This window comes from Amycolatopsis sp. NPDC049252, from assembly GCF_043197175.1.
In the GTDB taxonomy this organism is placed as follows: Bacteria; Actinomycetota; Actinomycetes; order Mycobacteriales; family Pseudonocardiaceae; genus Amycolatopsis.
In genome coordinates this window covers 104,447-151,014 of the sequence record NZ_JBICSQ010000015.1, presented here as the reverse complement: position 1 = coordinate 151,014, position 46,568 = coordinate 104,447, and the positions used below count along the sequence as shown (strand labels likewise).

The 46,568-nt window shown below is 70.7% G+C and carries 47 protein-coding genes; 22 read left to right on the top strand and 25 right to left on the bottom strand.

The genetic code is table 11. The features are described 5' to 3' along the window. On the top strand, positions 1–223 hold a 223-nt coding region (locus tag ACGFMK_RS19850; RefSeq protein WP_392764936.1), incomplete at its 5' end, for a transposase. Between the two features lie 41 nt (positions 224–264). On the opposite strand, the gene ACGFMK_RS19845 is transcribed toward ACGFMK_RS19850, so the two are convergent. The 5 genes from ACGFMK_RS19845 to rfbA are packed head-to-tail and all read right to left on the bottom strand — an operon-like array spanning position 265 to position 5,422. Next, entirely contained in the window at positions 265–879 is a 615-nt protein-coding gene (locus ACGFMK_RS19845; protein ID WP_392764934.1) for a hypothetical protein, read from the bottom strand. A gap of 26 nt (positions 880–905) precedes the next feature. Then, positions 906–1,919, bottom strand: coding sequence for a hypothetical protein (locus tag ACGFMK_RS19840; protein ID WP_392764932.1), 1,014 nt, complete (start codon positions 1,917–1,919; stop codon positions 906–908). Further along, positions 1,916–3,442 (bottom strand): aromatic amino acid lyase, encoded by a 1,527-nt coding sequence (locus ACGFMK_RS19835; protein ID WP_392764930.1) that lies wholly within the window; start codon positions 3,440–3,442, stop codon positions 1,916–1,918. The genes ACGFMK_RS19840 and ACGFMK_RS19835 overlap by 4 nt, the downstream gene beginning before the upstream one ends. Continuing rightward, positions 3,439–4,545 (bottom strand): AMP-binding protein, encoded by a 1,107-nt coding sequence (locus ACGFMK_RS19830; protein WP_392764927.1) that lies wholly within the window; start codon positions 4,543–4,545, stop codon positions 3,439–3,441. The genes ACGFMK_RS19835 and ACGFMK_RS19830 overlap by 4 nt, the downstream gene beginning before the upstream one ends. A 4-nt stretch (positions 4,546–4,549) precedes the next feature. Then, on the bottom strand, positions 4,550–5,422 hold the full coding sequence (gene rfbA, locus ACGFMK_RS19825; RefSeq protein ID WP_392764952.1) for a glucose-1-phosphate thymidylyltransferase RfbA: 873 nt from the start codon (positions 5,420–5,422) through the stop codon (positions 4,550–4,552). Between the two features lie 934 nt (positions 5,423–6,356). On the opposite strand from rfbA, the gene ACGFMK_RS19820 reads away from it, so the two are divergent. The 4 genes from ACGFMK_RS19820 to ACGFMK_RS19805 all read left to right on the top strand — a co-directional run bounded on the left by ACGFMK_RS19820 (position 6,357) and on the right by ACGFMK_RS19805 (position 10,238). Then, the gene (locus ACGFMK_RS19820) at positions 6,357–7,073 is read left to right on the top strand and encodes an LmbU family transcriptional regulator (protein WP_392764924.1); all 717 of its coding nucleotides are present in this window, start codon (positions 6,357–6,359) and stop codon (positions 7,071–7,073) included. 163 nt (positions 7,074–7,236) lie between these two features. Continuing rightward, on the top strand, positions 7,237–8,442 hold the full coding sequence (gene metK / locus ACGFMK_RS19815) for a methionine adenosyltransferase (RefSeq protein WP_392764921.1): 1,206 nt from the start codon (positions 7,237–7,239) through the stop codon (positions 8,440–8,442). Between the two features lie 245 nt (positions 8,443–8,687). Continuing rightward, positions 8,688–9,290 carry a TetR/AcrR family transcriptional regulator gene (locus ACGFMK_RS19810; protein WP_392764918.1) on the top strand — a complete coding sequence of 201 codons (603 nt, stop codon included), beginning with the start codon at positions 8,688–8,690 and terminating at the stop codon, positions 9,288–9,290. Between the two features lie 48 nt (positions 9,291–9,338). After that, positions 9,339–10,238, top strand: coding sequence for an NADP-dependent oxidoreductase (locus ACGFMK_RS19805; RefSeq protein WP_392764916.1), 900 nt, complete (start codon positions 9,339–9,341; stop codon positions 10,236–10,238). A gap of 7 nt (positions 10,239–10,245) precedes the next feature. Here the strand turns inward: ACGFMK_RS19805 and ACGFMK_RS19800 are convergent, their stop codons facing one another. Both ACGFMK_RS19800 and ACGFMK_RS19795 read right to left on the bottom strand, forming a co-directional pair. Next, positions 10,246–10,713, bottom strand: coding sequence for a cupin domain-containing protein (locus ACGFMK_RS19800; RefSeq protein WP_392764914.1), 468 nt, complete (start codon positions 10,711–10,713; stop codon positions 10,246–10,248). Positions 10,714–10,768: 55 nt separating this feature from the next. Continuing rightward, entirely contained in the window at positions 10,769–11,719 is a 951-nt protein-coding gene (locus ACGFMK_RS19795; RefSeq protein WP_392764911.1) for an alpha/beta hydrolase, read from the bottom strand. Between the two features lie 106 nt (positions 11,720–11,825). Here ACGFMK_RS19795 and ACGFMK_RS19790 point away from each other — a divergent pair, with 106 nt between their 5' ends. After that, the gene (locus ACGFMK_RS19790; protein ID WP_392764909.1) at positions 11,826–12,431 is read left to right on the top strand and encodes a TetR/AcrR family transcriptional regulator; all 606 of its coding nucleotides are present in this window, start codon (positions 11,826–11,828) and stop codon (positions 12,429–12,431) included. A gap of 11 nt (positions 12,432–12,442) precedes the next feature. Here the strand turns inward: ACGFMK_RS19790 and ACGFMK_RS19785 are convergent, their stop codons facing one another. Further along, positions 12,443–13,936: an FAD-dependent monooxygenase gene (locus tag ACGFMK_RS19785; RefSeq protein WP_392764908.1), complete on the bottom strand. Its 1,494-nt coding sequence runs from the start codon at positions 13,934–13,936 to the stop codon at positions 12,443–12,445. 62 nt (positions 13,937–13,998) lie between these two features. On the opposite strand from ACGFMK_RS19785, the gene ACGFMK_RS19780 reads away from it, so the two are divergent. Continuing rightward, positions 13,999–14,625 carry a TetR/AcrR family transcriptional regulator gene (locus tag ACGFMK_RS19780; protein ID WP_392764906.1) on the top strand — a complete coding sequence of 209 codons (627 nt, stop codon included), beginning with the start codon at positions 13,999–14,001 and terminating at the stop codon, positions 14,623–14,625. A gap of 26 nt (positions 14,626–14,651) precedes the next feature. Here ACGFMK_RS19780 and ACGFMK_RS19775 read toward each other — a convergent pair whose 3' ends face one another. The 7 genes from ACGFMK_RS19775 to ACGFMK_RS19745 all read right to left on the bottom strand — a co-directional run bounded on the left by ACGFMK_RS19775 (position 14,652) and on the right by ACGFMK_RS19745 (position 21,225). Continuing rightward, positions 14,652–14,969, bottom strand: coding sequence for a winged helix-turn-helix domain-containing protein (locus ACGFMK_RS19775; protein ID WP_392764904.1), 318 nt, complete (start codon positions 14,967–14,969; stop codon positions 14,652–14,654). Then, a complete protein-coding gene (locus tag ACGFMK_RS19770) occupies positions 14,966–15,457 on the bottom strand; it encodes a hypothetical protein (protein ID WP_392764901.1) in 492 nt (163 codons plus the stop codon). Before ACGFMK_RS19770 ends, ACGFMK_RS19775 begins: the two co-directional genes overlap by 4 nt. A gap of 105 nt (positions 15,458–15,562) precedes the next feature. Then, entirely contained in the window at positions 15,563–16,546 is a 984-nt protein-coding gene (gene yjfF, locus ACGFMK_RS19765; protein ID WP_392764898.1) for a galactofuranose ABC transporter, permease protein YjfF, read from the bottom strand. After that, positions 16,543–17,589: an ABC transporter permease gene (locus tag ACGFMK_RS19760; protein ID WP_392764895.1), complete on the bottom strand. Its 1,047-nt coding sequence runs from the start codon at positions 17,587–17,589 to the stop codon at positions 16,543–16,545. Before ACGFMK_RS19760 ends, yjfF begins: the two co-directional genes overlap by 4 nt. Continuing rightward, positions 17,586–19,100, bottom strand: coding sequence for a sugar ABC transporter ATP-binding protein (locus tag ACGFMK_RS19755; RefSeq protein WP_392764892.1), 1,515 nt, complete (start codon positions 19,098–19,100; stop codon positions 17,586–17,588). The genes ACGFMK_RS19760 and ACGFMK_RS19755 overlap by 4 nt, the downstream gene beginning before the upstream one ends. A gap of 11 nt (positions 19,101–19,111) precedes the next feature. Beyond that, positions 19,112–20,092, bottom strand: coding sequence for an ABC transporter substrate-binding protein (locus ACGFMK_RS19750; protein ID WP_392764889.1), 981 nt, complete (start codon positions 20,090–20,092; stop codon positions 19,112–19,114). A gap of 83 nt (positions 20,093–20,175) precedes the next feature. Then, the gene (locus ACGFMK_RS19745; protein ID WP_392764887.1) at positions 20,176–21,225 is read right to left on the bottom strand and encodes a LacI family DNA-binding transcriptional regulator; all 1,050 of its coding nucleotides are present in this window, start codon (positions 21,223–21,225) and stop codon (positions 20,176–20,178) included. 20 nt (positions 21,226–21,245) lie between these two features. On the opposite strand from ACGFMK_RS19745, the gene ACGFMK_RS19740 reads away from it, so the two are divergent. Beyond that, positions 21,246–21,581, top strand: a complete 336-nt coding sequence (locus tag ACGFMK_RS19740; protein WP_392764885.1) for an RICIN domain-containing protein — start codon at positions 21,246–21,248, stop codon at positions 21,579–21,581. Here ACGFMK_RS19740 and ACGFMK_RS19735 read toward each other — a convergent pair. The 4 genes from ACGFMK_RS19735 to ACGFMK_RS19720 all read right to left on the bottom strand — a co-directional run bounded on the left by ACGFMK_RS19735 (position 21,553) and on the right by ACGFMK_RS19720 (position 25,342). Beyond that, positions 21,553–22,530 (bottom strand): trypsin-like serine peptidase, encoded by a 978-nt coding sequence (locus ACGFMK_RS19735; protein ID WP_392764883.1) that lies wholly within the window; start codon positions 22,528–22,530, stop codon positions 21,553–21,555. The genes ACGFMK_RS19740 and ACGFMK_RS19735 overlap by 29 nt on opposite strands. 878 nt (positions 22,531–23,408) lie before the next feature. Further along, on the bottom strand, positions 23,409–23,972 hold the full coding sequence (locus ACGFMK_RS19730) for a DUF308 domain-containing protein (RefSeq protein WP_392764880.1): 564 nt from the start codon (positions 23,970–23,972) through the stop codon (positions 23,409–23,411). Between the two features lie 158 nt (positions 23,973–24,130). After that, a complete protein-coding gene (locus ACGFMK_RS19725; protein WP_392764877.1) occupies positions 24,131–24,724 on the bottom strand; it encodes a TetR/AcrR family transcriptional regulator in 594 nt (197 codons plus the stop codon). Between the two features lie 39 nt (positions 24,725–24,763). Further along, entirely contained in the window at positions 24,764–25,342 is a 579-nt protein-coding gene (locus tag ACGFMK_RS19720; protein ID WP_392764874.1) for a TetR/AcrR family transcriptional regulator, read from the bottom strand. Between the two features lie 93 nt (positions 25,343–25,435). On the opposite strand from ACGFMK_RS19720, the gene ACGFMK_RS19715 reads away from it, so the two are divergent. The 3 genes from ACGFMK_RS19715 to ACGFMK_RS19705 all read left to right on the top strand — a co-directional run bounded on the left by ACGFMK_RS19715 (position 25,436) and on the right by ACGFMK_RS19705 (position 27,103). Beyond that, positions 25,436–26,284 (top strand): SDR family oxidoreductase, encoded by an 849-nt coding sequence (locus tag ACGFMK_RS19715; protein WP_392764872.1) that lies wholly within the window; start codon positions 25,436–25,438, stop codon positions 26,282–26,284. After that, entirely contained in the window at positions 26,281–26,493 is a 213-nt protein-coding gene (locus tag ACGFMK_RS19710) for a hypothetical protein (RefSeq protein WP_392764869.1), read from the top strand. Before ACGFMK_RS19715 ends, ACGFMK_RS19710 begins: the two co-directional genes overlap by 4 nt. 73 nt (positions 26,494–26,566) lie before the next feature. Further along, on the top strand, positions 26,567–27,103 hold the full coding sequence (locus ACGFMK_RS19705; RefSeq protein WP_392764866.1) for a YrhB domain-containing protein: 537 nt from the start codon (positions 26,567–26,569) through the stop codon (positions 27,101–27,103). 24 nt (positions 27,104–27,127) lie between these two features. On the opposite strand, the gene ACGFMK_RS19700 is transcribed toward ACGFMK_RS19705, so the two are convergent. Genes ACGFMK_RS19700 through ACGFMK_RS19690 form a run of 3 tightly spaced genes read right to left on the bottom strand, consistent with a single transcriptional unit; the run spans position 27,128 to position 29,470 of the window. Further along, positions 27,128–27,769, bottom strand: coding sequence for a CoA transferase subunit B (locus ACGFMK_RS19700; RefSeq protein WP_392764864.1), 642 nt, complete (start codon positions 27,767–27,769; stop codon positions 27,128–27,130). Further along, positions 27,766–28,518: a CoA transferase subunit A gene (locus ACGFMK_RS19695; RefSeq protein WP_392764861.1), complete on the bottom strand. Its 753-nt coding sequence runs from the start codon at positions 28,516–28,518 to the stop codon at positions 27,766–27,768. Before ACGFMK_RS19695 ends, ACGFMK_RS19700 begins: the two co-directional genes overlap by 4 nt. Before the next feature lie 22 nt (positions 28,519–28,540). Continuing rightward, positions 28,541–29,470 carry a hydroxymethylglutaryl-CoA lyase gene (locus ACGFMK_RS19690; protein WP_392764860.1) on the bottom strand — a complete coding sequence of 310 codons (930 nt, stop codon included), beginning with the start codon at positions 29,468–29,470 and terminating at the stop codon, positions 28,541–28,543. Positions 29,471–29,624: 154 nt separating this feature from the next. Here ACGFMK_RS19690 and ACGFMK_RS19685 point away from each other — a divergent pair, with 154 nt between their 5' ends. Then, positions 29,625–30,395 carry an IclR family transcriptional regulator gene (locus tag ACGFMK_RS19685; protein WP_392764857.1) on the top strand — a complete coding sequence of 257 codons (771 nt, stop codon included), beginning with the start codon at positions 29,625–29,627 and terminating at the stop codon, positions 30,393–30,395. Between the two features lie 51 nt (positions 30,396–30,446). Here ACGFMK_RS19685 and ACGFMK_RS19680 read toward each other — a convergent pair whose 3' ends face one another. Beyond that, positions 30,447–31,352 (bottom strand): NADP-dependent oxidoreductase, encoded by a 906-nt coding sequence (locus ACGFMK_RS19680; RefSeq protein ID WP_392764950.1) that lies wholly within the window; start codon positions 31,350–31,352, stop codon positions 30,447–30,449. 1,007 nt (positions 31,353–32,359) lie between these two features. Between ACGFMK_RS19680 and ACGFMK_RS19675 the strand changes: the two genes are divergently transcribed. Beyond that, complete coding sequence (locus ACGFMK_RS19675; RefSeq protein WP_392764854.1) at positions 32,360–33,181, top strand: SAM-dependent methyltransferase; 822 nt, start codon at positions 32,360–32,362, stop codon at positions 33,179–33,181. A gap of 73 nt (positions 33,182–33,254) precedes the next feature. Further along, positions 33,255–34,214 carry a catalase gene (locus tag ACGFMK_RS19670; RefSeq protein WP_392764851.1) on the top strand — a complete coding sequence of 320 codons (960 nt, stop codon included), beginning with the start codon at positions 33,255–33,257 and terminating at the stop codon, positions 34,212–34,214. Between the two features lie 33 nt (positions 34,215–34,247). On the opposite strand, the gene ACGFMK_RS19665 is transcribed toward ACGFMK_RS19670, so the two are convergent. Continuing rightward, complete coding sequence (locus ACGFMK_RS19665; RefSeq protein WP_392764849.1) at positions 34,248–34,835, bottom strand: PhoU domain-containing protein; 588 nt, start codon at positions 34,833–34,835, stop codon at positions 34,248–34,250. A 74-nt stretch (positions 34,836–34,909) separates the two neighbouring features. On the opposite strand from ACGFMK_RS19665, the gene ACGFMK_RS19660 reads away from it, so the two are divergent. Beyond that, on the top strand, positions 34,910–35,881 hold the full coding sequence (locus ACGFMK_RS19660) for a magnesium transporter CorA family protein (RefSeq protein WP_392764846.1): 972 nt from the start codon (positions 34,910–34,912) through the stop codon (positions 35,879–35,881). Positions 35,882–36,003: 122 nt separating this feature from the next. Further along, a complete protein-coding gene (locus tag ACGFMK_RS19655; RefSeq protein ID WP_392764843.1) occupies positions 36,004–39,213 on the top strand; it encodes a family 78 glycoside hydrolase catalytic domain in 3,210 nt (1,069 codons plus the stop codon). On the opposite strand, the gene ACGFMK_RS19650 is transcribed toward ACGFMK_RS19655, so the two are convergent. Next, positions 39,210–39,887 (bottom strand): TetR/AcrR family transcriptional regulator, encoded by a 678-nt coding sequence (locus tag ACGFMK_RS19650; protein ID WP_392764840.1) that lies wholly within the window; start codon positions 39,885–39,887, stop codon positions 39,210–39,212. The genes ACGFMK_RS19655 and ACGFMK_RS19650 overlap by 4 nt on opposite strands. An 86-nt stretch (positions 39,888–39,973) precedes the next feature. On the opposite strand from ACGFMK_RS19650, the gene ACGFMK_RS19645 reads away from it, so the two are divergent. The 6 genes from ACGFMK_RS19645 to ACGFMK_RS19620 form a co-directional block, all read left to right on the top strand. Continuing rightward, positions 39,974–41,101: an FAD-dependent oxidoreductase gene (locus ACGFMK_RS19645; protein ID WP_392764837.1), complete on the top strand. Its 1,128-nt coding sequence runs from the start codon at positions 39,974–39,976 to the stop codon at positions 41,099–41,101. Between the two features lie 218 nt (positions 41,102–41,319). Continuing rightward, complete coding sequence (locus ACGFMK_RS19640) at positions 41,320–42,810, top strand: right-handed parallel beta-helix repeat-containing protein (protein ID WP_392764835.1); 1,491 nt, start codon at positions 41,320–41,322, stop codon at positions 42,808–42,810. A gap of 145 nt (positions 42,811–42,955) precedes the next feature. Further along, the gene (locus ACGFMK_RS19635; protein ID WP_392764833.1) at positions 42,956–43,960 is read left to right on the top strand and encodes a D-isomer specific 2-hydroxyacid dehydrogenase family protein; all 1,005 of its coding nucleotides are present in this window, start codon (positions 42,956–42,958) and stop codon (positions 43,958–43,960) included. Further along, the gene (vanA, locus tag ACGFMK_RS19630) at positions 43,957–44,982 is read left to right on the top strand and encodes a D-alanine--(R)-lactate ligase (RefSeq protein WP_392764830.1); all 1,026 of its coding nucleotides are present in this window, start codon (positions 43,957–43,959) and stop codon (positions 44,980–44,982) included. The genes ACGFMK_RS19635 and vanA overlap by 4 nt, the downstream gene beginning before the upstream one ends. Further along, complete coding sequence (vanX, locus tag ACGFMK_RS19625) at positions 44,979–45,584, top strand: D-Ala-D-Ala dipeptidase VanX (protein WP_392764828.1); 606 nt, start codon at positions 44,979–44,981, stop codon at positions 45,582–45,584. Before vanA ends, vanX begins: the two co-directional genes overlap by 4 nt. 49 nt (positions 45,585–45,633) lie before the next feature. Next, positions 45,634–46,568, top strand: a 935-nt coding sequence (locus tag ACGFMK_RS19620; protein WP_392764825.1) for a glycosyltransferase, incomplete at its 3' end; no start/stop codon positions are given.

Sequence of the window (46,568 nt, the reverse complement as noted above, 5' to 3'; positions counted from 1 at the left end):
CCGACTGGTCCGCGCCCGCGGCATCACCCCGCTCATCGCCCGCCGTGGCACCGAGCACGGCTCCGGCCTGGGCACCATCCGCTGGCCCGTGGAACGCACCTTCGCCTGGCTCAAGAATTTCCGCCGCCTGCGCATCCGCACCGAACGCCGAGCCGACGTGCATCGAGCCATCCTCAGCCTGGCCTGCTCCATGATCTGCCTACGCAAACTCATTCTGAACTGACCCCTAAGTCCCTCAATGCGACATTCACGGCTTGGGGAGGATCAGTTGTACTGCAGGGCATCCAGGCCGATCGCCAGGCCCAGGGCCAGGCGGCGGTCGATCTCGTCGTCCTCCAGGCGCAGCAGATAGTTGTCCGACAGCCGCGCGGTCTTCTCCACCGCTCCCACGACCTGGTCCTCGCCGCGGGTGAAGTCGAAGTGGTACTTCCAGAAGAACGGGACCTCGACGTCACCCGGCCACGGGACCAGTTTCCAGATCCGGCGGAACGCCGCCATGCCCTGGCTGCGCTCGCTGACCGTCAGGCGGTCGCGACCCTCCTGGTCGAGCACCCAGGTCGAGCGGTAGAACGACTTGCCGAACTTCTTGCCGAACAGGCCGAGCACGTCTTCGTCGCCGCCGGTGCCCAGCACCTGGTACGCGCTGGAGAGCTCTTCCACCTTGTGGGAACGGAACTTCGCGAGCACCGTTTCCTTGCTCTCGTCGGTGTAGAACGTCGCGTGTTCCTTGAAGGTGAGGCGCTTCTCTTCGATGAACGCGACCAGGTCACCCGGCTGGCCCTGGCCGTCGTCCGCGTACACGTGGTAACGGATGACCATCAGCTTCTGCTTCTGCCGGATGTGGAACCGATCGTGCTTCTGCAGCTGGTGAATTTCCATGGGTCCCCCGTAAGCGGTCTAACCGATCATGGTTGCTCGATGCTAGCGCGGCCACCCGCGGCGAGCCGCACCGCGGGAACGGCGTACCGGCGCGCGATCTCGTGGAACACGGCCTTCGGTTCCCAGCGTTCGAGGTCGTCGGGGTCGATCTTCACGACGCTGAACGACGCCATGTCCAGGTCCCGCAAGGGATCCGCGAAGTGCGGGTAGTCGCGCAGCGCGAACGTGTAGACGAAGGCGCCGTGGACGTCGTTGCGGGAGTAGACGTCGATCATGTCGCCGACGTACGCGGCCTGCACGCGCTCGCTGCGGATGTTGCCCTTGCGGATCTTGGGCGGCACCGAGAGCCAGTTGACGATCTTGAACGAGCCGGGCCCGCGTTGCGCGCCGCCGACGTAGGCGCCGCAGCCGAACTCCGTGATGAGCAGCGGTTTCCCGGCGCGCGCGAGCCGTTCCCGCAGCCGCACCTCGAACTGCGCCGAGTTCGACGCCGTGCGGTACAGGTTCACCCCGGCGTAGTCGAAGCCGGACCAGTCGACGTCCTCCCACGACGCCGCCGCGTAGGTGACCGGGCCGCCGAACACCGGCTTGACCCGGCCCAGCGCCCGCGCCAGCAGCTTGTTCACCTTGCGGTTGATCCGCTTTTCGAAACGCCGCCGCCAATGGATGGTGAGCAGCAGCCGCATCGCCTCCGGCCGGCCGGGGATCATCCCGGCCAGGTGCAGGGAGAACTCGCAGCCGACGACCAGGTTGACCCGGCCGGGGAAGCCGCGTCGCAGCTGTTCGGCGGCCAGCGCGGCGATCTCCAGGGTGCGCAGCACCTTCCGCCGCCCGATGTCCACCGGGTGCGGCTCGATCCAGACGTCGAGGCCGTTCTCCAGCGCGTGGTGCGCCGCGGTGAACAGCTTCGGCAGGTCCATCCCGATCAGGATGACGTCGGTGCAGTGCAGCTGCTCCTTGATCGCGCGCAGGTCGTGCGCGGCGGCTTCCTCGCTCACCTCGTCGACCTGCAACGAGATCCCCTTGACCCGCAGGCTCATCCCGCGTCGCCGTTGGCCAGCGCGTCGGTGGCGTAGCGGTGGAGCAGGTCGCGCGCCGCCCGCACCTCGCCCGCCATCGGCCGGTCCTCGGCCAGCGGCGGGCAGATCCCGGCGAGCTCGGCCCAGATCCCGCCATCGGCCGGCGGCGCGCCGGTCATCACGGCCAGCTGCGCGACGCCGAGCGCGAGCGAGCCGATCACCAGCCAGCCCAGTTCCAGGGCCTCGGCCACGGAGTTGGCGCCGTTGAGCGCCATCGGGACGTGGTCCTGGTTCCAGCCGTTGGTGGGCAACGTCGTCAGCGACGACGGGTAGACCAGCTGCCGGATCCGCGACACGAACGACGTCGCGCTGATGTGCACGCCCGCCAGCCCGCAGCCGCGACCGGCGCGCGGGGTCAGCATCGGCGGCAGGTCGCCGTTGGTGGCCGGGGACAACAGCAGCCCGAGCTGCCGTTCGGCCAGGTAGACGGCCATGTGCATGGCGAGCCCGGTCTGGTCGGAGGCGAGCCCGACCGGCATCGCGTGGAAGTTGCCGCCGTGCAGCAGCCGCCCCTCGAAGGTGATCGGGTTGTCCTGGCAGCCGTCGACCTCCAGGGCCAGCACGTTGCCGACGTTGTCGAGCTGGTCGAGCACCGCGCCGAGCACCTGCGGCGCGCACCGCAAGCTGTAGGGCTCCTGCAGCGGCCGCTTCGGGTCGCGGGCCTGGCCGTCCGGCAGCTCGCGCCGGATCCACTCGGCCGCGGTCAGCTGGCCGAGCTGGCCGCGCGCGATGCCGTGCCCGGCGTCGTAGTGCTCCGGGTTGGCGCCCAGCAGCTTCGCCAGCCGGCCGGTCAGCATCGCGGCCGCCTGCACCAGCCGCAGCGCGGACTGGTGGTTGACGATCGACTGGGCGAGGCTCGCGCCGGTGCCGTTGACGAACGCCAGCGCCTCCCGCACCGGCCAGTCGACCGGCTCGTGGCCCAGCGCGCTCAGCGCGTCCTTCGCGGGCACCGTGGTCCACCGGCCGCCGCCGTCGCGGCGCCACGCCCGGCCCTGCCCGCCGAACGCCAGCGCGGCGTGCGCGAGCGGCTGCAGGTCACCGCTGGCGCTGACCGTGCCGTGCCGCGGGATCACCGGCGTGAAGCCCTTGTTCCACAGGTCGGCGAGGATCTGCCAGAACCGCGGCGTGACGGCGGAGTAGCCCTTGCGCATGTTCTGGATGCGCAGCCACAGGATCAGCCGCGAGACGTCGGGCGCGAGCGGCGCGCCCTGGCCGGTGCCGAGGTGGGAGATGAGCGAGCTGCCCTGCTCCATCTCGGACTCGGCGTCGAACACCACCAGCGGCCCGAAGCCCTGGGTGAGCCCGTACACCGGCTTGTCGGCGGTGAGGTGCTCCTCGATGGTGCGGGCGCTCGCGCGCATCCGGGCGATGTCCGCGTCGTCGCACGGGTCGATCTTCGCGTCCCAGTCGGCGCTCCAGACGATCTCGCTCAGGTACGTGGAACTGGTCAGCTCGCGGCCCTGGCTTTCGGCGATCGGTGTCACCTCGCTGCGACCTCCTCGTCGGGTGTGGTGGGGGCGGGAACGTGCCGCAGCTTGCCCAGGGCGGACCGGTCGATCCGGGGCACGACGTGCAGCTTGCGCGGCCGGACGCCCAGGCGGGCGAACGCGGCCGCGAGGTCGAGGTCGGCGACCTCGGTGCCGGGCGCGAGGGCGACGAGCAGTTCGACGTGCTCGCCGATCTTCGGGTCGGTGACCGGCAGCAGCGCGAGGTCGGCGCAGTCGAGCACGGCTCGCAGGGCGTACTCGGCGTCGTCGAGGTTGATCCGGCGGCCGTTGACCTTGACGAGCCGGCCGGCCCGGCCGGCGTGCCGGAACGAGCGCTCGCCGAGCGGCACGACCCGGTCGTCGGCCTCCCAGGACGCCGGCTCCGGTTCGCCGGGCCGGAACGCCAGCCGAGGGCTGGTCACGGCCAGCGGCACCTCGGTACCCGGCGTCACCGGCCCCGCGAACCCGACGTCCGGGAACAGCTGCCACTCCGGGGGCTCGCCTTCGCGCCAGGTGCGCGTCGCGATGCCGCCCGCTTCGGTGGAGCCGAGGACCTCGACCAGCAGGGCGCGTTCCGGACCGAGTTCGCGCAGCAGGTCGCCCGCGGTGGCCGGCAGCATGGCGCCGCCGTAGAGCACGGTGAGGTGGTCGAGCCCGCGCACCCAGTCCAGGTGCCGCAGCAGCAGCTCGAAGATCCACGGCGTCGCCATCACCACCGGGCGGCCGCCGATGCCGGGCAGGGTGCCGTAGAAGCCGTCGCGGTACCACGCCGGCACGCGCAGGCGGGCCGGGACGAGCACCGTGGCCAGCGCGCCGAACAGGTGGACCGGTGGCACGAACGACACGACGGCGTCCGGCCGCCCGGGGGCCACCAGGTCGGCGAGCATCCCCGCCTCGGCCCACACCTTGGGCCCGTGCCGCCGCCACCGCCGGCGCGGCCCGGTGGTGCCCGAGGTGTGGAAGTCGACGACGGCGGGCAGCGCGTCCGGCCCGATCGCCGGCTCGCGGTCCCACCGGACGTGCCAGGCGCGCCCGGTCACCTCCGGCGCCGCGAACCCGGGCGTGAGCAGCTCGTGCGGGGTCAGCTCCGCGTATCCCATCCCGCTAGCCCAGCGTCTCGGCGAGCTGGACGAGGTACTTGCCGTATTCGGAGCTCTTCATCGCCTCGCCGGCGCGCCGGCACCGCTCGGCGTCGATGTAGCCCATGCGCAGCGCGATCTCCTCCAGGCACGCGACCCGCACGCTCTGGCGCTTTTCGATCACTTGAACGTATTGGCTGGCGGCGAGCAGGGAGTCGTGCGTCCCGGCGTCGAGCCAGGTGAACCCGCGGCCGAGCCGGCACAGCTGCGCGCGGCCGTCCTTGAGGTACGCCTTGTTGACGTCGGTGATCTCCAGCTCGCCCCGCGCCGACGGCTCGATGCCGCGGGCGATCTCGACGGCGTCGGAGTCGTAGAGGTACAGCCCGGTGATCGCGTTGTCGGAACGCGGGCGCAGCGGTTTCTCCTCGATCGACACCAGGGAACCGCGATCATCGGTTTCCCCGATGCCGTAGCGCTCGGGATCGGAGACCGGGTAACCGAACAGCGTGCAGCCGTCGAGGCGCTCGCGCGCGGCGCGCAGGATTCGGGAAAAGCCGGCACCGTGGAAGATGTTGTCGCCCAGGATCAACGCGGACGGATTCCCGTCGATGTGGTCCGCGCCGATGAGCAGCGCCTCGGCGATGCCGCGCGGCTGGTCCTGCTCGGCGTAGCCGATGTCGAGCCCCAGGTCGGAGCCGTCGCCGAGCAGCGCGCGCAGGGCCGGGATGCTGTCGGGGGTCGAGATGACCAGGATCTCCCGGATGCCGGCGAGCATCAGCACCGAAAGCGGGTAATAGACCATCGGCTTGTCGTAGACCGCGAGCAGCTGCTTCGACGTCGCCTTCGTCAGTGGGTACAACCGCGAACCGGTTCCGCCGGCGAGCACGATTCCTTTCATGGCCTTGTTCATTTCTGGGTCCATTCGTCGATATACGTCGACCGCGAGGCGATAATGAGAATGCCGCGATGTGGATATCGGAACCCTAGGCAAGGCGACGCGGAGGCGTCAATGGCGCGGGCACCGCATCGAAGCCCTTCTCCCCGATGCCGGCGGGTGACGATTTCCGGTCACACTCCCGGGGTTCGCCGGTATTCACCGGCACGGACCGGACGTCCCGCCGGCGGGACGCGGGTCCCGCGCCCGGCACCCGCCGGGCGGGCGCGGAAGCGGCGCCGAGTCCGGCGTGGACACAGCGCGCCCAACTTGTCAAAGACCAACAGCGGTGCCAGAATCCACCTGGTCACCGAGGTGGTCCGCCTCCGCGCGGAATCGTCGCGCACCCGGATCGCTTCGGCCGGACGCGGGCCCGTCGAGGCCCGCACCACTGGGGCACCTGGGGGCGCTTTGGACACGACCGTTTCGGCACGGGGGCTCGGGCACGACCGGCGACGGCGGACGCGAAGGCGCGCGCCGGGCCGGGGAGCCAACGGACAAACCCGAATGATCTTCATTTAGTCCACGGCGTGAACTAACCGGCCGCGCCCACCCCGGACGGCGGGACGCGTGCCCGGGATCACTTTCCCTATACACCACACCGTTGTGGTGCCCTCCCGGAATGGGACGAGAGCGGCCACGCGCCGTTCCGATCCCCGTGGCGAGGTGCTCAGGTCACCCGCACCGCCCCGAATTCCGGAACGGCGCACGAAGCCGCCCCGGGGAATCCCGGAAAACCAACCCGGCACCATGCCCGCGTGTAGGGTGCTGGCACCAAGGAATTCACCCGATCGTGGAAGGAGGAGAAGGCCAATGGGGAGGAGCACAGGGCGGCCCGGAGACCACGTTCACCGGGCCGAGGTCGTCTACGTCGATGACGCCTAGGAGACGAATGGTGATGATGACGAGCAAAGAGGGCAGCATTCCGCGGCACGCCGAACCGGCCGGCAGCCCGCGGAACACCGACCGGTCACCGGTCGCTTCGCCCCCGGGCCGCCTGTCCGGCCGGCCGTTCACCGACGGGATGCTGACCAGGCGGACCAGCCTCAACCTGCCACCCCAGATCCCGCTCGACGAGTGGAGCAAGATCGGCCACGAGATCTTCGTGATCTCGGAGTCCTCGACGTGGTGGCTGGGCGACTGGTTGATCTACGGACAGGCGCAGTACCCCGACCGCTACATGCACGCGATCGCGAAGACGTCATTGGATTATCAGACGCTTCGCAACTACGCGTGGGTGGCGCGACGGTACTCGGTGACCCGCCGCCGGCCGGCGCTCAGCTTCCAGCACCACGCGGAGCTGGCCAGCCTGCCGGAGGAACAGCAGGAGAAGTGGCTCGACCGGGCGGAGAAGTTCGCGTGGTCACGCAACGAGCTGCGCAACCGGGTCCGGGCCAGCCGCAAGGCGGCGCGGGCGGCGGACGACGAGGACGGCAGCGACGTCCTCAGCATCGAGATGAACGTGCCGGCGGACCGGAAGCAGCGATGGCTCGAGGCCGCCAGCACGACGAAGCAGGACCTGCTCTCGTGGATCGTGTCCATTTTGGACAACGCGGCGGACACCGTGATCGGGCTGCCGGACGACGACCACGCGATATCGGGCAAGGAAGGCTGACCACCTCCCGACGCACCACCGGGGAAACCGAGTTCGACCGAAGTTCACTGGGGACTGGGGAAAGACTTCGACTCGGGTTCACCACCAGCGGCAGGCATTCCGTGCGGAATGCCTGCCGCTGTCCGTTACTCCCGGCGAAACCTTCACGGAAGCGAGGACCGTCATGTCCGGCAGCAGGTTGTTCACCTCGGAGTCGGTGACCGAAGGGCACCCCGACAAGATTTGCGACGCCATCAGCGACTCGATCCTCGACGGCCTGCTGTCGAAGGACCCGCGCAGCCGCGTCGCGGTCGAAACCCTGATCACCACCGGCCAGGTCCACGTCGCCGGTGAGGTGACCACCGAGGCCTACGCCGACATCCCCACCATCGTCCGCGACGTCATCCTGCGGATCGGCTACGACTCCTCCGCCAAGGGTTTCGACGGCAACTCCTGCGGCGTCAACGTCGCGATCGGGTCCCAGTCGGCCGACATCGCCCAGGGCGTCGACACCGCCTACGAGACACGGGTCGAGTCAGGGGCCTCGGTCGAGGACGAGATCAACCGCCAGGGCGCGGGTGACCAGGGCCTGATGTTCGGCTACGCCTGCTCCGACACCCCGGAGCTGATGCCGCTGCCGATCGCGCTGGCGCACCGGCTCTCCAAGCGGCTGACCGCCGTCCGCAAGGACGGCGTGCTGCCCTACCTGCGCCCGGACGGCAAGACCCAGGTGACCATCGAGTACGCCGGCGACCAGCCGGTCCGCCTCGACACCGTGGTCGTGTCTTCGCAGCACGCCGACGGCATCGACCTGGACAAGATGCTCAGCGTCGACGTCAAGGAGCACGTGGTCGGCCCCGAGCTCGAGGACCTGGGCATCGACACCTCCAGCGCGCGGTTGCTGGTCAACCCGACCGGTCGTTTCGTCATCGGTGGCCCGATGGGGGACGCCGGCCTGACCGGCCGGAAGATCATCGTCGACACCTACGGTGGGATGGCCCGCCACGGTGGTGGCGCGTTCTCGGGCAAGGACCCGTCGAAGGTCGACCGCTCCGCCGCGTACGCCATGCGGTGGGTGGCGAAGAACGTCGTCGCCGCGGGCTTGGCCACGCGGACCGAGGTGCAGGTCGCGTATGCGATCGGTAAGGCGGCGCCGGTGGGTTTGTTCGTGGAGACGTTCGGGACGGAGACGGTGGATCCGTCGAAGATCCAGCAGGCCATCACCGAGGTGTTTGATCTGCGTCCGGCCGCGATCATCCGTGATCTGGACCTGTTGCGCCCGATCTACGCCCCGACTGCCGCGTATGGCCATTTCGGTCGTCCGGAGCTGGGTCTGCCGTGGGAGAGCACCGCCCGCGCGGCGGACCTGAAGGCCGCCGCGGGAGCCTGACCCGTTTGCGCTGAAGGGCTCTGCGTCCCTCACACCCCATCCCCGGGTTGAAGATCTTCAACCCGGGGATTTGTGGTATCCGGGACTTCTTCCGCATCCGGACTGTCCACTGTGGTCGCGGGAAAGGCCCGAGAGCGCAGGCCGGGTTGCGTCGTCAGCCACTTCGGTTTGACAGGACCAAGCCCCGCCGGTAGATTTTCAATACGGAACGGTGTCGTATTGAAAGTCAGGAGATCGGCGGCCCGATGAGCAGCCCACCAGACCTGCCCCCGCCGGGCCGGGGCAGGCCGCGTGACGCCGGCCGGGACGTGGCGATCCTCGACGCGACCCTTCGTTTGCTCGTCGCGTCCGGATACGAGCAGATGTCGATCGAAGCGGTCGCGGCCGAAGCCGGGGTCTCCAAGGCGACGATCTACCGCCGCTACCCGAACAAGGCGGCGCTGGTGGTGGGAGCGGTCGAGCACCGGGCGGGTGCCACACCACCCGAGGTCACCTCGGACAACCTTCGCGACGGCCTGGCCGCGATGGTGGCCTGGCTCGCCGGCGAGATCGCCGAGCAGGAGGTCGGACTGCTCGGCGCGCTCTTCGCCGGGATGCGCGGCGATCCGGACCTGGCCACGGGGATGCGGCGCATCCTGCGGCGCGACGAGGCCGCGATGGCCGGAGAATCCTTCCGCGGCGCGCTCGAACACGACGAAGAACTGTCCCCGCGTGCGGCGGAGCTGTTCGCGGAGATCGCCCCGGCCGTCATCGTCCACCGGATCGTCGTGGCCGGGAAACCCTGTGACGACACCTTCCTCGACCACCTCGTCGACGACATCCTGCTGCCGCTCATCCGGCGCCGGTGAACGGCGACGAGCACCTTCGACGGCCCGACAGTCAGGAAAGGACCGGCCATGCGCATCGTCCGATACGATCGATTCGGCGGTATCGAGCAGCTGCGGATCGACGAGGTCCCCGCCCCCGAACCCACCCCGGGTCAGGCTGTGGTGCAGGTCCGAGCGTCGTGCATCAACCCCGGCTCCCTGTCCGCGCTGCACGGAGCGCCCTACGTGCCGATCCGCGACCTGGCCGGCACGGTCACCGCGGTCGGCGCGGACGTGCGCGACATCAAGATCGGTGACGAGGTGCTCGGCTGGTCGCAGGACTGGTCGGCGCACGCCGAGTTCGCCGCCGTCCCGGTCGATCAGGTGGTCCCGAAACCGGCCGTGCTGCCGTGGGACGTGGCCGGTTCCCTGTACGTCACACCGATGGCCGGCCTGGCCGCCGTCCAGGCTGTCGAGCCCCGCGAAGGTGAGGTCGTCGTCATTTCCGGCGCATCCGGCGGGGTCGGTCTCACGGCCGCGCAACTCGCCCGGCGAAATGGCGCGACGGTGCTCGGCATCGCGGGGCCGGGCAACGCGGACCGGCTGCGGAAGTTCGGTGTACGCCCGGTGTCCTACGGCACCAACGTCGCCGAGAAGATCCGCGAAGCGGCCGACGGTCGTCCGATCGACGCCTTCATCGACGCGTTCGGGTCGGGCTACGTCGACCTCGCTCTTGCCCTCGGCGTGTCCCCGCCGCGCGTCACCACCGTGGTGGATTACCAGGCCGCCAAGGAAAAGGGGGTCCAGGCCCTGGGCACGGCGAACGCCGGTGGTGCTTCAGGTCTGCGGGCTCTCGCCGACCTCAGCGCCTCGGGGAACCTGGCCGTACCCATCGCCGCCGCCTACCCGCTCGCCGCGGTCCAGGCCGCCTATCACGTACTCGCCGGGACGCGGCCCTTCGGGCGGATCGTCCTGCACCCGCAGGAATAGCCCGCTGTCAGCGTGGCGGGCCGACGATGACGTTCCCGAACTTCTCCGCCGCCTCGGCCATCCGGTCCGGGGAGATCTCGAAGCCGTCCGGGCGGGGTTCGGCCCGGTCGCGGCCGGCGTGGCGGAACATGCCCTCGATGCCCGCCGGGGTGTTGATCATCAGCAGGTCGGCCTTCGCGGACGTGATGCGGTAGGCGTGCGGGATGTTCTTGGGCAGGAAGACGATGCCGCCCTCCGCCAGCTCCATCTCCTCCTCGCCCACCCAGACCAGCGCGGTGCCCTTGATGAGCATGAAGACTTCGTCTTCCTTGGTGTGCAGGTGAAACGGCGGCGCCTCCCCCTTGGCGACGTCGAACCGGCCGACCATCAGCTGGCCGTCGGTCGCCGCGCTGTCGAGCAGGATCGACAGCGTGCCGCCGTCGAGCCACTCCAGTTTCTGCTGCTGATCGGGCTGGGCGAGGTAGGCCATGCTCATCGGGTGGCTCCGTTCGAAAGGACGGGTCCGAAACGGACGAGTCCGAAGTGGATGGTCAGAGGGAACCGAGGACACGCAGGCGATCGGTGACCGCGCGGCGGGCGACGTCGGTGTCCCAGGCGAACGTTTCGAACTCGTGCGGTACACCGGGATGCAGGTGGAACTCGACGTCGACACCCGCCGCGCCGAGCCGCCGGGCGTAGTCGAGGTCCTCGTCGCGGAAGATGTCGAGCTGGCCGACCTCGAGGTACGTCGGCGGCAGGCCCGAGAGGTCGGCCGCCCGCGCCGCGGCGGCGTACGGCGAGACGTCCGGCCCGCCGGCCCGGTCACCGAGCAGCGCCGCCCACCCGGTGGCGTTGTCGTCGTAGGTCCACGTCGCGAACGGGACCAGCTCCGGATCCGGCGTCGTCGTGCGGTCGTCGAGCATCGGGAAGACGAGGATCTGGCGCGCCACCGCCGGTCCGCCGCGGTCACGGGCCAGCAACGTCACCCCGGCGGCCAGGCCGCCACCGGCGCTGTCGCCCATCACGGCGATCCGGGCCGGGTCGACGCCGAGTTCGGCGGCGTGGTCGTGCAGCCACCGCAGGCCGGTGTAGACGTCCTCGACCGGCGTGGGGTCGGGGTGCTCGGGAGCGAGCCGGTAGTCGACGGCCAGCATCGGCACCCCGCTCGCGGACACGTACCGGGCGATCGGCGCGTCGTAGAGCGCGACGCTGCCCAGGATCATCCCGCCGCCGTGCAGGTACAGCGCGGCCGGACCGGGGGCGGCGCCGTCCTTGGCGTACCAGCGCAGCAGCACCTTCGTGCCGTCCCCGGCGACCGCGTGGAAGTCGGTGGCCGTCACGTCGGCCGGCGTGGGCTGCAGCGCCGCGGTCTCGGCCATCATCGCTTCCAGCGCGATTCGGCGGGTCGCGACGTCGCCCACGGCGGGGTGCGGTGCGTCGGCCATGGCTTCGGCCATCGGCGCCAGGATCGCGGCGACCTGAGGGTCGACGGTGAATGTCACGGAGGTCCTTCTTCCCGGCACTCGTGCGCCTTAAACGGACGATATCGTCCGGCTAACGAGGCTGTCAACGATGCCTCCGGACCCTCGAGCTGCGATGATCGGTGCCGTGACCGAGGAACAGGACAAAGTCGTCCGGCGACGCGGACCACGGAAGGACGCGGCCGGCAACCGCGACCGGGTCCTCGCGGCGGCCGCCGCCGCGGTCCGCCGGGAAGGGACCGCGGTCCCGATGGCCACCATCGCGGCGGACGCCGGGGTCGGCGTCGGAACCGTGTACCGCCACTACCCCTCGCGGGACGCGCTGCTCGGCGCGTTGACGCACCGGTCCTTCCAGCTGGTGCTGGAAACCGCCCGCCGCGCCGCGGCCCTCGACGGACCACCGATCGAGCGGATCCGCTTCTTCCTCGACCGGACCATCGAGCACGGATCGGACCTCGTGCTCCCGATGCACGGTGGCCCGGCACCCGTCGACCAGGCCACCGTCGCCCTCCGGGACGAGGCCCACCGGACACTCGGCGCGATCCTCGACCAGGGACGGGACGACGGCACGATCCGGGCCGACGTGACCAGAGCCGACATCGTCAGCTTCGGCGCGTTGCTGGCCCAGGGTCTCTCCCACGTCCCGGAGTGGAAGCTCACCGCTCGCCGTCAAGCCGACATCTACCTCACCGGCCTCCTGAACCGCACCGGCCGGCCGGATCCCGGCCGCTGAACCGGCGGGGGTCACCGCGGTTCACCGAACCACGTGGTCAGGGCTTCGCGAAGGGAAGCCGCGTCCGGAGGGCCGTCCGCGGCCCAGGCGACGTAGCCGTCCGGGCGGAGCAGCAACGCGGTCACACCGGGCGCCGCGGGTAAGCGGCACAGGTCGACCCGGTCGCGCCAGCCTTCGGCGACGGCGTCCAACCCCGCCGAACCACTCAGATCGGCCAGGACCGGCCGCGGCAGCCGCATGGCGTCCGCCAGACCGGGGAGGTCGGGCAGGTAGCGCCCCGTCAGCGGGTGGGCCCGAGGGCCCGTGCCGTAGCGGACGTCGAGGCCTTGCAGCCGGGCTCCCAGCAGGTCGGTCAGGGTCACGTCGTCTTCGAGCAGCTGCGCGAACAACGCTCGCATCGCACGGCTGTGCGGGTCCGGCCGCATGAGCGCGATCTGCGCGCGGGTGTTCTCCAGGACCTGCCTGGCCACCGGGTGACGTTCGGTGGTGTAGCTGTCCAGCAGCCCGCTCGGCGCCCACCCGTGCACGGTCGCGGCCAGTTTCCACCCGAGGTTCGCCGCGTCCTGCAGGCCGGTGTTCAGGCCTTGGCCGCCGAAGGGCGGGTGCACGTGCGCGGCGTCGCCGGCCAGCAGCACGCGACCCCGTCGGTAGGTTGCCGCTTGCCGGGTGTTGTCGGTGAACCTGGCCGCCGCTTCGACTTCGGTGACGACCACGTCCGCGCCACTGACGCGGCGCAGTGCTTCCTGCACCTCGGCCCGGGTGACCGGGGCATCGCGGTCGGCGGGCGGTCCGGCGAACTCCACCGTCAGGATCCGGCCGGGTTTCGGTCCGTGGGCGTACAGCCCGCGGTCGGTGGCGTGCCACCCGGTGGGCAGCGGCACGGCGGGGTCCAGGGTGAGCATCGCCTGGTAGCCGGTGGTCAGCGGGTCGGTACCGGGAAACGCGAACCCCGCGAGCTTGCGCACGGTGCTGCGGCCGCCGTCACAGCCGACGAGATACGCGCACCGCAGGGCTTTCGCGCCATCGCTCGTACGCACGCGCACGGTCACCTCGTCCGGGTTCTGCCAGAGCTCGGTGGCCTCGTGCCCGGTCAGCACCGGGACGCCGAGCTCGGCGACCCACGCGCCGAGCAACCGCTCCAGCGCTTGCTGCGGCAGGACGGTGGCGGGCGGGACCTCGAGGGCCGATCCGGTGTTCAGGAGCAACCCCGCGAAGTGCCCGCCGAACCGGGCTGGCGGGCGGCCGTCGGCGCCGGGGGCGGTGCGCTCGCGACTGAACGCGGCGAATCCGTCACCGTGCTTCGCGGCTTCCGCGGCGATCCGGGCGCCGAGCCCCCGCCGGGCGAGCAGCTGGTTGCTGCGCCCGTTGATCCCGCCCGCCTTGAGGGCCTGGTTCTGCTCGGTCAGGCGTTCCAGCACGACCACGGAAACGCCGGCGAGGCTCAGCTCCGCCGCGAGCAGGAGCCCGACCGGGCCGGCACCGGCCACCACCACGTCCACATCCATAAAACTATGATGGTACTAAAATTATGATCGTGTCAAGTTTGGTCCTGGTATGGTTTTCGACCATGCGCGAGGGACTGAGAGAACGCAAGAAGCGGGAGGCCCGGCAGCACATCTCCGATGTCGCGACACGCCTGTTCGCTCAGCGCGGGTTCGAGGCCGTGACGGTCGTGGAGATCGCCGAGGCGGCCGGCGTCGCCAAGGCCACGGTGACCAACTACTTCCCGCGCAAGGAGGACCTGCTCCTGGATCTGCAGGCCGAGGCCGAAAAACTGCTCGTCGACGCCCTCCGGGACCGGCCGCCCGGCCAGCCCGTCGTCGAGGCGGTCCGGGGGCTGATGCACCGGCTGCTGGCCCAGCGGCACGTGCTGTCCACCGCCGCGCCGGGCATGGCGAAGTTCGGTCACCTGATCGCGGACAGCCCCGCGCTGCTCTCGCGGGCCCGGGAACAACGCGAGTACCTGGAATCGGCCGTAGCCCGCCGGCTGAGCGAGGAAACCGGCGATCCGGTCCGCGCCGACCTGGTCGCCCGCCTGCTCCTGGCCGCGGCGACCACCGTCGTGGTCACCCCCCTGCGCCGGCTCATCGCCGGCGACCCGGCCCCGGCCGTCGCCACGGATCAGAGCCGGGTGATCGACGAGGCCTTCGACCTGCTGACCGAGGGGATCGGCACCTTCGGCAGCGGCACCTGAGCCCCTCGACGGTGGCCCGGCAACGGCTACCCGGACTGCGGGCTGCGGGTTCGCTCCACGATCATCCGCAGCGCCTCGACGTGCCCGAGGAACCGCTGCCGCCCCTCGCCGGTGGCCTGCACCGAAGTCTTCGGCACCCGCCCGGCATACGTCCGCCGCTGCTCGACGTATCCGTCCTTCTTCAGCGTGGCCAGCTGCTTGGACAGCGCGGAGTCCGACAGGGCCACCGCGTCCCGCAGAAAAGCGAAATCGCACCACTGCGCCGCGCACAGCACCGACATGATCGCCAGCCGCGTCGGATCCGACAGCAGGCGATCCAGCCCGGACGGTGGCGGAGCCGTCATGCGGGCTGCCGCCGCTGGGCCACCGTGAGCAGCAGCTGCGACAGCGCGAACAGCCCGGTGAACGCGGCGCCGTAGAGCACCCCGCCGACGGTCCCGGGATACCCGGGCAGGCCGACGGCACCGGCGAGATCGTGGGTGATCTCGCTGCCGTAGCGGGAGATCAGCCACGCGCCGAGACCCGCGAGGAGCGCCACGACGCCGAAAACCCACGGGACGAACGACTGACGGCGCTGCACACCGCGCACCCTACCCAGCGGCGCGGGCCCGTTCACGCGACTGGTCGCGAACACCACGGCCAGCACCACCAGCACCAGAACGGCGACGAGTTTGGCGCCGCTGAGACTGATGAAGTCGTTGAGTGCCATTCCCCCGGCGGCCAGCACGAAGACCACGGCGTAGACCCACCACGGCAGCCGTGCCGCCCGCCGGGTCCGGTCCTGCTGCGCCCGAACCGTGGCCAGTGCTTCCGCTGCTTGCTGCTCGTCCATGACTACCTCCATCGACTACTTGCCTACTTGGAAAGTACTCACTTCTTTCCCGATAGGCAAGTAGTCGGCTTCGGCGTTCACGGCCGCGGTCACCCGAGAAGCCGGCTACCGGGTTCTACGGGTGACCAGGCGCTGCAGGACGATGAAGACGAACAGGAGCGCCCCGGTGATGATCGAGGTCCACCACGAGTTGAGCGTGCCGTCGAAGGTGATCAGCGTCTGGATGATGCCCAGGACCATGATTCCGAGCACGGTGCCCAGCACGTAGCCGGAGCCGCCGGTCAGGATGGTGCCGCCGATGACCACCGCGGCGATCGCGGTGAGCTCCAGGCCGACTCCGTTGAGCGGGTCGCCGGAAGACTTGTACAGCACCAGCAGCAGCCCGCCGAGGGCCGAGCAGAAGCCGCTGATCGTGTACACCGCGATCTTCGTGCGGCCGGTCTTGAGGCCCATCAGCATCGCGGACTGCGCGTTGCCGCCGATCGAGTAGACCGTGCGCCCGAACCGCGTGAACGCCAGCACGTAGCCCGCGACCGCGACGACGACCAGGGCCACGATCACGCTGATCGAGATGTGCAGCTCCCCGCCCAACGGGATCTGCGTCTGGGCGAGGGTGGCGATCGTCGGGTTGTCGATCGAGTACGCCTCGGTGCTGATCGTGTAGCAGAGCCCGCGGGCGAAGAACATCCCGATCAGCGTCGCGATGAACGGCTGGATCTCGAAGAAGTGGATGAGCACGCCCATCCCGGCGCCGAGCAGCGCGCCGAGCACCAGCACCACCGCGATCGCCGCGTAGGCGGGCCAGCCGTGCTTCTGCATCAGGTCGCCGGAGACCACTGTGGACAGTGCGACGACGGACCCGACGGACAGGTCGATGCCGCTGGTGAGGATCACGAACGTCATCCCGACCGCGACCACGAGCAGGAAGGCGTTGTTGATGAACAGGTCGAGCACGACCTGCCCGGACCCGAACGCCTCGTAGCTCGACGCGCCGAAGACGTACGCCCCGACGAGCAGCGCCATCGTGGCGAGGATCGGCAGGTGCCGTTGCTTCGGCCGGTATCCGCGGACGCGGTCCAGGGTGGTCATGCCGTGACCTCGACCTTCTCCGGAGCGGACGTGGGGGCCGGCTGCCCGGGCCGGGGTGTCCGGCGGCGCCGGAGCTTGCGGCGGAACGCGGGCGACTGCAGCAGGCACACCGCGAGCACGACCACGGCCTTGAACAGCATGATCGCCTCGGGCGGGATGCCGAGGGCGTAGACGGTGGTGGTCAGCGTCTGGATGAGCAGCGCGCCGATCACCGCGCCGCCCACGGAGAACCGGCCGCCGGTCAGCTGGGTGCCGCCGACGACGACGGCGAGGATCGCGTCGAGCTCGATGAACAGCCCGGCGTGGTTGGCGTCGGCGCTGTGCACGTTGGCGCTGATCATCAGCCCGGCGATGCCCGCACACAGCGCGCAGAAGACGTAGACCAGCCAGGTCAGCCGGGCCGAGCGGAGGCCGGCCAGCCGGCTGGCCTCCGGGTTGCCGCCGACGGCCTCGACGAGCAGGCCGAGGGCGGAGCGGCGGACGAGCAGCGAAGCGAGGACGAACACGGCCAGCGCGATGAGGATCGCGCTCGGCAGGGTCAGCACGAAGCCGCTGCCGATCCATTCGTAGGGGGCCGAGTTGATGGTGATGATCTGCCCGCCGGAGATCAGCTGGGCGATCCCGCGCCCGGCGACCATGAGGATGAGCGTGGCGATGATCGGCTGGATGCCCAGCGCGGCGACGAGCCAGCCGTTCCACACCCCGAGCACCAGCGACAGCCCGAGCGCCAGCCCGACCGCGACGAGGGTGGCGCCCACGCCGTCGGGGTGGTCGGCGATCCACAGGCAGGCCAGCGAACCGCTGATCGCGACGACCGCGCCGACCGAGAGGTCGATGCCGCGCGTCGCGATCACGAGCGTCATGCCGATCGCGATGAGGATCAGCGGGGCGCCGTTCTTCAGGATGTCGACGAGGTTCCCGTAGAGGTGGCCGTCACGCAGTTCGATCGAGAAGAACGCCGGGCTCGCGACGAGGTCGCCCGCCAGCAGCGCCAGCAACGCCACCACGGGCCAGAAGAGCCGGTGTTTCGCCAAGCCGGTCATGCCTGCACCCCTTCGGCCATCGTGGCCATGACGTCGTCGGCGGTGAGCCCCTGGTTTTCCCGTTGCGCCACCACTTTCCGGTCGCGCAGCACCACGACGCGGTGGCTCAGCCGGAGCACCTCCTCCAGCTCGGCGGAGATGTAGACGACGGCCATCCCGTCGGCCGAGAGCCGGGTGACCAGCCGCTGGATCTCCGTCTTGGCGCCGATGTCGATGCCGCGGGTCGGCTCGTCGAGGATGAGCAGCCGCGGCTCGAGGATGAGCCAGCGGGCCAGCAGCACCTTCTGCTGGTTGCCGCCGGAGAGGTTGCCGACGAGCGCCTCGGGGTCAGCGGGGCGGATGTCGAGCGTTTCGACGTACTTCCGCGCGATCTCGTCCTGGCGGCGGCGGGACAGCGGCCGCGCCCAGCCGCGGGAGGCCTGGAGCGCGAGGACGATGTTCTCCCGGACGGTCAGGTCCTCGACCAGGCCTTCGGTCTTGCGGTTCTCCGAGAGGAACGCGATCCGGTGGTCGAGCCCGGCGCGCGGGGTGCGCAGGTTCGCGGCCTCGCCGTCGACGCGAACCGACCCGCTGTCGGCGTGGTCGGCGCCGAAGAGCAGCCGGGCGAGCTCGGTGCGCCCGGAGCCGAGCAGGCCGGCCAGCCCGACGACCTCGCCCACGTGGATGTCGAGCGTGAACGGCTCGATGCCGCCCTTGCGGCCGAGGTCTTCGGCGGACAGGAGCACCGGCGCGTCCGCGACCTCGGCCCGGCTGGGACCGGAGTCCTCGAGCGTTTCGAGGACGCGCAGCTCCTTGCCGATCATCCTGGTGACCAGCTCGACCGGCGTGATGTCCGCGGTGCGGTACTCGCCGATCAGTTTTCCGTTGCGCAGCACGGTCATCCGGTCGGCGATCGCGAAGACCTGGTCGATGACGTGCGAGACGAACAGGATCGCCAGGCCTTCGTCGCGCAGCGAGCGCACCACCGCCAGCAGCCGCTCGACCTCGCCGGCGTCCAAACTGGACGTCGGCTCGTCCAGCACCAGGACCCGCGCTTCGACGTCGAGGGCCCGGGCGATGGCGACCAGCTGCTGCACGGCGATCGAGCAGGTGCTCAGCTCGGCCGAGACGTCGACCCGGACGTCCAGCCGCGCCAGCAGCTCCTCGGCCCGCCGCCGCATCGGGCCCCACTGGATGCGGCCGAAGCGGCGGGGTTCCCGGCCGAGGCAGACGTTCTCCGCCACGGACAGGTTCGGGCAGAGGTTGACCTCCTGGTAGACCGTGCTGACGCCGGCCCGCTGGGCCTCGCCGGGGCCGCCGAAGGAGACGGCGGTCCCGGCGAGCGTGATCGAGCCCGCGTCCACCCCGTGCACACCGGTGAGCACCTTGATCAGCGTCGACTTCCCGGCGCCGTTCTCCCCCATCAGCGCGTGGACCTCGCCCGGGAACAGGCGGAAGCCGACGTCGTCGAGGGCGGTGACACCGGGGAACTCCTTGCGGATCCCGGACATGACGAGGATTTCGGCGGGCATCGCGACACCCCTCAGTACTGGCGCTGCGGCAGCGCGGCCTTCGCCGACGCCTGGTCGAACTCGGTCTCCTGGGTCTCGATCCGCTCGGGCACCTGCTCCCCCGCGTTGACCTTCTTGACCAGGTCCATCAGCTGCGGGCCGAGCAGCGGGTTGCACTCGACGACGTGGTTGATCTTGCCGTCGGCCAGCGCCTGGAGGGCGTCCTTCACGCCGTCGACCGAGACGATCTTGATGTCCTTGCCCGGCACCTTGCCCGCCGCCTGAATCGCTTCGATGGCCCCGAGAGCCATGTCGTCGTTGTGCGCGTAGAGCACGTCGATCTTCGGCTGGGACTTGAGGAAGGCCTCCATGACCTCCTTGCCCTTCGCGCGGGTGAACTCACCGGTCTGCGAGGCGACGATCTTGTACTTCGGGTCGGCGGCGATGACGTCCCCGAAACCCTTCTTGCGATCGTTGGCCGGGGCCGAGCCGGTGGTGCCCTGCAGCTCGACGATGTTCACCTGGCCGGTGGCGCTGCCGAACTCCTTGGTCAGCCACTCTCCCGCCTTCTTGCCCTCGGCGATGAAGTCCGAGCCGAGGAAGGTCTTGTAGAGCGTCTTGTCCGGCGAGTCGATCGCCCGGTCGGTGAGGATGACCGGGATCTTCGCCGTCTTCGCCTCCTTGAGCACGGTGTCCCACCCCGACTCGACCACCGGCGAGAAGGCGATGACCTTGACCTTCTGCTGGATGTACGAGCGGATCGCGGCGATCTGGTTCTCCTGCTTCTGCTGCGCGTCGGAGAACTTGAGCTCGATCCCGGCGGTCTTGGCCGACTCCTGGATGGACTTGGTGTTCGCGGTCCGCCAGCCGCTCTCGGCGCCCACCTGGGCGAAGCCGAGCGTGATGGCTCCGCCGGTGGTTCCCGTGCCGCTGCCACTACCACCACCGCAGGCGGTGAGCAGGACCAGTCCGGCCGCCACGGCCGCCGCGGCGGCCCATCGCTTCTTCAGCACGTTCACTCCTCGATCGACGGTGATCAACACTGTTAGCGCTAACTGTCCGATTCTGGTTCGGCCGGGTTTCGCCGGTGGCGGCGCTACCGCGGCCCGGTGCTCTCGCGCACGATCAGTTCGGGCACGACCAGGGCGCGCGCACGCCGGTCGCCCCCGCCCATGCGCCCGGTCAGCAGGCCGAACGTGCGCCGGCCGACCTCGATGAAGTCCTGACGCACCGTGGTGAGGGGCGGCGTGAAGTACGCGGCTTCGGGCACGTCGTCGAAGCCCGCGACCCGGACGTCGCGCGGCACCGCGACGCCGGCTTCGGCGAACGCGCGCAGTACGCCGAGGGCCATCTGGTCGTTGCCGGCGAAGACCGCGTCCAGGCCCCGTTCCCGGGCGAGGAGCCGCCCCGCCTCGTACCCGGAACGCGAACTCCAGTCGCCGCGCACCACCAGCGGCACCGGAACGCCGTGGTGCTCCAGGGTTTCCCGCCAGCCGAGCTCGCGGTCGCGGGCCTCCAGCCAGTCCTCCGGCCCGGCGACGTGCCAGACGGTGCGGTGTCCCAGGGCGAGCAGGTGTTCGGTGGCGCGCCGGGCGCCGTCGCGCTGGTCGACGGCGATCACCGGGACCGCCGCGCCCTCGCCGCCGCCGACGGCGACGACCGGGAAATCCGCGGGCACGGCTTCCAGGGCCCGGGCCGCGGTCACGTGCGGCGCGATGACGATGATGCCCTCGACGGCCTGACGGCGGAGGCTCTCCACCGCGTCGGCGATCGACGACCGGCCAGGACGGCTGACACTCGAGATCGTGATCACGTAACCGGCTTCGCGAGCGGCGTTCTCGATGCCGTACAGCGTGCTGGCCGGACCGTAGAGGTTGGACTCGAGCGCGACGACGCCGAGCGTGCCGGTGCGTCCGGTGACCAGCGCACGGGCCGCGGAGTTCGGGCGGTACCCCAGCTCCTCGATCGCGGCGAGAACGCGGGCCCGGGTCTCCGGGCGAACCGGGCCGGTCTCGTTGATCACCCGGGACACGGTCATGTGGGACACGCCCGCCACCTCGGCGACATCGGTCAGGCTGGGCTGCCGCGCGTCGGCGGCAGCCGTCCGGACAGGGCCACCGGAGCGGGATCGTTCGGCCACCGGCATCCCCTTCCTCGCGAACCGATGTGGTCTCCGTCACTTTTCCGGGTGGCGGCGAGGAGCCAGTGTTAGCGGTAACACTCACCCGGTCAACCCCGGCTTGCATAACGGTCTCGTCACGCACCTCCGAACGGGCCAGCCTCGATCGCCGAGGGTCGCGGACACGGTCGAGGTCAGGCCGGTGTCTGAACCTCACCGGCGCCGACACGGCCGACGGCACCGCGGTGGAACTCTGGACGGGCGACGGCGACAGCAACCAGAAGTGGACGGCTCGCGGGCGCACCACTGCGCCCGCCGGAAGGTGCTTCCGGCGGGCGCAGTGGTGGACCGGTTCTAGAAGCCGGCCGCCTGGGCCGCGTTGAGGACCGGGACCCAGGTGTTCGACGCGGCGCGCGCGTAGAACGAGTTGGTGGACCGGTCACTGCCGGAGGTGACCCCGAGCAGCTGGTTGCTGCCGTTGATCACCGGACCGCCACTCCACCCGCCGAAGGCGACGCAGTTGTTGGTGAACAGGTAGGTGTCGCCGTTGAAGCCGCCGGCATCCCGGCCGTTGCCGATGCAGCGCAGCTGGTTCTGGCCGCCGTACATCTCCTGCGGGTACCCGTGGGTGTCGAAACCGTTGATCACGCCGGAGTTGTTCGACACCCAGCCGAGGCCGCCGACCACGTTGGTGATCTTCGACGTGCCCTGGGCCGCGATCGCCACGGTGGCCACGTCGTCTTCGTGGGTGAAGCCGTCGTTGCCGTGGTTGAAGTACGTCGTCGGGATCCAGAACGTCGCCGCGCTCCACGTGCCCAGCGGGCGGCTGTTGTTGTCGTAGGACGGGATGAAGATGAAGTTCTGGCTCCACACCGACTGGCCGGCCCCGCCCTGGAACACGCAGTGCGCCGCGGTGGCGACCACGCTCTTGCCGGTGGAGTTGATCACCGAGCCGGAGCAGACGTAGGTCAGGCCGTCGCGGGGATTGAGGAAGAAGACCTTCCCGGTCACCCGCGTGTTGAAGTCCGACGTGTACGGCCGCGCCGCCTGCGCGTTGCCGAACTGGTCCCCGCCGGGCGTCAGCACCGGCGAAGCGACCTCGGGTCTCGCCGCGGCCTTCGGGGCGTCCTGGGTGACCGGTCTGGCCCCGCGCAGCCGCTCCGGGGTCCAGAACTTCTCGACCTGCGCCTGTGTGAACCGGCCGAGCTGCGGAGACTGCACGGCACCGTCCGGCGACGCCGCGGACGCGACCGGCGCGGAGACCAGCGCGGCGCCGGCCACCAGCGCCGCCGACGCCAGGAAGGTCTTCAGCCGCAAAGCACGAATCCTCATGTGTCCTCCTCGAAATGCATTCTCGACACGACCACGTGACAGAACGGCACCGGATAACGCCGTGCACAACGGACGTCCGATCACCCCATGATCGGAATTGGACCACCCCTCGGCCGCAACGGAACACCGGCGCCGCGACACAGTGTTCCGATTCCCGGAAGTGGTGTCAATAGAGTGCTCCACCGCCGAGGCAGACACCTGTCGCCGGTCTTTCGCCGCACTACCAGGCAGATCGGCGTCGGCCGCCGACGATTCCACGACCGCGAGGGGGTTCGACCATTCGATTCCGGCACCCAGACGACCGGATACCTGACATCGTTTAAACATTCGCGGAACCAACAGATCATGATTCACCAATGCGCGATCTCGGCCGTGCAATATTTCGCGCCGGGAACCTTCGCCATTAGCCGTCCGCCCGGGGCGAGCACGCGTTCGTCCCCCTGGACTCGATCCGGGCGCAGTGACGGGACGGCCTCGCGGCACCGCCGAACTGTCCCGACGCGGCGCGGTCTTGGCATACGAAGACGCGAACTCGCACTCCAACCGGCGCGGAACACCGGCCTAGCGACACCGTGCCGTCCGCGTCGCGCTTGACGGATCCGGCCTCGGCGCCGACGCCCACCGAAACCCACTGTCCCGCAACGATTCGGCGACGCGAGGTGCAGCACGCCGTCACGGGCCGGCATGGTCACCGACGACCCGAGCTCGCTGAACGCGGCGCCGGTCACCTCGACGACCCGCTCGGCTCGGCGGCCAGGTCTCGCGACGGCGGAACACCGCGGGCACGTCCAGCTCACCCGTCACCGCTTCACGCGCCGGGCCGCCCCACTGCGCAACAAGGCCTTGGTCGGCATGCACGCCCAGTACGAGCGGGCCCGTCAGTTTCCCTTGGCGGCACGACCGAGGCGGATCGCCGAAACGAGGAAGAAGATCCCGCCGAGCACGGCGTAGCCGGCCACATTGGACAGTGACGCGCCCGGCGCGGCCGCCCCCGCGATGAAGCTTCCGCCGGCCAGGACCGAAATCCCGCCGCTCAGGATCATCGGCCACTGCCCGCCCATCTTGCGGCGGACGATGCCCACGACCAGCTGGACGATGCCGGACACGATCGCCCACGCACCCCACACCCGCAGCACCGCCGGGATGCCGGAAGCGGACCCGACGGCCATGCCGGCGGTGGCCAGCAGGCTGATCGCGATGTTCACGTAGATGCCGCGAACCGAACCGGAGCCCTTCGACGAGCGAGCGTCCACGACGGCCGAGCCCACGTCGAACAGCGGGTACAGGACGACCAGGACGACGCCGATCGCCCCCAGACCCGACTTGGTCGTCAGGAAGACCAGCAGCGCCCACACGATGGCGAACGCGAACCGCACGAAGTACAACCGGCGCAGCGTCGGTGCGAATCCACCTACGGCGGGCGAGTCGACAGTAGTCACCATGATCCCTTCAAGACTGTGGGGAGTCCCCCGGAAGACCGAACGTTCTATCTCTCAGCTCAGCATGGCGAGCGGTGCGCACCTTGTCAAGACCGAACGTTCTATCTGGTAAAACCGGCAGTGTGACTGCGAACGACCCGACGGAGTCTTGAGGTGGGGTCCTACTTCGACGCGGCGCCGATGCGGAACTGCAGGATCCCGTCGACGCCCTGGAGGAACGTGTCGCAGACCTCGGGCGGGTCCGACAGGCAGCCCGCCGCCATCGCGCCGTCCCGGAGCATCACGAAGTGCCGGCCCGCCAGCCCCGGCGGCGTCTTCCCGACCTGCGCCAGCAGGTCCGTGACGGTGCGCAGGAACCATTCGCGATGGGCGAGCACGGTTTTGTGCACGGGATGCCCGGGGTCCGGGTACTCCGCCACCGCGTTGAGGAAGGCGCAGCCGCGGAACTGGGCCGACCGGATGCCCTCGGCGATCGACTGGGCGATGGTGCGCAGGATGTCGGCCGCCGAAAGGCCGCTGGCGAGGGCCTTGTCGACCCCCTCGCGCTCCATCTCGTGGACGCCCTGCAGGTACGCGACGACGAGATCGTCCTTGCTGGGGAAGTGCCGGTACAGCGTGGCGCGGGTGACCTTCGCCTCCGCGACGATCCGGTCGATCCCCACGGAGTGCAGACCCTCCGCGTAGAAGATCCGGGTCGCCGTCGCGAGCAGCCTCGACCGCGCTTCGGACACCTGACCTCGACTGTTGTGCACCATCGGATCGAGTGTAACGGGTAGAACGTTCGGTCCGCTAAGTCACGGCCGCGCGGCCGCGCCGTTCGCCAGCGCGTCCATGAGCAGGTCGACGAGCTGACCGGCCTGGGACGGCGTGCCGTGCCGGACCGAGTAGGCGATGCCCCCCATGAGCAGCAGGACGACGTCGGGGGTGAGGTCGGTGCGCAACGTGCCGTCGCGGGCGCCGGCCTCGAGCAGGCGGCCGACCGCGCCGGTGAGCAGGGTGTGGCTGTCGGCGAAGGGATCGGCTCCGGAGGCGACGACGGCGTCGAGCGCCGCGGACATGCCGCTCTTGGCCGCGGCGTAGTCGAGGAAGTGGGCCACCCACCGGCGGGCGGCCTCGGCGGCCGGGTACCGGGCGACCAGGTCGGCGACCGTCTCGCACACCCGGGCCAGCTGGTGCCGGTAGGCCGCGTCGACCAGGGCTTCCCGGGTCGGGAAGTGCCGGTAGAGCGTGCCGACGCCGACCCCGGCGCGCCGGGCGATCGCGGCCGGCGCGGTGTCCAGGCCCTCGTCGGCAAACGCTTGCGCGGCGACCTCCAGGAGGCGGGCCCGGTTTTGGAGCGCGTCACTCCTGGTCCGGCGGGGCGCGGGGGCCATGCGAGTCCCTTCTCCGGTTGCATACCGGAACGGATTCCGCTTAGAGTGCTTAGCGGAACCGATTCCGGTTGGCATCCTACGTCAGGAGCTCACATGTCCATTCCGGACAAGCCCGTGCGCCACTGGTTCGTCACCGGCGCCTCCGGCGGCCTGGGTCACCACATCGCCGAGGAGGCGTTGAAGCACGGCGACCGCGTCACCGCCACCGCCCGCCGCCCGGCCGCGCTGGACGACCTGGCCGAAGCGCACGGCGACCGGCTGACCGTGGAAACCCTGGACCTCACCCGGGCGGCCGACGTCACCGCGGTCGTCGAGCGGACCCTGCGGTCCGGCCCGGTGGACGTCGTGGTCAACAACGCCGGGTACGCGGTCGTGGGCGCCGCCGAGGAGATGACCGCCGAGCAGGTGCGGGACCAGGTCGAGGTGCTGCTGCTCGCCCCGATGCTGATCACGCGGGCGTTCCTGCCGTCGATGCGCGAGCAGGGCGGCGGCCGGATCATCCAGATCTCCAGCATGGGCGGCCAGGTCGCCATCCCCACGCACAGCGCCTACCACGCGGGCAAGTGGGGACTCGAAGGCTTCACCGAGAGCGTCGCCCGCGAAGTCGCCGGCTTCGGCATCCACCTCACCATCGTCGAGCCCGGCGGTACCCGGACCGGCTTCGCGTCGGCTCTGCGGTACACCGAGGAAACGGCCCCCTACCGGGACAACGTCGTCGGCCGGACCCGGCGCCGGCTCGAAGCGACCGGCGACGACACCCTGACCGGCGATCCGGCGAAGCTGGCCGCCGTCGTCTTCCGGACCACGCGCGACCCGCACCCGCCCGTGCGCCTCGCCCTCGGGTCCGACACCTACGACGCCGTCCACGCGGCACTGAGCGAACGTCTCACCGCCCTCGAAGCCCAGAAGGACCTCGCGGCGACGGTCGCGTTCACCCCGTGACCAGGCAACGGTCACCGGGATGCTGCCGCGCGCGGGCTGCGGGGCTCGAGCCCCGGAGCCACACCACCCGGCAGGTCTCCGACGCCTGGTCGAGCGCCTCAGGAGAAACCGCCGACGCGTGGCAGAACGTCCGCTCGATCATCCAGCACACCGCGCCCGCGAAGCGCAGCGAGATCGCCGGTCGCCGCACGGGACTTCTCGCGGAGTGATTCCACTGTGGACCACGGTGGTCAAGGGGCACGGGATCAGGCGGACGCCCAACGAACGCCATAGTCTGTTGCCGTGGTGTCGGAAGAGTGGGCCGTCGGGATCGTGGAGCGGCATCTGGCCGGTTGGCCGGCGCAGGGCGGGCCGGCGATGGCGGTCATGGACGTCAGCCCGCACCGGCTCGGCTGGGTGATCAGCAGCCAAAGCGAGCGTTACCTGCACACCCGCGAAATGATGGACGCGGTGGTGGGGCACCGGCCCTTCCTGGTCGACGGGGTGGACGGCAGCCTGCACGAGGTGCTTGTCTTCGCCGATCTCGAGAACGGCGAGTGGATCGAGGAGTACCTCGAGCAGGTGCGCGGAATCGAACGTGCCGACCCGCTGCGGGTCCGGATCGCCGAGCTGCTTGATTCGGGTCAGCGTCTTGCCGCCCTTCGGCTTGTCCGAGCCGCTGCGCCCGATCTCGGAGCGCAGGGGGCCAAGGAGTACGTCGAGGCTGCCGCGGTCGCCGCGCCGATTCCCGGGCACCTGCGCGCGCGGTTGCCTCGGCGGCCGGTCAGGCGACAGGCTTGGCGGCGGTTGTCGGGGCCGAACCCCGAGCCCGGCGCGTGACCGGCCGTGCCGTGCCGTGGTGGGTTATGCCGACAGGGCGACCTTCAGCGGCGCGCCCGTGGCCGCGCGTACCTCGTCCTCGGTGACGCCGGGCGCTGTTTCGACCAGCACCAAACCCTCGGCGGTCACGTCGATGACGGCGAGGTCGGTGATGATGCGGTTCACCACGCGCAACCCCGTGTAGGGCAGGGTGTTCTCCCGCAGGATCTTCGGGGAACCGTCCTTTGTGGTGTGTTCCATCAGCACGATGACCCGGCGGGCGCCGTGGACCAGGTCCATCGCGCCGCCCATGCCCTTGACCATCTTGCCGGGCACGGCCCAGTTGGACAGGTCGCCGTGTTCGGAGACCTGCATCGCGCCCAGGACGGCGACGTCGAGGTGGCCGCCGCGGATGATGCCGAACGAGAGCGCCGAGTCGAAGAACGACGCGCCCGGGCGGACGGTCACCGTTTCCTTGCCGGCGTTGATCAGGTCCGGGTCGACGGCGTCCGGCGCCGGGTAGGGGCCGGTGCCGAGGATGCCGTTTTCGCTGTGCAGCACCACGTGGACGTCTTCGGACAGGAAGCCGGGGATCAGCGTCGGCAGGCCGATGCCCAGGTTGACGTACTCGCCGTCACGCAGCTCGGCGGCCGCGCGCGCGGCCATCTGCTCACGGGTGAGGCTCATCGGCCGGCCTCCGTCACAGTCGTCTTCTCGATCCGCTTCTCCAGGTCGGGGGCGTGCACGACGTGCTGGACGAACACGCCGGGCAGGTGCACTTCGGCCGGGTCGAGCTCGCCGGGTTCGACCAGCTCCTGGACCTCGGCGATCGTGACGCGGCCCGCCATCGCGCACAGCGGGTTGAAGTTCTGCGCGGACTTCTCGAACACGAGGTTGCCGTGCCGGTCGCCCTTGGCCGCGGCGACGAGCGCGAAGTCCGTGACGATGGCTTCTTCGAGGACGTGCGTGACGCCGCCGAACTCCCGGGTTTCCTTGGGCGGCGACGCAACCGCCACCGAGCCGTCGGGCGCGTAGCGCCACGGCAGCCCGCCGTCGGCGATCTGGCTGCCGACCCCCGCCGGGGTGAAGAACGCCGGGATCCCGCAGCCGCCGGCGCGCAGCCGCTCGGCCAGCGTGCCCTGCGGGCAGAGCTCGACCTCGAGTTCACCACCGAGGTACTGGCGGGCGAACTCCTTGTTCTCCCCCACGTAGGACCCGGTGACGCGGCTGATCCGCCGGTCGGCCAGCAGGATCCCGAGTCCCCAGTCGTCGACCCCGCAGTTGTTCGACACGACCCGCAGGTCGCTGATCCCCCGCTTGTACAGCGTCTCGATCAACGTGGTGGGGATGCCGCACAGGCCGAATCCGCCGACGGCGAGCGTCGCGCCGTCGGCGATCCCGGCCAGTGCCTGCTCGGCGGTGACTGCTTTGTCCATGCCTCTCCTTCTCGGAATGCGCTCAGCCGGCGAGTGCCGTGACGGTGCGAGACGGGCTCGGCCGCCCCAAGTGTTCGGCGAGCCAGGTGCTGGTGTCGACCATCTTCCGCAGGTCGACGCCGGTCTCGATGCCGAGACCGTGCAGCTGCCAGAGCAGGTCCTCGGTGGCGAGGTTGCCGGTGGCGCTGCCGGCGAACGGGCAGCCACCCAGGCCGCCCGCGGACGCGTCGACGAGGGTGACGCCCTTGCGCACGGCGGTCAGGGTGTTGGCCAGCGCCTGGCCGTAGGTGTCGTGGAAGTGCACGGCGAGCGAGTCGACCGGGACGCCGGACGCGATCAGGGCGTCGAGCACGGCCGCGACCCGGCCCGGGGTGGCGACGCCGATGGTGTCACCGAGGCTGAGCTCGGTGCACCCCAGCGCGCGCATGCGGGTGGCCACGTCCAGGACCCGAGGCACGGGCACCTCGCCTTCCCACGGGTCGCCGAAGCACATCGACAGGTAGCCGCGCACGCCGATCCCGGCTTCCCGGGCGCGGGCGACGACCGGGGCGAACATCTCGAAGGACTCGTCGACCGTGCGGTTGAGGTTCCGCCGGGAGAAGGTCTCGGTGACGCTGCCGAACACGGCGATGTCGCGGACGCCGTGGTCGAGCGCACGCTCGAGACCGCGCGAGTTCGGCACCAGCACGGGGTAGCGCACGCCGGGAGCGAAGGTGATCGAGCGGAGTAGCTCTTCGGCGTCGGCGAGCTGCGGCACCCACTCCGGGTGCACCAGGCTCGTCGTCTCCACGACCGTGTGGCCCGCGTCCACCAGGCGCTCGACGAACTCGGCCTTGACGGCGACGGGCAGCACCGCGGACTCGTTCTGCAGGCCGTCACGGGGACCGACCTCGCAGATGGTCACGCGAGGCGGTAGCGGGAGGCCGTCGTGCGGCGTGACGCCGAAGTCCATCGTCTCTCCCGTCCGTCTGTTCAGTGAACGCCCTCGCGAGTCAACGTCGAGCGACGTTCATCCGTCAATTGCAGGGTGAAATAACGCAGCGAAGTTCTCGATCAGCGAGCATCCGAAGGAAAGGCGTTCACTCAGTGAACGTACGATCGGCGGTGTGACTGTTCCTCCCCCGAACGTGGTCGGCCGGATCGCCGCGGTCCTGCGCGCGTTGTCGGCCACGCAGCGCACCGGCGCGTCCACCTCCGAGATCGCGCGGGCGAGCGCGCTGGCCCGCCCGACCACGCACCGGCTGCTCGTGGCGCTGGCGGACGAGGGCTACGTGGACCGCGACCACCGCAGCGGGCAGTGGTACCTCGGACCGGAGCTGTACCTGCTCGGCGGGGTCGCCGCGAACCGCTACGACGTCACCCGGCACGCCCGCGCCGGCGTGCACCGCCTCGCCGCCGCGACCGGCGAAAGTGCCTTCTTCTCCGCCCGCCGCGGCGAGGAGACGGTGTGCTTGCTGCGCGAGGACGGCTCGTTCCCGATCCGCTCGTTCGTCCTCTTCGAAGGCGCCCGGTTCCCGCTCGGCGTCGTCTCCGCCGGCCAGGTCCTGCTGGCCATGCTGCCGGACCGCGAAATCGACGACTACCTCCGCCGGACGGACCTCACGGCCCAGTGGGGCCCCGAGCACGGGCCGGACGCGGTCCGCGCGCGGGTCGCCCGCACTCGCGAACTCGGCTACGCCGTCAATCCCGGACTGGTCGTCGAAGGCAGCTGGGGCATGGCCGCCGCCGTGTTCGACCAGGCGGGGGAACCCGCCTGGGCCCTGACCCTCACCGGGATCGAGTCACGCTTCAGCGCCGGCCGCCGTCCCGAGCTGGGCGCCCTCCTGCTCGAGGAAGCCCACGAGCTGACGAAGACCCTGCAATCGTCCCGCCCCTGACTCGTGAGAGCCCTGCTCAAGCCGCGCGCCACCGGACACCGGCGCCCGTCCTCACAGGACGACGACGATCTTCCCCCGGGTGTGCCCGCGCTCGGACTCCCGATGCGCCTCGGCGATCTCGTCCAACGGGTACGTCGCGGCGATGTGCGGCGTGTACTCGCCCCGGGCCCCCAGCGCGGCGCCTTCGGCGAGGACCGCGGAGTCGTTCTCCGCCAGGTAGTGGCGGACGCCGAGGTCACTCGCGCGGGCCGCGTCGGCGATCGTCACGACACGGTCCGGGTCGCCGGCGATGGCGACGAGGTCGGCGAGCGAGCCGGACGCCGCCGTGTCGAGCACGGCGTCGACCCCCGCGGGGGCGAGCTCGCGGACCCGGTCGGCCAGCCCTTCACCGTAGGTGGTGGGCCGCGCTCCCAGCTCCCGCAGGTAATCGTGCTTGCCCGCGCTCGACGTGCCGATGACGGTGGCGCCGCGGGCCACGGCCATCGCGACCGCGGCACTGCCCACACCGCCGGCCGCGCCTTCGATCAGCAGGGTGCGCCCGGACAGGTCGCCGAGCGCGTTGAGCCCCCGGCCGGCGGTGGCGACCGCCAGCCCGGCCCCGGCGGCCTGCTCCAAGGTCCACTGGTCCGGCACGGGCGCCCAGGCGCTCAGCGTGTCGTACTCCGCGGACGCCCCGAACAGGCCACCCAGGCCGAAAACCCGGTCACCGGCGGTGACACCGGTGACGCCTTCGCCGACCTCGTCCACGACGCCGGCGGCGTCACGGCCGGGGATCGCCGGGAAGTCGACCGGGAGGACCGCCCGGGTCGCCCCCGAGCGCAGCTTCCAGTCGACCGGGTTGACGCTGGCGGCGGTGACCCGGATCCGGATCTCGCCGGGTCCGGCGTGCGGCTCCGGGGCGTCCTCGACGACGAGCACGTCGGGCGGGCCGTAGTCGTGGTAGCGGGCTGCGCGCATGGGGGTGGCTCCTTGATCGTCGAAACACTTCTCCTGGACCTGACTCGGCCACGTCGCGATCGGTGTCAGCCACACGTCGGCGTCCAGCAGCCCATCGGGCACGGTCGCGGCCCAGTGTGCGACCTCGGCCTCGATCCACGCGAACCGGGCCACCACCGTGGGCTGCCCGTCGTCGCCGGCCGACCGGCCGGTCGAGGTCAGCCGCCAGCGACGGGCCGACAGCTCCTGCCGCAGCCGATCCTGCGCCGCGTCGATGTCGCGCTGCCGGTACCGGCTGCCGACCACGCACAGAGCCGCACCGAAGGTGGGCCGCAGAGCGTGCTCGACACGCTCGGGCTCTTCCGCGGCCACGACCAGTACCGGCTGCGCCGGATGGGGGTGGAACTGCGTGATCTGCGTGATCGTCAGTTCCTTCCCGCACGTCCGCCGCGGCGGACGTGCGGGAAGGTTGGCCACCGTCGTGGAGCCCACGAGCGGGACGACCGGCCAGCCGCCGGCGGGAGGCGGGCAAGGTGGGCTGGTCCACCGGGCCGCCGCTGCGTCCGGTGGTGGCGGCGGGTCTTGGGCCCGGGTGTGGAGTTCACCGTGGTGCCAAGCCGCGGTCAGCGTGGTCCAGCCCCGGTCGAGGCGATCGACGTCGACGCCGTGCACGCGCAGAGCGTGCGGGCCAGGGCGGGCAGCCGGTCGCGGACGGGTCATCGGCAAGGCCTGCCAGAGCGGATGTTCGAACCACGTCTCCTCGTCGAGCACCAGCACGCGACCGGCCGCCCGTACGAGGACACCGTCGCGCAACACCCATCCGCTCAGGTCCACCCGACCAGTATCGTCGCGCGGCCCCGGCGAGCGGGTCACCTGAACAGCGCAGCAATGCTCACCGCCAGTGGGTTTTCCCGCCTCGAGGACCATTCTTTCGTGTAAACCCCAGGTCTGGTCACGGGTATTACCACAGTGATTAGACTGCTGCCGACGCGAAACGATCCATTCGCATCGTTCGAACCGGAGGTGGCGTGACTCTCGCTGTAGTCGGCGACTACCTGTCGGACACGGTCGCGTCGCCGGCCCGGATCCGCGATGCCGCCCTGGGCGGCCAGGACAACTACGCCGCCGACCGCGACGCGCTCCGGGAGCTGAACGAGGTCGCGCCCGGGTTCGCCGACCTGCTGCGCGTGGTCCGCGCGTGGCACGTCCGGGTCGTCCGCCACCTCGCCGCCCGTGGCTTCGGCCAGTTCCTCGACCTGGGCGCCGGATTGCCCGCCGCCGAAGACAACACGCACCAGACCGCGCAACGCGAGAACCCGGAGGCGAAGGTCGTCTACACCGGTACCGACAGCCTCGTCCTCAGCTACGAACGCGCCCTGCTCGACGTCAACGACAACGTCCACGTCGTCCACGCCGACGGCCTCGACCCCCACGGTTTGCTCGCCCACGAGACGGTGTGCGCGACACTCGACCCGGCACAGCCGGTCGCGGTGCTGCTGACCACGGGCGTGCAGGACGAACCCGACGACGACCGCCTGGCCGCGGCCCTGGCCGGCTACCGGGCCCTGCTCCCGGCGGGATCGGCGCTGGCCCTCAGCTGCTGGGCGCCCCCGGGGGAGCCCGGCGAGGCAACGGTCCTGAGCGGCGCGATCGAGCGGACCTGGGCGGCACGGTGCCACCGGAAGATCCACTGCCGCACCGAAAACGCCGTCGAGCGCCTGTTCGCCGGCTTCGACCTGCTCGACCCGGGCCTGGTGCGCCTGACGGACTGGTGGCCGGACGGCCCGCTGCTGCGCACACCGCCACCGGCGCACCAGTTCGCTCTCGGCGGTGTCGGCATCAAGAGCTAGTGTCGCCGGCCGGGCGACGCCGGCGGCGGTGCGGACCGCCGGACACCGGCCATTGCCACGCTACGATTCCCGCGTGACCACCCCGGGCGGGATGACCGCCGTTCAGGCCGTCGACCGGATCGAAGCAGCGGGACACCCCCGTCCCCAGGACCGCAGGCTGCACGCGCGCGGCGCCGCCTTCGAAGGCCGGTTCGTCCCCAGCGGCCGGATCACGCAGCTGACCTCGGCGGCCCACCTGACCAGCGAGACCGACCTGGTCGTCCGGTTCTCCAACGGCTCGCCGCAGCACGACGCCGACGACCGGACCCGCGGGATCCGCGGGATGGCCGTCAAGTTCCTCGACGGCGAGGGCCAAGCGGTGCACGACCTGGTCGCCGCCAACTTCCGGGTGTTTCCGAGCAGCACCCCGGAAGGCTTCGTCGAACTCGTCGAAGCGCTGGCCGGAACCACCGAGACCGCGATCAAGGACAAGCTCGCCGCGGGTGGCAAGCTCGCCGGATTCCTCTTCCAGCACAAGGAAAGCCACGCCGGACTCAAGGCGTTCGTCTCCCGGCACGCCCCGGCGAGCTTCGCCACCACGCGGTTCGACGGGCTGCACGCCTTCCACTTCGCCGACGCCGAAGGCCGGCGCCGCGCGTTCCGCTACCGGCTCGTCCCCCAGCTCGGTGAGGTCGACCTCGAATCGGCCCGCGGCCTGCCACGCGGCTTCCTGCTGCCGGACCTCGACCGCCGGCTGGCCGACGGGCCCGTGTCGTTCACCCTGGTCGTCCAGCTGGGCGACCCGGGCGATCCGACCCACGATCCGTCGATCGCCTGGCCCGAACAGCGCACCCTGCTGCCGGCCGGCGAGATCCGGATCGAGCGGCTCTCCCCGGACTCCGCGAAGTGGGAGCGCCAGGTCTTCGACCCGACCAGGGTGGCGCCCGGCGTCGAGCTTTCGGACGACACCGTGCTGGCGTTCCGGCCCCACGCCTACTCGGTCTCCGCGGAAAGACGGCTGAGCGCCGGCCCCGGCCCCGGCCCGGCGCGATAACACGTCACCGGTGCTCGTGACCGCGGGTGCCGCTCAGGCCGCCGTCACCCGGCTGCCGGGCGCCGCGGACCTCATCAAGCGGCCGAGAACGACCGCGTGCTCGGCGAATCGCTCGTAGACGCGGCTCAACGCGGCGATGTCCGTCGGCTCGCGGAGGGTCGCCAGGAGGCGGCGCAGGTCGGCCAGGTCGTCCTCCACCCCGATCGACGCGCGGGCGTGCCCGTCGTCGGCGGCGGCCAGTTCCACCAGCCACACGGCGAGCCGGCCCAGCTCGACGAAGGCCGGGGTCAGCGCGTGCGGCACCACCGGGTGCGGGTAGGCGCGCTGGACGGCCCGCGCGACCTGGAGGACGAGCCCGCTCAGCCGCTCCAGCTCGGTCAGCGCGTGGATCGCCGCGAGCACCGACACGGCCGGCGCCCGCAGCGCCAGGACCGTGTGCACGCGGCGGGCCAGCTCGTCGCGCTCCCAGTCGAGCCGGACCGAATCGGCCACGATGTCGTCCGCCAGCGCCACGTCGGCTTCCTCGAGGGCGACGGTCGCGCGCTCCATCGCGGCCGCGGTCGCCCGGGTCAGCCGCACCAGGTCGGCGGCGGCGGATTCGGGGCTGGGCGTGGTGCGCATGCCTCCACACTGTCCATCCGGGACAGCCCGCGTCCAGCACTTTGACGGGAATTCAACGCGCTGGTCTCCACGGCATGGCCCGCACCCGCCTCTACCGCGACGGGGTCCTCGTCGCCGAGGACTTCCCGGCCGCGGACGTCTCCGACCACCTCGCCGACCCGGCCGCCACCGTCTGGCTCGACCTGTGCGCCCCCACCGAGGCGGACCTCGCCACGATCAGCGAGGAGCTCTCGCTGCACAAGCTGGCGGTCGAGGACGTCGTGCAGGACCACCAGCGGCCCAAGGTGGACCGGTACGACACGCACTCCTTCCTCACCGCCTACGCGGTGCGGCTCGACATCGGGACCGGCGACCTCGAAGCGGTCGAACTGGACGCGTTCGTCACCGACCGCGCGCTCGTGACCGTCCGGGAGAACGACGACTTCGACATCACCGAGGTCCTCACCCGCTGGGACGCCACGGCCGAGCTGGCCAAGAGCGGCGTCGGCTACCTCCTGCACGGGCTGCTCGACTACGTCGTCGACAGCCACTTCGAGGCCGTGCAGTCCCTCGACGAACAGATCGAGGCCCTCGAGGACCTCGTCTTCGACGACGACGTCGACCACCGCGAGATGCACCGCCGCTCCCTGCACCTGCGCAAGAGCCTGGTCCGGCTCCGGCGGGTCGTGCTGCCGATGCGCGAGGTCGTCAACTCGCTGATGCGCCGCGACCACCACGTCTGCGACAGCGAGCTGATGCCGTACTACCAGGACGTCTACGACCACGTGCTGCGCGCGTCGGAATGGACGGAGTCGCTGCGCGAGCTCATCACGACGATCCGCGAAACCCAGCTGAACCTCCAGGCGAACCGCCTCAACACGATCATGAAGAAGGTGACCGGCTGGGCGGCGATCATCGCGGTGCCCACCGCGATCACCGGCTTCTACGGCCAGAACATCCCTTACCCGGGTGTCGACCGGCCGTGGGGCTTCTGGGTCTCCACGGTCGCCATCGTCGTCTTCTCCGCCGGGCTCTACGTGTTGTTCAAGCGCCGGGACTGGCTCTGACGGTCGATTAGAACGTTCTAAGACCGGAAGCCGTGACCCTTGTCACCTCGAGGCCAGGCGTTATATCGTTGCGCGGCACCGGTATTGAAACGATTCAAGAGCTTCCCAACGGAGGGACAGCGATGAGGTCGCGTGTAGCGGGAGTCTCGGCCGTGCTGGTCGTGATGCTGGCCGTGTCCGGTCTGGGAACGGCTCCGGTCCTGGCCGACCCGGGCGGGCACGCCGCCCGGGCGAAGGGCCTGGACGTCGGAGCCCTGACGGTCGAGCACCAGGCGGACCCGCTCGGCGTCGACGTGGCCCGGCCCCGGCTCGGCTGGGAGCTGAACTCGGACGTGGCCGGGGCCCAGCAGGCGGCCTACCAGGTGCAGGTGTCCTCGGCGCCGAACCGGACGGGCGACGTGTGGGACAGCGGCCGGGTGTCCTCGGCGAAGTCGTTCGACGTCGCCTACGCCGGCGCCGGGCTGCGGTCGCGCACGCGGTACTACTGGCGCGTCCGCGTCTGGGACGCCAGTGGCCGGGCGTCGGACTGGAGCGACGCCGCGTGGTTCGAGACGGCGTTCCTGACCGGCGCCGACTTCCACGGCGACTGGATCGGGGCGCGCGCGGAGCCGGTCACCACTTCGCTGCAGGGCACGAACTGGATCTGGTACCCCCAGGGCAATCCGGCGGACTCCGCGCCGGTCGGCACCCGGTACTTCCGGCGGGCGTTCGACCTGCCGGCCGGCGCCACGGTCACGGCGGCCCACATCCAGCTCACCGCCGACGACAACTTCGTCCTGTACCTCAACGGCAAGCAGGTCGCGAGCTCGCCGGCGGTCGCCGACTCGTGGCGGACGGCTGTCGACGTCGACCTCACCGCCGACCTGCGACCCGGGCGGAACGTGCTCGCGGTCCAGGCCGCCAACGCCCAGCCCGGCCCGTCCGGGCTCGTCGGCAAGCTGCACGTCGAGACGTCGGCGGGGGCGCCGCTCGACATCGTCACCGACACCGCCTGGAAGTCGTCCGACACGAACACCACCGGGTGGCAGCAGCCGGACTTCGACGACTCGGCGTGGCCGGCCGCGCTGGTGGCCGCCGCCTACGGCTCGGGCCCGTGGGGCACCTCGGTCACGGCGACGACACCGCCGGAACCGTTGCTGCGCAAGGACTTCACGGCGGCCAAGCAGATCAGGTCCGCACGGGCGTACGTCGCCGGTCTCGGGTACTACAAGCTCTACCTCAACGGCCGCCGGGTCGGCGACCACGAGCTGGACCCGGCGTTCACCGTCTACGACAAGACGGATCTCTACGCGACGTACGACGTGACCCAGGCCCTGCGGTCCGGTGCCAACGCGATCGGCGTGAGCCTGGGACGCGGTTACTACGCGATGACGAACCCCGACGAGTGGCTGAGCTCGCCGTGGCACGGTGAACCGAAGCTGAAGCTCGAGCTCGACGTCACCTACACGGACGGCACGAGCGGGCGCGTCGTCAGCGACGGCAGCTGGACCCTCGCCGACGGGCCCACCACCTCGGAATCGTTGTGGTTCGGCGAAACCCACGACGCCCGGCTCGAGCAGCCGGGCTGGAACGACACCGGGTTCGACGCCTCCGCCTGGCGCCCCGCGCGCGTCGTCCCGGCGCCCGCGGGAGCGCTGCGGGCGCAGTCGTTCCCGCCGATCAAGGTGACCGACACGCTCGGGACCGGCAAGGTGACCACCCCCGTCCCCGGGACGACGGTGCACGACTTCGGCAGCCCGACCGCGGGCTGGGCCGGGGTCGGGCTGCGCGGACCGGCCGGTGCCCAGGTGACGATCACCTACGGCGAGAAGCTGAAGGCCGACGGCACCGTCGACAACATCGGCGGTTTCGGGATGCAGCTGCAGAAGTACATCTACATCCTCAAGGGCGGCGGGCCGGAGACGTTCACGCCGAGCTACTCCTACGCCGGGTTCCAGTACGTCCAGGTCGCCGCGCCCGCGGGCGTCACCGTCGATTCGGTGACCGGGCAGCGCGTCCACACGGCGGTCGCCAAGACCGGTGACTTCACCAGCTCGAGCGACCTGCTCAACCGCTACCACGCGGCCGAGGCGAACACGATCCTCAACAACCTGCACTCGGTGCCGACCGACACCCCGATGTACGAGAAGCGGCCCTACACCGCCGACGCCTTCCTGGCCGCCGACGCCGCCATCGGCAGCTTCGACATGGAGAACTTCTACGAGAACTGGATGCGGGCCCACCGGGACGACCAGACGCCGGAGGGGAACATCGGCCAGACCGTGCCGGGCACCGTCGGGGCCAAGCAGGTGATCGACCCGGTCTGGTCCGCGAGCTTCGTGCTCGTCGACTGGGATCTCTACTGGTACTACGGCGACCTCCAGCCGCTCGCGGACAACTACGAGGCGATGAAGGCGTGGCTCGGGTTCTTCGAGAAGAACATCGCCAAGACCGGCTACATCTACACCGGCAGCAGCTACGCCGACTGGCTCGCGCCCGGGTTCGCCCAGCCGCCCGAGGGCGCGCGGCTCGCCGGCACCGCCTACCTCCACAAGACCACCACGACGATGGCGGAGATCGCGCGCGCCCTCGGGCACAACGACGACGCGTCGCGCTTCGACCAGCTCGCCGGCACGATCGCGAACGCGTTCAACGCCAAGTTCTTCGACGCCTCGAAGGGCGCGTACTTCGACGATCCCGCGGCGGGCTACCGCCAGACCAGCAACCTGCTGCCGCTGAGCCTCGGCATCGTGCCGGCAGCGGCCCGCGCCGGCGTCGTCGCGAACCTCGTCGGCGACATCAAGGGGCGGGGCGTCCACCTGAACACCGGTGCGCTGGGCACGAAGCTCATCCTCCCGGTGCTGACCGAAACGGGGAACTCGGAGCTCGCCTACAGCGTCGCGACGAACCCGACCTACCCCGGCTGGGGTTACTGGTTCCAGGCGCTGGGCGCCACGACGATGTGGGAGGAGTGGCAGGCCGGGTCGCGATCCCACCAGCACGCCTTCATGGGCACCGTCGACGACTGGCTGTACCAGGACGTCGCGGGGATCGAGCCCGCGGCGCCGGGCTACACGAAGGTCAAGATCCAGCCCGCCCCCGTGGGCGACCTGCGGCAGGCCTCGGCCTACGTCGACTCCCCGCTCGGCCAGGTGCGCTCGGACTGGACCCGGGACCGCGACCGCTTCACGCTGCGGGTCGGCGTGCCCGTCGGCGCGACGGGTGAGGTCTTCGTCCCGGTCGGCCGGGGACAGCGGGTCGACGCGCCGGCCGGCGCGACGGCGGAAGGCACGCAGAACGGCTACGCCCGCTACCGGGTCGGCTCCGGGACCTACGAGTTCCGGGCCGGCTAGTCCAGGGTGGCGATGCCGGCCAGGAAGATGTCGAGGCCGGCGAGGAACTGCTGGCGGTCGTCGTGCTCGCGCAGCTGCGTGATCGACGCGTGCACGAACGGGTACCGGGCCGGGTCCACCTGCGCCCACTGCGCGGCGGCGTTGTCCAAAAAGGACGCTCGATCCGTCTCGGTGCCGGCCAGGTACCGGGCGTTGGCGGCGTTCTGCACGGCGACACCGAGGACGTAGTTCACGAGCGTGCCGGCCGCGTCGAAGCGCGCCCGTTCCGGGACCGCGAGCGCGTCGAGCAGCCGGGCGATGCTCTCGTAGAAGTCCAGCAGGGCGGGCCGCCACGGCTGCCGGGAGAGCTCGGCCCCGACCCAGGGGTGCGCGTCGACCGCGTCGAACAGGCCGAGGGCGAGGCGGCGCAGGGTTTCGCGCGGGTCCCCGTCGAGGGCCGCGCCGGACAGCACCCGGGTGATGACGTCGTCGGTGGCGGCGGCGAGCAGGTCGCCCTTGTCCGCGACGTGGTGGTAGATCGCGCCGTAGCCGGTGCTCAGGCGGACGGTCAGCGCGCGCAGCGTCAACGCGCTCTCGCCGCCGCCGTCCAGGAGCTCGGTCGCGGTCTCGATGATCAGTTCCCGGGACAGGCTGTCCGTGCGCCGGGGGGAGCGCGGCGCGGTTTTCTTGCCCATGGTCGTCATCATCGCATGACTGGATCGCCACTCCAAACCCGTGCTAGCTTGTTGGAGTGACGATCCAATCCGACTCCGGAGGAACCATGACAACCCCGGTCACGATCATCGGTGCAGGTCTCGGCGGCCTGGTGCTGTCCCGTGTGCTGCACACCCACGGCATCCCGTCCGTGGTTTACGAAGCGGAATCGTCGCCGTCGGCGCGCACGCAGGGCGGGCTGCTCGACATCCGCGACTACAACGGCCAGCCGGCACTGGAGACGGCGGGCCTGACCAAGGAGTTCCGCGAACTCGTCCTGGCGGGACGCCAGGCGCTGCGGCTGCTGGATCGGGACGGGCACGTCCTGCTCGAAGTGCCCGACGACGGCACCGGCGGCAATCCCGAGGTGCAGCGCGGTGAACTGCGGCAGCTGCTGCTCGACTCGCTCCCGGCCGGCACCGTCCACTGGGGACACAAGGTCGGCGGCGTCCGCAGCCTCGGCGACGGCCGCCACGAGGTGACCTTCGCCGACGGCAGCACCGTCACCACGAGCCTGCTCGTCGGCGCGGACGGCGCCTGGTCCCGGGTCCGGCCGCTGCTGTCCGCCGCGACCCCCGAGTACACCGGCATCGGGTTCGTCGAGACCCACCTGTTCGACGGCGACCACCGGCACCCGACCAGCGCGAAGACCGTCGGCGGCGGCGCGATGATGGTGCTGGAGCCGGGAAAGGGGATCCTCGCCCACCGGGAGCGCGGCGGGAACCTGCACACCTGGGTGATGCTCGCGCGGTCGCGGGAGTGGTTCGCGGGCATCGACTTCACCGATCCCGCCCTGGCTTTCGAGGCCACCGCCCGGATCGTGAAGGAGTTCGACGGCTGGGCGCCGGAGCTCACCACGCTGGTCACCGCCGGCGAGACCGCGCCCGTCCTGCGCACCATCCACACCCTGCCCGCCGAGCACCGGTGGGACCGCACCCCCGGCGTCACCCTGCTCGGCGACGCCGCGCACCTCACGGTCCCCAACGGCGAAGGCGCCAACCTGGCCATGTACGACGGCGCCGAGCTGGGCCGGGCCATCGCCGCGCACCCCGGCGACGTCGAGACCGCGCTCGCCGACTACGAGCAGGCCATGTTCCCGCGCAGCGCCGCGGCCGCCGCCGAGGCTCCCGACCTCTACGTGATGCTGGGCGAGGGCACGCCCCACACCCTGATCAACACCGTCACCGGCAGCTGATCGCCGAAATCGCCGCCCGCCCCGCCGAACCGGTCTGAACCCACCGCGCGAAACGGTATTTTTCCCGGCACGAGGGGTTCAGCCACGGTTGATTTGCGGCAATTGTCACGACGTTCATTGATCACGGCGGATTGTGTTACCTCGTACACTCGAAAGCGGCGAAGGCGAACACGGCTGGGCTATGCTCATTTCGAGACGAACTCCGTAAGTTCGTCCCCATGTCGCGCATCCGTTTCGTATTCGCAGCCGCAGTACTGGCCGCCCTGCTCGTTCCGCCCGGCACCGCCGGCGCGGCGAAAGCGCCGACGCCGGGGCCGGTGTGCGACCACCAGCCGGTCGCGAACACCACGGCGCCGGCCGGTGCCGTCGTGATCGACCCGGCGGTGCCCGGCGACCTCTACCACAAGACGCAGGATTCCCCGGCGGGCACGACGTTCTGGCTCCCGCCGGGCACGCACACCCTCGCCACCGACCCGTTCGGCCAGGTCATCCCCAAGGACGGCGACGTCTACCTCGGCGCGCCGGGCGCCGTGCTCGACGGGCAGCGGGTCAACCTGGCCGCCTTCACCCAGCAGGCGAAGGACGTCACGATCCGCGGCCTGACCGTCCAGAACTTCGTGCCGCCGCAGGACCAGGGTGTCGTCAACCACGATTCGGGCGAGCACTGGACCATCGAGAACACGACCGTGCAGAACAACGCCGGTGCCGGGCTGATGGCCGGTGCCCGGCAGGTGGTGCGGCACAGCTGCCTGCGGAACAACGGGCAGTACGGCATGAACGCCTACCGTTCGGACAACACGATCACCGGGCTGGTCGTCGAAAGCAACGAAATCGCCGGAAACAACACCGACGACTGGGAAACCCGCGTGCCCGGCTGCGGCTGCAGCGGCGGAATCAAGTTCTGGGCAGTCAACAAGGCCGACGTCCGCGGGAACTGGGTGCACGACAACCGCGGGGCCGGCCTGTGGGCCGACACCAACAACAACGACTTCCTCGTCGAGCACAACCTCATCGAAAACAACGACGCCGAAGGCATGTTCTACGAGATCAGCTACAACCTGATCTTCCGCGACAACGTCCTGCGGCGCAACGCGCTCGTCTCCGGCAAGCTGAAGTCCGACCGGGGTGACAACTTCCCCGTCGCCGGCTTGTACCTCTCGGAATCCGGTGGCGAGCGGCGGGTGCCGGCCCGGACCCACCTGATCGACGTCCACGACAACACGTTCGAGGACAACTGGTCCGGCATCACGGCGTGGGAGAACTCCGACCGGTTCTGCAACAGCCCCGCCAACACGTCCAGCAACACCTGCACCAAGCTGGTCGCCGACCGCACGCTGTGTTCCGCGCCCGGCATCGCCACCCGGCCGCTCTACGACGACTGCCGCTGGAAGACCCAGCTCGTCGAGGTGCACGACAACACGTTCCGGTTCGACCCGGCCCACGTCGGCTGCACCACCGGCCTCTGCGGCCGGATGGCGCTGCTGGCCAACTACGGCACCTACCCGTCCTGGTCGCCCTACCAGGGCACGGTCGTCCAGGACGCGATCACCCACGACCAGGGCAACTACTGGTTCAGCAACGCCTACTACGGCCCGTGGACCTTCGTCGCGGGCGACACCTCCCGCTCGCTGACCGCCCAGCAGTGGCAGTCGACGCCCTGGGACCAGGACGACTGCGCCTCCTTCGACGGGGTCGCCGGCCCCTGCTGACCTGATCCCACCCGCCTGACGCGGCGGCGCCCGGACCGCATCTTCGCCCGGGCGCCGCCGCTTCGTCGATACCAGCCGGTGTATATCGTCGGCGTATCCGAAGCCGGATACGGGACGGCAACACCGCGGCGCCTTGACTGGGACCATGACCCACACGTCCTGGTCCTCCGCCTCGGCCGTCCCGGCGCTGGGTGTCACGGTCTACGGGTGCGAGCCGGACGAGGCCGTCCTGTTCCGGGAGCTGGCGCCGCGCTTCGGAGTCGAGCCCACCATCACCGGCGCGGCCGTGTCCGAAGCCAACGCCGGCCTCGCCTCCGGGAACCGGTGCGTGAGCGTCGGTCACAAGACGCCCGTCACCCGCGCCGCCCTCCTCGCGCTCGGCCGGGCCGGCGTGGCGTACCTCTCGACGCGGAGCGTCGGCTTCGACCACATCGACGTCGGTTACGCGGAGAGCGTCGGGATTTCCGTCGAGAACGTGACTTATTCGCCCGACGGCGTGGCCGACTTCACCGTGATGCTGCTGCTGATGGCGGTGCGCAACGCACGCTCCACCCTCCGGCGCGCGGACGTCCACGACTACCGGCTGGACGACGTCCGGGGCAAGGAGCTGCGCGACCTGACCGTCGGGGTGGTGGGCACCGGGCGCATCGGCACGGCGGTCATGGACCGGCTGCGGGGTTTCGGGTGCCGCCTATTGGCGTACGACAGCCGCCCCAAGGACTTCGTCGACTACGTCTCGCTCGACGAACTGCTGCTGCAAAGCGACGTCGTCACGCTCCACACCCCGCTCACCGCGGAAACCCACCACCTTCTCGACGCCCGGCGCATCGGGCGGATGAAGCGCGGGGCGTTCGTCGTCAACACCGGACGCGGTTCCCTCGTCGACACCGAAGCCCTTGTCACAGCCCTGGAAAGCGGCGAACTGGGCGGTGCGGCACTGGACGTCCTCGAAGGCGAAGAAGGCATCTTCTACGCCGACTTCCGGAACAAAACCGTTGACAGCAAACAGCTGTTGCGGCTGCGGGAACTGCCGAACGTGCTCATCAGCCCGCACACGGCCTACTACACCGACCGCGCGCTGCGCGACACCATCGAAAACTCCCTCGTCAACTGCCGGAAGTTCGTCAGTGGAAAGCAGCATTGGATATGAGAATCGGCATCCTCTTCGGGGGCGCTTCGGAAGAGCATCCCGTCTCCGTCAAGTCCGCGCGCACGGTCGCGGAGAACCTGGACCCCGGGAAGTACGAGCCGTTCTGGATCGGGATCACGAAGTCCGGCGCCTGGAAGCTCTGCGACGGCCCGGACGAAGGCTGGGAAAATGGCCGGCCCGTCGTGCTCTCGCCAGACCGGGACGTCCGCGGGCTGCTCGTCCTGGAGGACGGGAAGTACGAGACGATCGGCCTGGACGTCGTGCTGCCGGTGCTGCACGGCAAGCGCGGCGAGGACGGCGCGATCCAGGGGCTGCTGGAGCTGTCCGGTATCCCCTACGCCGGCTGTGACATCCAGAGTTCCGCGCTGTGCATGGACAAGTCGCTGGCCTACACCATCGCCGGCAGCGCCGGAATCGCCACACCGAACTTCCGGACGGTCACCGCGGACGACCACCTCGACCCCGTCGGGCTCACCTATCCCGTCTTCGTGAAGCCGGCGCGTTCGGGGTCGTCGTTCGGCGTCAGCAAGGTGTCCCGTAGCGAAGAACTCGCGGGCGCGGTGGAGATCGCCCGGCAGTACGACTCGAAGGTGCTGGTCGAGGAGGCCGTCGCCGGCAGCGAGGTCGGCTGCGCCATCCTGGGGAACGACGCGGACCTGGTCGCGGGCGAGGTGGACCACATCGCGCTGTCGCACGGTTTCTTCCGGATCCACCAGGAGAGCACGCCCGAAAGCGGCTCCGAGAACTCGACCCCGATCGTTCCCGCGGACATCCCGGCGGAGGCGCGCGCCCTCGTCCAGGAGACGGCGAAAGCCGTGTACCGCGCCCTGGGCTGCGGCGGGCTGGCGCGGGTGGACCTGTTCCTCACCGACGACGGGACGGTCGTCCTCAACGAGGTCAACACCTTGCCCGGCCTGACGTCCTACAGCCGGTACCCGAGGATGATGGCGGCGGCGGGGTTGCCGCTCTCCGAGGTGATCGACCGGCTGGTTTCCCTGACCCTGACCGGAAAACTCCGATGAAGGACTTCGGCTACGTCGACGAGTTGGTACCCGGAATACGCTGGGACGCCAAGTACGCCACGGCGGACAACTTCACCGGCGCGCCGGTGGCCGGCTACCTGACCAACCGGATCGTCGGCACGACGGCCTTGGGCGCGGCGCTGGAGAACGCGCAGGAGAAGGCCGAGTCCCTGGGCTTCGGCCTGCTGCTGTGGGACGGCTACCGCCCGCAACGCGCGGTGGACTGCTTCCTGCGCTGGGCGCGGCAGCCGGAAGACGGCCGGACGAAGGCGAAGCACTACCCGAACATCGACCGCGCCGAGATGTTCACCCGCGGGTACGTGGCGGCCCGGTCGGGCCACAGCCGGGGCAGCACCGTCGACCTGACGCTCCACGACCTGGCCACCGGCGAACCCGTGCCGATGGGCGGCGGGCACGACCTGATGGACGTGGTCTCGCACCACGACGCGCCGGGCGTCCCGCCGGCCGCCGCGGCCCACCGCCATCACCTTCGGTCCCTCATGGAGTCGTGCGGGTTCACCGCGTACGCAGCCGAGTGGTGGCACTACACCCTGAACGACGAACCGCATCCGGACACGTACTTTGACTTTCCCGTCACCTAGCCGCGTCGTGGTCGCCGGCGGCCACTCGGCCGGGCACATCGAACCGGCGATGAACTTCGCCGACGCGGTGCGCCGGCTGGAGCCCGCCGCGGAGATCACCGCGCTCGGCACCGTCCGCGGCCTGGACACCACGCTCGTCCCGGCCCGCGGCTACCCGCTCGAACTCATCCCGCCGGCACCGCTGCCGCGCGCGCTGAACCGGGCCCTGCTGCGGACGCCCGGCAGGCTGCGCGGCGCGGTGCTGGCGGCCGGGGCGGTGCTCGACCGCGTGCGGGCCGACGTCGTGGTCGGCTTCGGCGGTTACCTGGCCATGGCGGCGTATCTCGCCGCGCACGGCCGGGGCCTGCCGATCGTCGTGCACGAGGCGAACGCCCGGCCCGGGGTGGCCAACCGGCTGGCGGCCCGGCTGACGACGCACGTGTTCACCGCCGCGCCGGGCGTCCGGCTGGCCCACGCGACCGCCGTCGGGATCCCGCTGCGGCCGTCGATCACCGGGCTCGACCGCCCGGCGCTGCGCGACGCGGCCCGGCGGCGGTTCGGCCTGCGCCCCGGCGGCCCGGTCCTGCTGGTCACCGGCGGTTCGCAGGGCGCCGGGGTGATCAACGCCGCGGTGTCCGGCGCGGCCCCGGCGCTGCGAAAAGCCGGGGTGCAGGTGCTGCACGTCACCGGGCCGCGGCACACCGTCGAGGTGCCGGACGGCGACCCGCCCTACGTCGTCGTTCCGTACGTGGACGAGATGCACCACGCGTACGCCGCGGCCGACTTCGCGGTCTGCCGCTCGGGCGCGATGACGTGCGCCGAACTGGCCGCGGTCGGCCTGCCGGCCGCGTACGTCCCGCTGCCCCTGCGCGGCGGCGAGCAACGGCTGAACGCCCAGCCGGTGGTCGCAGCCGGTGGCGGGCTGCTCGTCTCCGACGCCGACCTGGACCCGGCCTGGATCGAGACCGCGCTGATCCCGGTGCTCACCGATCCCGCCCGGATCAC

Bases quoted from the DNA above. Each gene is read 5' to 3' on its own strand.
- ACGFMK_RS19845 (WP_392764934.1), bottom strand. From the start codon at position 879: ATGGAAATTCACCAGCTGCAGAAGCACGATCGGTTCCACATCCGGCAG.
- ACGFMK_RS19840 (WP_392764932.1), bottom strand. From the start codon at position 1,919: ATGAGCCTGCGGGTCAAGGGGATCTCGTTGCAGGTCGACGAGGTGAGC.
- ACGFMK_RS19830 (WP_392764927.1), bottom strand. From the start codon at position 4,545: ATGGGATACGCGGAGCTGACCCCGCACGAGCTGCTCACGCCCGGGTTC.
- rfbA (WP_392764952.1), bottom strand. From the start codon at position 5,422: ATGAAAGGAATCGTGCTCGCCGGCGGAACCGGTTCGCGGTTGTACCCA.
- ACGFMK_RS19820 (WP_392764924.1), top strand. From the start codon at position 6,357: ATGATGACGAGCAAAGAGGGCAGCATTCCGCGGCACGCCGAACCGGCC.
- metK (WP_392764921.1), top strand. From the start codon at position 7,237: ATGTCCGGCAGCAGGTTGTTCACCTCGGAGTCGGTGACCGAAGGGCAC.
- ACGFMK_RS19810 (WP_392764918.1), top strand. From the start codon at position 8,688: ATGAGCAGCCCACCAGACCTGCCCCCGCCGGGCCGGGGCAGGCCGCGT.
- ACGFMK_RS19805 (WP_392764916.1), top strand. From the start codon at position 9,339: ATGCGCATCGTCCGATACGATCGATTCGGCGGTATCGAGCAGCTGCGG.
- ACGFMK_RS19800 (WP_392764914.1), bottom strand. From the start codon at position 10,713: ATGAGCATGGCCTACCTCGCCCAGCCCGATCAGCAGCAGAAACTGGAG.
- ACGFMK_RS19785 (WP_392764908.1), bottom strand. From the start codon at position 13,936: ATGGATGTGGACGTGGTGGTGGCCGGTGCCGGCCCGGTCGGGCTCCTG.
- ACGFMK_RS19780 (WP_392764906.1), top strand. From the start codon at position 13,999: ATGCGCGAGGGACTGAGAGAACGCAAGAAGCGGGAGGCCCGGCAGCAC.
- ACGFMK_RS19775 (WP_392764904.1), bottom strand. From the start codon at position 14,969: ATGACGGCTCCGCCACCGTCCGGGCTGGATCGCCTGCTGTCGGATCCG.
- ACGFMK_RS19770 (WP_392764901.1), bottom strand. From the start codon at position 15,457: ATGGACGAGCAGCAAGCAGCGGAAGCACTGGCCACGGTTCGGGCGCAG.
- yjfF (WP_392764898.1), bottom strand. From the start codon at position 16,546: ATGACCACCCTGGACCGCGTCCGCGGATACCGGCCGAAGCAACGGCAC.
- ACGFMK_RS19760 (WP_392764895.1), bottom strand. From the start codon at position 17,589: ATGACCGGCTTGGCGAAACACCGGCTCTTCTGGCCCGTGGTGGCGTTG.
- ACGFMK_RS19755 (WP_392764892.1), bottom strand. From the start codon at position 19,100: ATGCCCGCCGAAATCCTCGTCATGTCCGGGATCCGCAAGGAGTTCCCC.
- ACGFMK_RS19745 (WP_392764887.1), bottom strand. From the start codon at position 21,225: ATGCCGGTGGCCGAACGATCCCGCTCCGGTGGCCCTGTCCGGACGGCT.
- ACGFMK_RS19735 (WP_392764883.1), bottom strand. From the start codon at position 22,530: ATGAGGATTCGTGCTTTGCGGCTGAAGACCTTCCTGGCGTCGGCGGCG.
- ACGFMK_RS19730 (WP_392764880.1), bottom strand. From the start codon at position 23,972: ATGGTGACTACTGTCGACTCGCCCGCCGTAGGTGGATTCGCACCGACG.
- ACGFMK_RS19725 (WP_392764877.1), bottom strand. From the start codon at position 24,724: ATGGTGCACAACAGTCGAGGTCAGGTGTCCGAAGCGCGGTCGAGGCTG.
- ACGFMK_RS19720 (WP_392764874.1), bottom strand. From the start codon at position 25,342: ATGGCCCCCGCGCCCCGCCGGACCAGGAGTGACGCGCTCCAAAACCGG.
- ACGFMK_RS19715 (WP_392764872.1), top strand. From the start codon at position 25,436: ATGTCCATTCCGGACAAGCCCGTGCGCCACTGGTTCGTCACCGGCGCC.
- ACGFMK_RS19700 (WP_392764864.1), bottom strand. From the start codon at position 27,769: ATGAGCCTCACCCGTGAGCAGATGGCCGCGCGCGCGGCCGCCGAGCTG.
- ACGFMK_RS19695 (WP_392764861.1), bottom strand. From the start codon at position 28,518: ATGGACAAAGCAGTCACCGCCGAGCAGGCACTGGCCGGGATCGCCGAC.
- ACGFMK_RS19690 (WP_392764860.1), bottom strand. From the start codon at position 29,470: ATGGACTTCGGCGTCACGCCGCACGACGGCCTCCCGCTACCGCCTCGC.
- ACGFMK_RS19680 (WP_392764950.1), bottom strand. From the start codon at position 31,352: ATGCGCGCAGCCCGCTACCACGACTACGGCCCGCCCGACGTGCTCGTC.
- ACGFMK_RS19665 (WP_392764849.1), bottom strand. From the start codon at position 34,835: ATGCGCACCACGCCCAGCCCCGAATCCGCCGCCGCCGACCTGGTGCGG.
- ACGFMK_RS19660 (WP_392764846.1), top strand. From the start codon at position 34,910: ATGGCCCGCACCCGCCTCTACCGCGACGGGGTCCTCGTCGCCGAGGAC.
- ACGFMK_RS19655 (WP_392764843.1), top strand. From the start codon at position 36,004: ATGAGGTCGCGTGTAGCGGGAGTCTCGGCCGTGCTGGTCGTGATGCTG.
- ACGFMK_RS19650 (WP_392764840.1), bottom strand. From the start codon at position 39,887: ATGGGCAAGAAAACCGCGCCGCGCTCCCCCCGGCGCACGGACAGCCTG.
- ACGFMK_RS19645 (WP_392764837.1), top strand. From the start codon at position 39,974: ATGACAACCCCGGTCACGATCATCGGTGCAGGTCTCGGCGGCCTGGTG.
- ACGFMK_RS19640 (WP_392764835.1), top strand. From the start codon at position 41,320: ATGTCGCGCATCCGTTTCGTATTCGCAGCCGCAGTACTGGCCGCCCTG.
- ACGFMK_RS19635 (WP_392764833.1), top strand. From the start codon at position 42,956: ATGACCCACACGTCCTGGTCCTCCGCCTCGGCCGTCCCGGCGCTGGGT.
- vanA (WP_392764830.1), top strand. From the start codon at position 43,957: ATGAGAATCGGCATCCTCTTCGGGGGCGCTTCGGAAGAGCATCCCGTC.
- vanX (WP_392764828.1), top strand. From the start codon at position 44,979: ATGAAGGACTTCGGCTACGTCGACGAGTTGGTACCCGGAATACGCTGG.